A 56793-nucleotide genomic window follows, 5' to 3' on the forward strand; every position below is an offset into this window, starting at 1 on the left:
CTTATTTTGCATAAGATATTTATTGTTTTTTTCGTTCGTTTAGGTTGTAAAAAGAATTACGAACGTATTCTTAAAAGTATACACTTTTACGAACGTTTTTTGATAAAGTAAGAGCAAGAGAAACATAAAAAAGTTTGAAAATGGTAATCGGGAACAACTCTATATTTATCAACATTAAAATAAGAATAGAAAGAACGCTTACCGAAGGATAAACGCTATCGAATTGATCTATGGAATTTAATCTATTTAATAAATAATAGAAAAGTGTTTGAGGTGAAAGTGGACCTTCTTCTTTTTTCCTGTGAGGTATGTATGGTTATAAAATTACATGATATCATTGGAAAAGTAATTAAAATACAGATTAATTACATTATTCCTTTAAGTAAGTAATACAATACTTTATATAAAGTATTGTATTACCTTTTACTGTTTTGTAAAAATTGAAGTTATTCTAAGGTGCGTATAAAAAATGAAACTTTTGTAATAAGATAATTTAATATTCACTCAGAACTGGACAGTGTTTAAATACAATTAAGGACCTACGCAAGTTAATGAAAAGTCCTTAGTTGTTAAGCAAAATTCTTTGGCCAATCCCTATATTGTTCTTTAGCTTGCTCCACTATTGCATTTGTCAAAAACTTTAACTGTTCCCCAGTAATTTTCTCTTTTATTAAAACCATCTTCACGGCAAGGTTTACCTTTGAGAGAACATCAGCTCTGTGGGGGTTAGTCCAGTCTACTTTAAATTCTTTCTTCATCGCAACCAATATTTTATGAACTAGATTTGCAATAAAATCATTGGTAAAGGCCTTATTACCAAGGTTTTCTATAATGTAATAAAAAGCAACTTCTTCATCAGAAAGACCAAGATCATCCTCGAAACGCATTTCACTTTCCATGCCATTTCGTACTTCCATCATCATTCTAATAACATCAGCAGCCGATATAACTCTATCATGGTATTCATTTATCGCTTTTTCCAACGCTTCCTTTAATGACTTTTGTTTTGGATTAGCTTTTTTCAACTTTAATTTAAGCTCGTCATCAAGTAATTGCTTTAAAAGCTTTAATCGGAGGTCTACATGCTTTTTTTTAACTAAATCAGCCATAAATGCTTCATCCAGTATAGATACATCAGGGCGCTCAATTCCGGCAACCGCAAACAAGTCAATAGCTTCTTTTGCCTCAATACTTTCGTTTACAAGGTGCGTAACCTGCTTCTCTAAATCTTTTACTTTCTTTCGCTTTCCAATGTTCCCTTCAACAATTTTCCTTACTTGAGTCGCCAAGAGCTGGTAGAGAGTAATTTCATTAGAGAAAGGGCGCACTTCATCAACATGTCTAACTAACTGATGAGCTTTCTTCAGTTTTAATTCAGCCGTCAAAAATGCTTCCTCTTGATCCCCCAAAAGCCCACTTACAAGTTCCGCAATATAGTCTTCACGGTCCACCTTATCAAAGGATCTCCAGCCATTTACATCCGTTCCTTGTGGAATAAATTCATGAATCGTACCAAGATGTGCATAAAAAACAGCGACTGCGGCTTCTATGTCAAAAGTTGGTGTACCTTTCCCTCCACCACTGGTGTATTTCTTTGTTGCTTCTTTAAGGTTTTGAGCAATACCGATGAAATCGACTACAACGCCCCCCTCTTTACCGGGGAACACCCTATTCACCCGAGCAATGGCTTGCATAAGGCTATGCCCTTTCATTGGTTTATCTACGTATAAGAATTTCATTGTGGGAATGTCAGTTCCAGTCAGCCACATATCTCTGACAATTACGATTTTAAGAGGATGCTCTTCATCTTTTAGGTTCTCTTTAATAGTCTCTTGTTCTTCTTTTGTCTTAATATGAGGATATTTGCTACCAGACTGAATCACTGTTCTCCATTCTTCTGGATCTTTTTTTACATCACCAGTCATGATTATTTCAACTAATGGGCACTTTGGCAACTTCCTCATTTCATCATATAAGGCTACACAAATTTCACGGCTCATACACACTATCATGGCTTTATCCTGAGGACTAGCTGCCTGTTCAAAATGATGTAGGATGTCCTTCGCTAGTCGTTCTAATCGTGGTTGAGTTCCTACAACACGTTCTAGAGCTGCCCATTTTATTTGGGCCTTTGAATGCTCGTCACTTGAATCAGCTTGTGAAATCAGGTTATTGAAATCTTCATCAAGTTGCGCATTTGTGTTATCGAGAGGAATTAAACGAGACTCATAATAAATCGGAACCGTTGCCTTATCCAGTACAGCTTGTTGCATATCATAAACATGAATATAATTACCAAATAGTTCAACTGTATTACGACCTACAAAGTCTATCGGTGTACCCGTAAAAGCGATATGAGAAGCATTAGGTAGAGCCGTTCGTAAATGACCCGAAAACCCGCCTTCATTATATTGGGTACGATGGGCTTCATCAGAAACTACGATGATGTTTCTTCGTTCAGAAAGAACTGGATGTTTAATTTCTTTCCTCGTTTCTTCTCCTTTTAATTCTTCTCTTTTTAACCGAAACTTCTCAATTGTTGAAAATACAATCTGGCCAGATTCATTTTGCAATATTTCACGCAGCTGATCTGCACTTTCAGCATGATGAATATTGCCAACTAAATTTTCTCCATCTTCAAATGTATCGTATAACTGTTGGTCTAGATCAGCTCTATCTACCTGAATAACAACGCTTGGATTCTTCATATTAGGATCATTTATGAGCATTCCAGCGAAAAACATCATGGAAATACTTTTTCCAGAACCTTGTGTGTGCCAAATAACGCCTATTTTTCTGTCCCCTTCTGGGAGTGTCGCTCGTATAGTTTCTCGTACAGCAAATCTTATCCCGAAGAATTGATGATATTTCGCACCTATTTTATATCTCTTTTCCCCATCTTTCATGTAAACTAAGAAATATCGAATGTATTCGAGTAGACGTCTTTTCTGAAACAACCCCTCAACAAGTGTTTTCATCGTATTGGCAACATTGTTGTCTATTGTTATTCCGTCAATGGATTTCCATGCTGAAAAAAATTCGATTGGAGCACCTGGAACGCCATGAAGCGTCTCTAAGTTGTCGGAAATAACAGAAAATGCATTATAGGTGAATAGTTGAGGAATGTCATTGGTGTAGTTCGTAAGTTGTATGTAGGCATCATCAACGGTAGCCTGTTCGTTATATGGACTTTTCAATTCAAAAATAATTAATGGGAGGCCATTAATGTAAATAATAATATCCGGCCTTCTCGAAAAGCGACCTTCTATGGAGAGCTGATTAACTACTAAGAAGTCATTTTCATTATAGTTTTCCCAATCTATCGGGAAAACGTGTTCAAAACGACGTTCCACTCCTTCTTCCCACGAAAAAGTAAAACCTTTTGTTAACATTTCATGGAATCTTTCATTTCTTTGTTGATTCGTTACTCCATCAGGGTTAATGAGCAAAGACGCTAACACTGGAATCTGTTCAGAAGGAAGCGAAGGATATTTCCTTCGCAAAATCCCCTCCAAACGGTCTCGCAATACAACATCACGCACGTTTTCCCGACCTCTAAATAATTCAGTAGCATGAAGATAGCTGTATCCAATTCGCTTCAACCGTTCGATTGTCGTTTCTTCAAAATCCGATTCATAAAGTCTACTTTTCAATTAAAGCACCTCCTTAAGTTGTTTTTCTGCTTCTTTAAGTTCGATTTCGCCTGATAGTAGGTGAGGAAGTAGATAGTTACGAATATTACTTAATTGTTCGATCTCCTTTGTATTAGATTCAATTAAATGCAGATAGTAATTAACTTTTTCATTAAAATTCTTTATGATCTTTTGACAAGGAACAATAATTTGATGTTCCTTCACAATACCTACATTGATATTTTGCTGAGCAGCACCTACTGCTATATTTTGTAAGCGACTCCTAGAATGTTTAAGCGAATAAAAGAGCATAGGAAGTCCAAAACTTTCGTTAGCAACTAATGCACAACAGGCTTGGTTTGCAGTTCCTTTATCTGATAAGATGCCAAGTTGCCCGACCGTGGGAGACGCGTATATTGCTAAAAGAACTGTTCCTCTTTCCCATAACTTACAAGATGATTCCTTAAGGCCTTTTTCTGTGATTTTTTCTGAAGAATTTATCAAAAAACCATCCTTTAATTCACCTGTTTTGTACCAAGGTATGTCGCCTTCATCCCAATATGTTGAGTCTTTTCTTTTAGGAGTTCCTCCACTTTGAATCACAGAACAAACTTTATTTAAAGCGTAAATATTCCAACTCTTCGGAATCATTCCCAACTCAGATTCCTTAAACTCATCATCCTGGAACGGACCGAAATCCACAAACCAATGCTTGTACAATGCCATAGCCATTTCTTCAAGAGTTTGATTCATTCGGTTATTTAATTCAATTTTATCGTCCAGAGCTCCTAAAATTTCCACAATTCTTTTTTGAACTTTAAGTGTTGGATAACGAACAGGGATATTTCTAAGTATTTGTGTATTTAAATTAGGCATTGTAGTTCCCACTGCACTGGATAACACATATTCCTTTACATGTTTCTGACTCAAATAGTAAGAGACGTATCGAGGTTCAATATTAGGGTTATAAAAACGGATTCTTAAGCATCCTGTTCCACACAGCCAACCAACCTCTCGTTCTGTAACTAGTGCTTGTCTACCAATGTCACCTCTTCTTGCATAAACGATATCACCTAATTGCAAGTGATATTTCTTTAATCTTTTATGATCTTCCTGTCCAATACATGCAATATCCTCACGCTTTATTCGACTATTAACTAAATTTACAGGCATAACAACGGGGATACCCTCATCACTTACTATATAGTCAGAAGCATGAAGTTGACTTCCAAATGGGCCTGTCTGAACACTGCCTCCATGTTCATCACATAACTCACCAATGGTTTTAGTTATCCATTCTTCACTCATAGAAGCTCCTCCAGGTTCTGCAAAATCTGATTTTGTAAACGATTAGATTCCGCAAATTGCTCTTGAAGAGTAGCTCTAAGCTTAGTCATCTTTTCTTCAAAAGGAACATCATCTATTTCTACTTCTTCTGCACCTACATAAATACCTGGTGTTAATTTATAATCATTCCCCCGAACATCCTCAATAGTGGCTAATTTGCAGAAACCTTTAATATCTTCGTAATTTCCTTCACCAGTCTTATAAGCATGATAAATGGCTGTAATTTCGTTAAGGTCCTCTTGTGTAAAAACCTTTTGTCTGCGGCTAACCATCGTTCCTTTTTTGCGAGCATCAATGAATAGAATTTCATTTTGACGATCTCTAAACCCGTTTTCTCCTTTTCGGTTTTTACTTAAGAAAAACAGACAACAAGGAATTCCTGTACCATAAAAGAGCTTTTCAGGAAGCTGAACAATACAATCAATATAAGAATCTTTAACTAATTGTTGACGTACTTCTTTTTCTCCAGAGGTATTCGTTGTCATTGCCCCATTCGCCATGACATAACCAGCTGTTCCACCTGGCGCTAAATGCCACAAAAAGTGTTGCATCCACATGTAGTTGGCATTACTGTTGTTTACAGCTTTATCATATTCAACAATCAAACGAGGATCTTGCTTAGAAACTCGATCTGCTCCCCAATCTTTCAAATTAAAAGGGGGATTAGCAATTACATGGTCAAATTGCATAGGCTCAAAAGAACCGTCCTCGTGCTTGACTAGAAATCGATCATTAAGAAGCGAGTTCCCTAAGCGAATATCTGCATTTATTCCATGCATAAGAACGTTCATCTTTCCTAATCGAAGAGTCATATCTACGTTTTCTTGGCCATAGAATGACAGAGAATGTTTATTCGGTGTATAGTCCTCCGATTGTACAAACATTCCTCCACTACCACAAGCAGGGTCGAACAATGTACCTGAAATGGGCTCTAACATGGAAACGAGAAGCTTTACAATAGAAGCTGGTGTAAAAAACTCGCCACCTCTTTGACCTTCACTTGAAGCAAATTCCGAAATAAAGTATATATATGTAGCTCCTAAAACATCGACTGATTCACTACTACTTCCAAACACATCCCTTGAAAAAACCTCGATGAGTCCAGCGATACTTTCCGCAGGAATGTTACTAGCTTGATAGGTATTACGAGGTAAAACTCCTTCGAGGTCCGGGTTGGCTTCTTCAATTAGCTTCATAGCTTCATCTAAAATTTTCTTAATAGTAGGTTGCTTTGCATGAGAAACGATATATGACCAATGAGCCTCATTAGGAAGAATATATACTCGTTCAGAGCGATACTGATCTTCATCAGAAAGAATTTCTTTCCTCATTTCCATATCTTCCATATACCAATCACTGTTAGGATTGCTTACTAACTCTTCAAGTTCTTTACGTCGCTTCTCGTAACGAAGTGACAGATAACGAAGGAATATAAGTGGCAACACAAAGTTTTTATATTCCGACGGGGCAACACTTCCCCGTAATTTATTAGCTGCATCAAATAAGTCAGAGGTAAAATTAATATCTGCTTTTAATACCATAAGAAGAACCTCCATTAAAATGTACTGATTCCTAGAAATAGGAATCATAACGTTATAGTTGTAAACTAATTTAACTATAATTTTTTTACATTACTACAGTAATAGTAAATTAGTTCTTTGTAATTATACCAAAGGATAGCTTTTAGGTCTTTATTAAGGATAATGTTTCTATTTTGAGTTTTATGAACTGCGAGTATAGCTAAATAAACATTTACAACGCAAGTGCTTTTATCCGCATTTATTTTGTACATAGCAACTTTTATACCGAGCCTTTTCTTAAACTTACTAAAGAAAGGCAAAAAAAATCTAATATCCTCAGTTTTTGAGGTAGAAATATCGTCCACCAATGTCCATATGCTGTAAGGTTGTCCTCATCATAATTACATGGTTTTTACAATAGAAATAGCCAGCTACAAATTATAAGCTGACTATTTCTTATATTTACAAAACTTCCCAAGGATATTAAATCAAAGAGAAAAATATCAATAATGAACGATTATAGTATCATCTTAAACCAACTAATGGTCGTTAAAGAGTAAATGTAACTTAACTGGATGTAACTTTAGTACTCTCCGTTTTAAGAACTACCATTTTGAACCATAATATAAAATCAAATAAGGAGTACAAAGCATTCTTTACTGTATATGAAGTAGGCTTTAAACTATTATTCTTAATAGGGGTAGATGTATGCACTCCGTATTCGCAGCAAATTGAATACGTTGTAATTACAGCTTGATTAATAAATTGAGGAAATTCAACTCCTGTATTAGTATTATTAGCAAGATATCTATGAGATTTCCTAAAGGATATTTCTTTCCTATGATTTAATGCTTGCTGATCAGGTAGAACTAATTTATTTGTTGCATTAATCACTCTGATTACTTCTTCTTGAATATCTCTAATTCTAGCAAGTGAATTCTTTACTGTTGTACTGTCGTTAGAATCAATATTTTTAATAACATGAATTAGTTCTTCTTTTCGAGAAATATCCAGTAGATTTTTATCGAAAATCTCAAATATACTTTCATGCTCTTTCATTATTATTATTTCATCCAGATTATTATGTATTTGTTTAATATGGATAAACATTTCATTTTCTGAGGAGTTCCCTTTTCTATATACCTTTTCAGCTTTTCTGAATTTTTTTACATATTTAAATCCTTCGACATCGCCTGTCAAAATAACCCTAGGTTTCGTATAGTATTCCTTATCTAAGTATGTTATGGCACGTGCTAGAAATCCTTCATCATCGAATTCATCCTCTGGAGTTATCATTCCCTTAATATCTAAAATTATTGCAGATATCCCACTTGCAATTGTAGGTAAAAAATCTTGCATTTCAACGAGTGTTTGGACGTGATAAATTTCAATACCTTCTTGAGCTCCACACTCCCTTAAAGATTGAGCATAATCATTATCATCGTCTACCAATAAAACTTTAATTGTCATTATTTCACCCCTAAATTATAAAAGTAAAAACAAATTTTGTACCAGAATCCATACTAATAATTTCAAAATTACCGTTGTGGGATATTACCACTCGATTTAAATATGCACCTCCTAAACCACTGCCATTGCTATCCTTGCTCATTCTTCCTGCTAGTATAAAATCTTCTTTTGTCATATTAAACTTAGTACCGTTATTTGAGTACTCAATAACAACTCTATCTTTAAATTTTTTGATATTAAATTTAAGAGCACAATTTTCTGGATTAACAAACGCATGCTCTTCAGCATTATTTATTAAAATGTGAATCATTTCTTTAAAACTCTGTAAATTTATATCAAGATTTACGTTGTCTCCGTCGACAATAAAATCATAATATATTGGTTGGTTTAATTCTCGATCTCTCTTTATTTCTGATATAATTTCTTTTACATTTAACGTCTCAAAATCATTGAATTCTAAATTTAAATTTACGGTTTTTTGTGTATTAGTAAAGGTTTTTTCAATTAAATCCAATCTATCTTTTGTACGTGTATAAATTTCCTCAACAGATACTAAGTCTCTCTTTTTTAAAAATCCATTCCTTACTTGTACGGACGAATTATATTTTTCTATATCATCTTTATCATATATAAATTTTTTTAAATTTTGCTGTTCTAATACCTTAGAAATAATTTTAAGGTCATGTCCAATTACAGAAATATGCTTCCCTACATTATGTATTAGCATATTCACAATCCTATTTTCAGCTTTTACTTTTTCAACTTCCAATTCATAAGATAACTCTTCATACATTTTTTTGTACTTTTCTAATTCTTTTAAGGGCTCTTCTTGATCCCTTATATATTGAAGCTGTTTTTCATAATCAGGTTTGGAAATTACTATATTTAAAAAGTCATTATATGTAATTCTTTTTATTCTTGTACCCCTCTTGTACCCATCTATTTGTCTAATCACTCTAGGATTGTACAATTGGTAATATAGATAATTCACATTAACTAGTTCACTACCTCTGGAGCTAGGTATCAACGCTAAACAGCCGCTTGATAAAACAATAGCCTTAGTTCTGGATCTCTGTGGATCAAATATAGTTGGTTTTAAATCCTTTCCTTGCACAGAGACAATAATAGCTTTTTCATCTATTATTTTACTGGAGTCAAAATATTGTATGTAGTCATACTCATCTGGATTTTTAAAATCTAAATATACCTCGTCCGAGGCCCTCTTTAAATTACTTTGTTTAATGTAAGGTATTCCATCTAATAAGGTTGTCTTATAGACTCGTTTAGTCATCGGTTTGGCAACACTTGTAATATCTCTTAAAAAAACGCCTGACCCCTGAACTAGCATTAATTTCACTTCATCATATATTGGATCATAGTGTGAAAAATTCAAGTTATAGTCCCGTGCTGATATAGTATCAATAGAGATTATTCTGCTGATATCAGTGTCGTTATAGTTTTTATAAGCTCTTAAGACTGCTTCAATATTATTATCTTGGACATTTAATATATGAATTTTACGCTTCATTTGAAACCCTTTTTTACTATTTAAAACAATAATAGCTGGTCTGATGGCCCCCCTAAAAGTTTTATAATCAGAGAACTCAATAATGGTTTCAATTAAATCTTCATGAATTATTTTTTTACGAACCTCTTTCTCTTTACCTCCAGAAAACAAAATACTACTTGGAGCAACAATATAAGCTTTCCCGCCTTCCCTCAATAGTTGAATCATATTAGTCAATATGAAAAAATTCATATTTTTAAAGTGTGATTTACTATAACTACCATTTTTAAAATATTGATCATGGACTCTGTAACTATAGGCTTTGTAACTGTCCGATGTTTGTAAATTGTACGGTATATGTGTAATAATTTTGTCAAATTTCCTATGATATTTTTCAATTATATTTTCCAAGTTAGATGTTGAATCCCCTAGAAACAAATCTACAGGGTGTGAATCCATTAAGTTAAATAACATGCTCGAAATATTAAGGGAAAAAGGGTTAATATCTTGTCCAATAATATTCCCGTTATAATATTTGATATCAGAAACACTACTAAATAATAGCCCGCCTGTACCTACATATGGGTCTAGGATATTATCATTTTCTTTAATCTGCACAATCCCTGACATTATTTTTGAAATGGTTTCATCCGTTAAATCATATTCATTTTTTTTAAGCGACAATAATTTTGACATGATTCTATAAAAAAGCTCGGCCAATAAACCTATATCATATACTTCTCTTAAGACATCATGATTATCTAAAAATCTGATTATTTCCTCAATTGTATATAGCGTCTGTGGGTTATTAAATTTTTCAATATTAATTCTATAATGAGTATCCTGTTTATAAGGGTTTTCAGAAAAATACATAATTTCTTCAAATATGTATTCTATTTCCTCTATTCTTCTTAATCTATATGAACTAACTAGACGATCCCATTTATCTACGTATTCTTTTCTAGTAATGCTTTTAAATCTCAAAAAAATAATTTTAAGTATAACATTAGTACCTTCAGGATCATTCTTTAGATAATGATTTCCTCTTATGATCTCAAATATATAATCAAATTCTCTTTGTAACTGATTTAAATAAAGTTCTTTGTTATCCATATGGAACCTTCTTTCCATAGTAACTGTTCTGATAAAGATTGTATGATTCAATAAATAATTAAACGATATTTACACTATTTGTTTATTTCAAAATTTCCCCACAATTGTTTATAGCATCAAAAATACTGATAAATTAATTATCTGAGAATTTTTTCTTTTTTAGTTCTATTATACCATTTAATTTGCATCATACTATCTGTTTCAAGAGTTATTTTCATTTTATTGTTCTGGAACCAAATTTTCTATCATACGAGCATTTATTCTTTTATCTTTAGTCATTCCATATACCATTAAATAGCAATAATCGGGAAAAGGAATGATATTCCATTGAATAAAGAACGTTTGTTCGTATATAATAAAGAACAAACGTTCTTTATTGAGGAGTTATTCCAATGGATTATGGGCAGCTACCAAACAGAGTCATTATTTGCATAGACATGAAAGCGTTCTTTGCTTCGGTTTCCTCTGTCATACGGGGTTTAAATCCTTTGAAAACAAGGCTTGCGGTTGTAGGGGATGTCAAACGGTCGGGATCTGTTGTGTTAGCTGCCACACCCTTATTAAAGAAAGAAGGGATCAAAACAGGAAGTCGCCTCTTTGAAATTCCTAAAAGGAAAGATATCCATGTGGTGAATCCATCAATGGAGAGATATATCAAGGCTTCGAACTATATTTCTAGTTTGGTGTTACAGTATGTTGCTCCTGAAGACTTTCATGCATATAGCATTGATGAGTTGTTTATTGACGCTACAGCTTCCTTGCACTTATTTGCCCGAACACCGGAGGAGCTAGCTCATCGAATACTTAATGAGATCTATCGCAAAACAAGACTGACAGCTACGGCAGGAATCGGTCCTAATCTCTTACTGGCTAAAGTCAGCTTAGATCATGAAGCGAAGCACAGCCCAACAGGGGTTGCTTATTGGCGATATGAGGATATTCCCTTTAAGTTATGGTCAATTCATCCGATGAAGGATTTCTGGGGAATCTCGTCAGCTACAGAAAGACGATTAAACCGTTTAGGCATCTATACCATAAAAGAACTCGCTCTTTCTTCGAAAGAGATGTTACAAAAAGAATTTGGCATCATGGGCGAAGAATTGCACCAACATGCCAATGGAATTGATTTTAGTCGTATTTCCGATGTGTACATCCCTAGTTCCCGTTCCTTTGGGAAAAGTCAGATTCTCTTTCGAGATTATACAAGCCGAAAAGAAGTGGAATTATTGCTATTGGAGCTATTAGACGATGTGTGTTTTCGTTTACGCATGCATCAAGTGGTGGCCCAAACGGTTCATTTATCGATTGGCTACAGCAAACAAACAGGTGGCGGCTTCTCAAGACAAAAGAAAATGGGGCGAGCTTCAAACTTAAGCCAAGATATTTTCCCTTATTGTTTAACCATTTTACATAATTTTGATAACGGAATGCCGATTCGCTCCATTGGGATTTCCTTATCCAACACAAGCATTGAAGAAGAGGAGCAAATGAGCTTATTTGAGGATATCGATCAGCGTGAAAGAGCCTATGCTCTTGCCAAAACGATAGATGAAATTCGGCTGCGCTATGGGAAGAATAGTGTTCTACGGGCTTCAAGTCATCTGGATCATTCAACAGCTCGTTACCGAAATGGCCTTATAGGAGGTCATAAAGCATAGAACAGAGGAGGAGGATATCATGAATCATGATAGAGGAATGAAAAAATGGAGAGCTTTCGCAAGTATGCCTGAGCAATACATTGGATTACAGGAAGTCATAAACAAACAACTAGAAGTATCTAAACCTCTTTTAACGGAAGAGCAAATGGAACAAATTAATTTCACCTTGATTGAAGCCTTACATAAAAATAAACAAGTGTACCTTACATATTATAAGCAAGGCCAATGTATAACAGAGACAGGATTCATTCAGTTTGTTGATTCCCTGGGGGATATCTTTATTTTCATCGATGAAGTATTTGAATTAAAAAATAAAATGAGGTTAAGTGAGCTGATTGATGTTCGATTCGTGTAAAATTAAAGTAGATTGGTGAACTATTTATAAATTTGTTGAGTAAGGAGGAAGAATGATGAACATTCCTAAACAATTTATTAAACCATTTCCTTCATACGAAGATGTGTTTTACGATAACTTGGAACAGCATAAAAAACATTTTTTACCTATTTGTTCTATCAACCTACAATGTATTGAACCTGAATGGGACGAGTGGCTACATATTGTATCAGCGAAGGAAATTCATGAAGGGTGTGTAGGTGAGTTTACTCAACCGTTTCATACGAATTTTACGAAAGAAGATACGTTGGGTTTTGATGTTATTGACGGAAAATATAAATTTGAAGCAGACTGGCAGTACTTCGAAATTGAGCAGGAATCTTCCAACATACTAGAAAAATCCTATGCACTAAATGGAAAAGACTACCGAATACGCAAAGAATTTTTTCAACGTAAGCAGAAAATTTACCCCTATTCTAGCTTTGGAGAGGCTTTTACATCTACAGAAGCATTAGAGCAAGATTTTGCTAAAAAACAGACGAGTGGATGGGGATTAGATTATCCTAAGGTGAATGGAATCTTAGACGATATACGTTTTATGACAGAAGAGGGACAAGAATTACTGGAAGACTGTGTTAGCGAAGACGAGGCTTTTGACTATACAAATCTACTGTATGTGCCAAAAGATGAGGATGGTCATCCATTTACATATATCGGATTTGCTACAGGATACTATTTTCAAGCTTATGGTGCAGACCGTATCTACTTATTTTTCAATAAAGAATTAAGAAAAGCAGTAATTTGTTTTGAATATACATAAGGTATAAGAAGTAAGGAATGGCTGTTGTGGTAATCTAAGAAGAGTCAATTAGAAAAGAGTGATCAACATGGAAGAGATAGAGCAGCAAGAAATAGATCTTGATAAAGTGTATGAATACGCTGAATTTCCGGATAAAATTAGTGGCCGATGTGACAATTGCAACTCAGCTTACTTCAAAAGTTCAGTAAAAAGTGGCGTTTTCTTGCGCGAATGCTGGGATTTTTGGATGAAGAAGATGATGGCATCAAACGAGAGGCGTTTAGTTCCACAGAAAAAAGCTACTCAAAAGAGTAGCTTTCCTAAAAACTAATACTTCAAGGTATAGAAGGAATTGCGATTCCTATATGTTTAGCATGCTTAAAAACTGTAATTTAATGCTTAACAATACGCCAAGATAAGCTTGTCTCAATTTTTAATATCCTCTTCCTCTCTCTGTTCCTATAGGCAATTGCTCTTCTTTTAACTCGTTACGATTTTCTCCATATAATGATTTTTCGTAAATGGAGTCACCTTTCTCCAAAGGCGAGTCACCCCTCTTTTCTACGAAAGAATTTGCTTTTTTATCACTATTCGTTCTTACTAGCAATAACACTTTTCCTTTCTGCAGGTCATCTGCGTAAGGCTCTGCTTGGTTAACAGGGACGCCTAAGCTAATTAAACGTCTTTCTACTTTTTCTTTATCTCTATGAGCACCTCCATGTTTCTCAGGGGAAAAGACATGTTTAATCTTATCCATAATCGATTCATCTTGATGACTCTGTTTCATTGTTTCAACCTTTTTTACATCAATTCCTTCTTTACTTTCTACTTCTAAATAATCGTCTTCGTCAATGTCTTTACTTGTTACTAAAGAAAGGTCCTTCTCTTGAAATCCTTGTGTTTTTAAGTTTTGAATCGCTGTTATCACAGCTTCTTCATTTTCATATGCGCCTATAACATTTTTTATCATGATTAGTTCCTCCTTTTGTTATTGAGAATTCCTTATATGAATAGATTCATTTATGCTATTTTTAATACCACGATTCCTTTTTCTGAAACGTTCAAGAAATTAATCACTCAATGTTTAAATGGAAATGAGTTGGGAATATAATTCACAAGTTAAAAAAATTAAGGAGGAATCAAATATGGCAAAGAATAAAGAAAATGAAAAAATGAGTAGAGAAGAAGCTGGACGAAAAGGTGGAGAAGCTACATCTAAAAATCATGATAAAGAGTTTTTCCAGGAGATTGGAGAAAAGGGTGGAAAGACTACATCTAAGAATCAAAGCAAAGAGTTTTTTCGTAAAATTGGTGAAAAAGGCGGAAAATCCAGCAATAAAAATTCAGATAATTAAAAACTTTTAAAAAATAACCTATCCATGTAACTGATCTATACAAATGGAGTCTTTAAAAAAATACGATGATACGGAGGAATTGAGACATGACAAAAAAATTAGCCGTGCATGAGACGCTAGAAGTCCATGAAATCTTAACGCTTAAAACATCGTGTGTAACGAAAGGCACAGCAATGTTGGAGCTGGTAGAGGATGAAAAATTAAAAAAGATTCTTGAAGAAGACGTGAAAACGTCTACTAAGGCAATTGATGAATTACAAAAAATTTTAAAGAAAGCTCAATAACAGGAGGGATCGAGGAATGGCTACTAAAAGTACACTTAATAAAACATTAGATGATCTTGCTATCGCAACAGATTTATTATTATCAGCTAAAAATGGTGTGCGAACATACGCAGTAGCGCTTACGGAAACGGCAACACCAGAAGTACGAAAAGTATTGAAAAAGCAATTAGATGAAGCCATTGATCTTCATGAAAAGATTGCTCAATATATGATTGATAATGAAATGTATCATGCCTACGATATTGAAGAGCAAGTAAATCACGATCTGAAAAAGGCAGATAAAGCATTAGATTTAGCAAAAGGTTAAATGGGATGTAGATTTGGAAGGCCTCTTTACAAGAGGGGTAAAGCCAAATCACAAGGATAGAAGCAAATAACTAAAGCTATCCACTATATATAGTGGATAGCTTTTTTGCTAATGGATATGTCTCATTATTATTGTTGAGGAAGATTTAGGGCTGTATCAAATGATCTTCTACCTGACAGGAGTAGAAGTTTTTTTATTACCAATTATCATCAACATCAATGCTAATTGCTGAATTAACTACATTATTTAAAGTAGTTTTATTTTTACTGTCTAACTTATTGGACAAACGAAATAATATGTGGCTTTGTCGATTTTTTAATCTCCATCATTATTTCAGCCTTATTAATCAGGGTTACATGTTATTTTTCCATATCTCAATGCATCATAAATAGCACGTCCATCGCTTGAATTTGTTTCCGTATATTTAATAGGCAATAGCGCGAAGACAATATAATAAACAGAAAAATAGACAAACTGGTAAGAAAAGAGACTTGCTGAAAGGATGTCAGCCATAACTAAACCATTTATAAGGAAAATAGAAGCTAAATTAGCAATGGCACCTCCAGCATAGACACAAGCATGGGTAAATCGATTATCGTATTTTAGTTTTTCATATACACAAAAAGAATCTAAAAAGTAGACTGATTTTATTTTAATTTTTCTCCATTTAAAAATGGTTTTTCCTTTTCCAATAGTAAAATCCACTCTCCCTCCGAAAAAAATTGCCATGATAGAATGTCCTAATTGGTGAACCAGAGATACAAGTGGTAATACAAGTAAGAAAGAAAACAAGAACTTAGGCATATCACTGAATCCAAACACACTTCCATCCCCTTTATTATGAAATGATTTACTAAATAGTTCGCTTATTAAGGGAGATAAATTCTTGTTAACAGTGAACAGATTTTCCCAACAAAGAATGTGCCTTTTTGATTGTATGTATAATCCTTCGTTTGGCACTTCGAAAGGACTTTAATAGGACCAATTGTTTTTTACTAAAGTAGTAGTGAAAGTAATTAATAATCTTTGAGCTTTGCTTTGAAGAAAATCTTCATTTTATTTTTTAACATTCTCCATAACAATAAACGACCCTATGTATCGTAACCAAAGTTACTAAGGCCGTTTATGCTATATTCTGATTTATTATTTTTTTATCTTTTTCTTTGTAATGAAATATCTGGTTTATCATTAAATTTCTGACAGAACTTCGCTATCATGATTAATTTGATCGAACAAATAAGTAAGGTAAGATTCTAATTCAAATTGATCATCTTCAACAAAATCATCTAACACAGGCTTACTTTCTTCTCTCATTTTTAATCACTCCAATTTAATTTTTTTCGGTTTATTTTACATGATGACCATGATTGTTTTTTTGTCCCATCTTTCTTAGAACAAAGCTTACAATTAACACCAGAATGATTGCTCCAATAATGGCGGGAATAATGGCAAAACCACCAATAACTGGTCCCCAACTTCCCAGGATAAGACCACCTAACCAAGACCCAATAAAACCAGCAATAATATTACCAATAATGCCTCCAGGAACGTTACGTCCTGTAATTAAACCGGCAAGCCAACCGATAATTCCACCTACAATTAGCATCCATAGAATTTCCATAAATCTCTCTCTCCTTTTGAAATAGTTAGTTGACTTTACCCTCGGCTAAAACTCATTAATCCTGTTATTTTTTTCCTCTATAAATTTTTTCTCTTTATGTCATAAGATCATGGAGTTTTACTTGCCCTTTATTTTTGTTCTCTTGGACAACATCAAATGTCTCGTCCATTTCATAAGAAGAATAAGCTATTAGGACAACCCCCAGCATATAAAAACCCATTACTTCTTACATAATCACCTATCCCTTACCTACTGCAGTAAGGGTTCTTTTTTATTTTTGGAATGGACAGGCAAGCTTACTGCAGTAGCTACATAGTATCTAAAGAATTACGACTTCACTAACTAATCAGTAGCTAGTTCAGTATCGCTACCCCGTTAATACAAGCTGTATAACCCTCTTGAAGCCGTTCATGGAATCTGTAAGGGAGCTGAGCCGAAGAGGCGAAGGGGGCGACCGGATGCCTTGAGCTGAAAAAACAGGTACGTCAAAAGCAAAAAATTAAAAGAGTGAAAGAAGGTATCAACATGAGAAAAACACAATGGTTTACTTTTCGAAAAATCTTTTCTCCCCCCAAAAAACCACCTCTGAAGAGACCTCGTCCCTTCAAGGCTTATTCCTTTGTCCCTTTTAGTCCACTTGCCATGCTTGATCCCACTATTCTGACCATAGGAGGCATTGTTTTAGGAATCGCCATTATTGAACGAATCTTAGAGAGATGGGGTGTCATTGATCTTGTAGATCAGTTTGCAAAGATTATGCGTTTTATCCTACCTGTCACGTTCTATAGTGCCTTAATTTACTTTTTTGCGACCTTTATATTTTAAGGAGGAATATATATGTTCGAAAAACTGAAATTACGTGGCCAATTGATTAAAGCGTTTCGTACGGCAGAGATTTACCGGGTAGTAAAACATGGAGACCGTACCTCCTATCAATTTCCCAGGATCCACCGAATCGACCATCAGCACACCTACACGCGGTATGCTTTTTCCTTACTGAATGGTATTGATCCTGAACTTTTAAATAAAAAAAGATGGGCCTTACGACAAGTGTTAGGTAGCAATATCGAAGTGAATGGCAGCTTAAAAAACTTTAGTATTACCGTTCATCACAAAGACTTACCTACCATGCTTAAATATGATTATGAAACAATCCATCCTCACATTGAGAAGATGGAGCTGCCTGTTTGTATTGGTCAAGAAATCTATGGAAACTTCATTTCGTGGGACTTTGCGGATCTGGAAACCTTGCTAATATCGGGTGAAATTGGCGCAGGAAAAAGCAGTCTCATGCGTGTGATCCTCACCACATGGGTAAAATATGTCTCTCCTGAAGACTTGCGCTTAGTGTTAGTGGATCTTAAACGAGCTGATTTGGGGCTATTTCATGGGATTGAGCATGTGGATGCGCTTTGCTTTGAAGCCAAGGATATGAGAAAACCTTTTGCTTTATTACGAGCTGAAATGTATCGAAGAGGCGATTTATTGTTAGAGCATGGTGTGACACATATAAGCAGGTTACCTTTTAAGCTGCCCCGCATTGTGGTGGTCATTGATGAAATGTCCATCGTGAAGAGAGAAACGGATCTCGTGGAGATAATTCAACAGTTTGCAAGTCAAGGCCGTGCGTTAGGTGTTCATACGATTATTGCCATGCAGCGTCCCGATGCCGATTTGTTGAATTCAGCACTCAAAGCAAACTTACGAGTTCGGATCTCTGGAAGGCAGGCCGATGCGATAAATGCAAAAGTAGCCGGAGTCATCGGTGCCGAAGAAATTGATGCCGCAGCCAGGGGGCGTATGAAAATTAAAATTGATGACGTGAAAGAGTTTCAAGCCTACTTCTTAGATGAAGGAGCTTGTAAGGAAATACTTTCACCTTATAAAACGCTCGTGAAAGATCCTGAACCAGAACTAGAAGTGGTATCACAGTCTATCTTTGGGTTATTAGAGAAGGAGGAGCAGCGATGAGTTTCCGTTTATCTCAACGTGATAAAGACATCATAGCGTTTATTAACCAGTTTCGAGCTGTAGACAGGGATTCATTAGTCCACCTATTCTTTAAACAGCTGAAATCGCCTGTAAATGCCTGTAATAGTGTGATGGTACGTTTATATCGATTAGGGCTCATTGAGCGTACACAGCAGTATTCTCCAACCGTCTATTTGCCCGTTGATGCAAAGATCAAAAAGAACTCTCAAAAAATATTACATTTCCTTTCGATCTTGGATGTCTATAAGCAAATGTGTACGTATAGTGTGCCTAATAATGTCATTGTCGAAGATAAGCCAACCGGAAGAAAAGGAGGCATTGAACCGGATCTGTTTTGTATTTTTAAAGGATCTCCGTTTTGGATTGAAATTCAGAGAAATCAGTATTCCGAACAGAAAATGCAAGCGAAGATCAATCTCTATGAGGAGTTTTTCTTTTCAGATGAGTGGAAAGCCTTGCACTGGCAACCTGAAGAACGGTCACCTATCTTCCCTTCCGTTATTTTGATTACACCTGTTCGTTATGCTGTCCCTTCTGACCATATCCGCATTATACAAGTAGCCAGTATTCATGAACTTATGGATAAATACAAAAGTTCGGCAAAATCTCAAAAAGAAGCAAGAACAAAAACAGCGCCTTCTTCTGGCGGGATTAGAATTAACTTAACATAAGCTATTCTAGGGTATGCAAAATTTCTAATTCAGTTATTATTAAGGGTGCGGTAAAATATTACAAAAGATAGGGTTTTACGGAGGGTACTTATTTTGTTAATTGTAATTAGAAGTACTTTGGTAGTAGCTATGAGTCTTTACTTATCCATTATTTTTCTACCTGAAGTTTTACATGTAAATGAAACTGTTGCAAAATACTTATATATACTATTTGTTGGCTTATGGTTTATCAAGTCAAATAATAGATGGTGGATTAATATGATTTCTCTCATTTTAGGGACTATAATAGGCCTTTTTATTTTCATTGCTTTACTTGAATTTACAGAAAACGTATAAAGTAGTTAAAAAGATTTGGTTCTTTCAACTCTTAAGGAAATTTAAGAGGAGATTAAACATCATGGACCTGAAGTAGAACATTAAAGTTAGTCTACAGCTATAGATTTTCTATAACTGTAGACTAATTTTTTTTTGCTTCTTTAATAAATTTGATTAATAAAAAGAATAACGTAATTAAGATAAAATAATTTAGGGGATTTCTAAAAATATTTTGATCTAGAGCAAATTGTAACAAGATATATAATGAAAATATGACTAATATTGCGGGTATTATCAACTTATTCAATGTTTAGCACCTCTCTTTAATTCGAAATACTAAGAAAACAAGAAACGAACGTTTCTGTTTTCTTAGTGTGCTGTTTATATCATTTAAAACAAGATATGGAAGCTCCCGTTAGGCCACCGCCAACTGCTCCAGCGATACCACCTATTAAACCACCACCAACAGTACCGATTCCAGGCACTGTAACCGTACCTGCAGCTGTACCTGCTAACCCTAGAGTGCCTCCGCCTGTGATAGCTCCACCTGCAGTACCTGTTATACATTTACCTACTGACATAGTTTGAATGGAGTTTTGATTATCTGTTACAGCTCCTACCAAAAAACCATCTTCAGTCTTTTTATATTCCAAATTCACAGGATTATTATCTTTATCTGTACCTGTTTTAGGTAAGGATTTTTCAGTTCCATTGACCTTGTCTTTAATTATAGGATTACCGTCTTTGTTAAAGTAAAATTCAGCATCATGAAGTTTAATTTCAAGGACGCTATCATTCACATTTTCTAACTCAAAAGTTCCTTGATCCTCTTTCTCTGCTGCATTAGCTGTAGAAGACATCGTAGGAATTGTGATTGAGCCTAGAAATAACACAGCAATCATGGCTCTTACTATTTTCTTCATATTGCTTCCCCTTTCTTTCAATAAATTAAATCCATAAATATCTTTCAATTCATATTGATTGAATGTCTGTAAGAATATCACTTTTTAAGATAAAATTTAACAGTTATTATCATAATTGATAGAAATGTATGAATGTCATTTGATTTTTTTGTAATAACTTAAAGAAAAAAGTAACCGTTATTTTACATTTTTTAATAATAAAAAAACAGTCGACTCTTACGACTGTTTTAACTAGTTACTACGAAATGTTAGGTTCTTAGATGCTGCAATATATGTATAAATTCAAGATTTTTTATGCAGTCTCCCTTCATTTACAATGCTCATAAGCGTTTGTATGTATGGGAGGTATGAAATAATGTATACACAATAAATTGAAAAAGCGAACAAGCCTGTGTATGTCAAAGGCGTGTTTTTGTAACACCTACCGAAAAGAGTGGTTATGTAAACTAGCTCTGCACATGGTATACACTTTTAAAATGTCTTATATTGTATGATAAAAAAGAAAAATAAAATTATGAAAGAGGTAAAATGATGTCCGTAACGTTTTATATAGCAGATAGTAAAGAAGAAGTTAATGATGCTGAATATGGTGTCTATCTAGAAGACGAGGTACATGATTATTTATGGGAGAAAGCAAAAGATAATCGTTATGAATTTGAATTATTACTTAATTTAGATCCATACGATCATAAGCAATTTAACGTACATGAGGTAAGAAGGTTAAATCGAATATGTGAAATTATTTTAAGTGAGTATAAAGAGCCTTTTGTAATAGAATTTGTACAAGAATTACATAACTTGTGTATTAACGCGTTAGATAAAAACAAGCTCATATTTGCACTTGGAGATTAATGTCTTTGGCTATCTATAATACCTGTTATGTAAATTAATTTTATTAGACAATAAAAAAAACCTTCATGTTCTGATGTAGTAGTTTTTTTGTTTTTATAAATATTTATATATTGAAGAAATCATTAGGTTGCTTATTTTCATCAATTTTTTTAATAGCATCCATTACCCTTTTCAATACTTTTGGAGAGGGAGAATAATTTTTTTCATTACATAAAGTTGAAATGGTTGTCTTTGATACGTGACTTTTTTTCGCAAATTCTGTTTGAGTAACCCCATTCTTGTCCAAAAAACGTCCGAATTTACTTCTTTTCGGATTTTTCCACCATGACACAATCAACCACTCCTTTTTATACACATCCTTTCCTGTTCTGAATTATTTTATACGATTCTGGTTCATTTTGATTTATTTTGGTCATAATGGACAGGCTAATTCCATATCATCTATTAAGACATTAAAATACTGCATAAACACAACGAAAAAATTTAATACATATATTTAGAAGCTTTCAGAATAATGTCGATATTTTTGTCATAATCATATAGCATGAATACAGTTAAGACCGCCTTATAAACTAATACATAATGGGCGGTCTTTGTTGTGGGTATGTTATGATTTTTAATTACTTTCAAAAAAAGAAAATCCTATTTAAAGGAGAAGGACCTTCTTTACATTGATAAAAAATGATTAAAAATCTATCTTTATATTGGAATATTATTTTTTCGTTTTTTATATCTATTCCAAGTAATCATACCAAATATACACAAAAATATGATTAATAACCTAAGTTAAACCTAAGGCATTATAAGTTGAACTTGAGTTGCAAGAAGCACATTTTGATATCGATTAGGTGAACTTAATAGATTGATGGGTTTAACTAAAAACACCAAAGTTTTCGTTTAAACTAATCCATGTTGAACTAAAGATCAACTAAAACGGTGATGTGTCACCGTTATGCTATATATGTAACGCTATAGTGGTTGTAACGGGTTATGCTATAAATTTTTTTAAAACGTTATTTTATCAAACTTCATTAACCGATACATCGCTATAACGATTAATTTTTATTAAAAAAATAATTTTAATCGCTATAACGTATAAATGAAGATTGTGCTAGTGTAAAAAAAACAAAAAACCCCAGATTACCTCTGAGATTTAAAAAGTGTTATGAAATGTATTTTAGGTTTTATATTTAACTATGCAAGTAACAACAGAGGTTTTAACGTTCTCTTATGTTCTCCCAAACAAACGAGCGATAAAACCTTGTTTTTTTTGCTCCTCTAATTTATCTGTAGCAGCTGCGATAAGTTTCATAGATTCATTCTGTTCTTCCCGTTGCTCTTGAAGCATTCTTATACCTTCCATAAGCCGATTATCGCGATCCATTAACCTTTTATCCTGTTCTTCAAATTTCTTTTGTATATATGTATCACGTTCTTCAAGACGTTCTGATAATAACTTAATGAACTCAGTCTGTTTGTTAATAAGTTCTGTTTGTTCATCTATACGTTTGGACAACGCTGCCATATCACCATTATGCTGGTCATTTTGTGTCTGATTTGCTGTAACGGGTACTGCTATACCTTCTCCTTTAAGTATTGGTACAAGTTCGTTTGCAGCTTGTTCTAGCGTCATGCTAGTGTTAACTTTAGCACTAATTAGTCTTCGAACCGCCATAATGTCTTTATCACTGTATTGTCTATGACCTTGATCATTTTTACCAAAACTCCATCCAGCTCTTTCGAGCTGATATGCATACTTTCGTAAAGTAGATTCTTTTATAGCTAGCATAGCAGTCAAATCGCTTGGTGAATAATACACTTTTGAATAATTATCTTCACTCGACATAGCGACCCTCCTTTGGTTTCACTTGTTGTTTGATTCGCTATAGCAGTAGTACAATCCTTTCTATCATAACAAAATAACAACTATATAGAGTAGTGTTTTAGTTGTTGGTAATAAAAAAAAGACCTATTACAAACTTAACAATAGGTCTCAAGAAGTTCTCTTAAGTTTTGGAATGTAAAAGAGGAGAGACAATACGCTCATTTGATAGGTATGTCTTTTCCTTTGAGAATAGCTTTAATCCCATAATATTAGGATGCATCTGTACAGTGGCAGAACAATAATGTAACCCGTGATCTTCTACATTAGGAAAATCATTGTGGAGCTTCTTATTATACTCAGGTTTAAAATAATTGATTAGAGCTGCTTCCGTTGCATCTATAATTTGATTATTTAATTCCAGAGGCGGATTCTTTGTAATTTCTTGTAGTTCGAGTAGATCCTCCTCCTGACTGTCTATTTCCTCTAATAATTGTGATTTGAACTCCAATAATAGAAGGGCTAGATCTTTTTCTGGATATTCACTTAGAAGATCTGCTTCTAGCTTCTGTAACATAGGATCAGACATTAACTCTTCAGCAGGAAGGCGCTCTCCATTTTCTCTAAATGCTTGCCCAATATAAACAATCTATGTATCTAGGTAATACTTTGACTCTGTAAGGTAGACATGAAGAAGATTTAACTCAATAGGACCTTTCTCCCAACCTTTGAATACCATCGCTTTACGTGGCTTCTCATAGTCAAATTCAAACTTTCTGTGATCAAATTCTGGCATATCATCCGAAATAATAGAAATGTCCAGCGTCTCTCTGGAAGTATGTTCTCCTGTTCCAACAATTACGTCAAAACGTATATAATCTTCAAAGAATTGGACAGAACCTTCATCTATACTTAATTTGGGTATGAGTGTAGCCACGTAAATATTATATCTTCGATCATCTGGCGATAAATAATCTAGATCAAAAGGGTAGCTCATGCTTAGATGATAAGCCCATGTTTGCAGCCCATAGTCTGGCATATATTTAGTATTCATAGCTGCTTCCTTAGATAGTACGTTATTTTTGATCGTTATAGACAACCGGAACGTTATCCATTTTCATGGTTTTGGCCACAATATAACGACGATAGCCATCCTTTAAAATCTTTGTTTCTTTCTCAATCGTTAAAGGCTTGTCAAGGTGTCCTGTACGCTTCACAAATTCAATGACTTCCTCTGTTTTCACAGGGTTTGGACGTGTCTTTAAGAAGGCTTCAGGAACGATAATGTCCTCAAAACTCACGACATCCTTTGTTCCTTTGGGCTGAATAGGTTGCTGCTTCTTCTGTGGCGCAGCCTTTTTCTCTTGAACAGGTGTTTCGTTCACTTCTGGCTGTACAGGTTTCGCTTCTTTTGCTACAGGCGCTTGTTTTTCTTCCTGCTTTGTAGCTGAAACCTCTTGTTGAGCCTTAGAAACCTCCTGTTTCGCTTCTTTTTTATCGTTCGAATCATTGGCTTCTTTATCGTTTTTATTCGGGAGAACGGTAATCTGAAAGCAGATGATACCAATTTCTCCAGGGCACTCGTCAATAGGGATATCTAACGTTGGTTCCCCTTGAACTAAGATCTTTTCATGCATAATACTCTTTTTTGTCAGTCCCGTTTTGTTAAAGGCTTTCTTCGCAACAAACACGGTATACGAAATAAACGTACTCTTCTTCAGTCCTTTAGGAGCAGCAGGTGAACCTTTTTCACGCATATCAAAGGCAACGTAGCGATCGTATTCTCGTAATGGTCCTGTCGCAGATCCTGTTATTGTCATTTTATGTGGCATCGTGATCTCCTCCTACGTAGTTTTATATATTGATTATTTAGAAGTATGTTCTAAATAATAATACTCTTATTAAACATCGGCTTCCAAGGGATTTCTTCACTTTTGAATTAGGAAACTGAGCCTTTTAACTGGTCCTGTTGGTGCAATAAAGCTTGTTCCTGTGGTGTTAAGGCTTGTCCTAGATCCTGTTTTAGCTGCGCCATTTCGAACGAACTGTACGTAGAACTGTGCTCTTTGAGTAAGTTTTCTTCTTCTGGCGTTAGTTCTTGCCCTAAATCTTGCTTTAATTGAATCATTTCAAGCTGCTCATCTAGAGAAAGAGCTGGTTCTTGTGTACACTCTTTTTGCTCCTGTTCAGCTTTTAACCAATCAGGAACTATTTCCTTACGGATGATATGTTTAGGCGTAAATAACGCTACTGTTTCAGTTTCAGTATGTATGTCTGACTCAGATGATTGTTCTTTTGTATTCCCTTTAAGTAGATTCGTAAATTGATTGTAAGCAATTTGATAAACTAAACGGCACATTTCACCCAGTGATAGGGGAGTACCCTTATTATTAGCCTCATGGACATATTTATCTAAGCCTATAATGGCTGTATAAGCGACTTCATGTATTTGTTCTTTCACAATCTCAATCTCTTTATCTCGTTTTACTGCTTTTGCCGCATTTCGAATACGCGCATAAAAATCTTTTAGTTGATGACCATATTTACTTGCATACACATTATTTACTTTCTTAGGCACACCTTTGATATAAGCAAATGACTGTGAAGCAGATATTAAATGATTATTTAAATGCTTTTTAGGTAAATCAAGGTTAATAAAGGGGGACGAGGTTTTTTCGTCCTCAAAGCTTGGTGTATCAACGTTTTCGGCACTTTCTGGACTTGTCACAGGAGTTGTCACAGGAGTTGTCATTTCTTCTTGTTGAAGCGTTTGAATGTCTGTTGTATCGTGTGCAAAAAAGATTTCCTCACAAATTTGATCAAAATTCGTATGGCTTTTAAGGATAAACACATAGCTATCGGGATGAGCACCTGTTGTATCTTCTTTGATATAACGTGCCACGATCACAAATGGTGTTGCCTTTAACGATTTCACAAAGCGAGAAACGGTACTTTGGGAGACATCAAACTTTTCCATCAGTGTTTTGGAGTGAATCGCTTGAATGCCTGTGGCAACAAGGTTATAAATCACGTAATCTAACATTTCCATACGCTTTTTAGGGAATACTTTATGTAGGGCTTCTTGTTGTTGTTTAAAGTATGTACGAAGGGTTTCTAAAAACGCCTCTTTCTTTTTACGAAGGGTAGGCTTTTCTTTCCATAACCATTTAAATCGTCCGTTGAAGGTATTTACATCTGGTAAATAGCAAGTTAATATCTTGTTCATTTGTTCATCTTCTCCTTTAAGGAACACAAAAAAGACACTGTTTCCCTGAAGAAAGGAAAACAATGCCGTGATTTTGATGAACTAAGCTCTTGAAATAGATGTCAATTTCATATAAAATAAAAACATAAGTTTTATTTTATAGAAAAACTAACTCTATTAACAAGAGACTTCGACAAGTGTTTTCCCTACCGTAACTAGGGGGAACGGTTTAAGAGTGGTGGTACACTACTTAAACAGTTGAAGTCTTTTTTCTATCCGCACGTTTTTGTTAGTTTTATTATAGCGTTAACTAGTCTCATAATTCAATAAAAATTAGCAAAATATATCAAAACAAGTATTTTTAGCTACGATCCGTTTGTTATTTCTTTAGGAGTTGACTTCATCATAGCTGAATTTGTGGAATCTGGGGAGGGGTATTTTTTTACCCCTCCCTAAATAGTTAGAAGTGTGCTATAATGCTACATTTTTATAACGTTAAAGATCTGGTAATTTGTACATTTTTAATAATAAGGGTAAATAGTTATTCTGGATAGGGTGATTTTTTCTAATCCTTTTTTGGTAGATGGGGTGAGAAAAAATCACCCTATTCAATATGCTCATAATATGATATGGGTAGCTTTTAACTATAAAGGCAGAGGGATAGTTTTGGCTTTAAAGATCGTACAGGAAGTTCTTATGCTTTGTATAAGCTTCTTTAATGTCTTCTGAATAGTTTTACGCTTTTTTTATCCTTATAGGCTCACAATTGCTGTTAAAAGTGTCAGAAACGAACGATATAGTTTGTTGCTAGTAAATAAAACAAACGTGATATGTCTATTAAGATATAGGTAAGAAAGCTACTTTTACTCATTAATGGCCTTTTGGAACTTAGCTACTATAAATTCTAAGATTAATCTTCAAGTAAATGGTCCATTTCTTCTGCTGCTTCTCGTTTTCTTTTTTCCCTGAACTGCATTTTTTCTTCTTGAATCTTGTGTAGCGCAACTCTTTTGGCTTTCTTTGTAGCTTCTGTTTCATTGAACTCTGTGGGCTTAAACTTTTGAATATTTAATTGGTCGTATAAGTTATTAACTAGCTCTAGTAATATTCGAGTGTCTATTTGTGTATTCTTTGTCGTTTCTTTTACCTCACTTAATTCATCGTCTAAGTATTGATAAAATCCACTTGCTCTTTTCAGATAAGCCTGACCTATTGCGTCAATTGTAGCACCATCTAAAAATGTTTCATCGGGCTCATTATTTTTTAATCGTTCATATTTTCGAATGATATCCGCAATCGCATCCCCTGGAAAACGATAGCCTTTTTCCTTCATATGTTTATGAAGATATTCATCAGCTTCTTTACTTAAAGAAATCATTCTTCTGTGTTTGCTTGATGTCATTATTCTTCATCCTCCCCAAAGAGTTTATTGAATGTACGATCCATATTTGTCATCGCATCTGAGCATCTTTGCATGGTATCTATCGTTCGATCATACAACTCATCAATAGCTTGTTCTCGCTTTTCGACTTCTTCCATAATGGATAAGGTTTCAATTTGTTCTTTCAAAAAAGCTTGTCGAGAAAGACCTTTTTCTTTGGCTAAACGATCTACTTTACTCACAGCAACCGGACATACATTTCTCACTTTAATCTCCATGTTTGTTCTCCTTTTCTGTGTTTTTATTGCATCAACATAAAAAACGTAAAAAACATCTTGAAGAGCATAAGGGGTTTTTGCCCCCACAGTATGTGTGGGGCTAGGCAGAGCCTAGCTTCACCGTGATACCACGAAAGTTGCTTAGGTGCACACCTTAAGGTTACTTTCTGAGTATATAGTGTGGATATAAAGTCCCCTTACCAGGTGACTTATCGTGTATATTCTGGTGATATGAAGTCTCTCTAAAGGTCACGTCAGTTTATCAAGGTTGAAGAAGTTTTCTTGGTGATTCTTACTCTAAATGTTGAAATTTTTTAACGGCTTCTTTTATGGAGGATACACCTAATTTGTGTATGATATTTTGTCTTTGAGATGTGATTGTCGCTTCTTCTTTAGACAGAATTAACTGCATTTCCCGTCCAGAATATCCATCTAAAGCAAGCTCAAAAACTTGTTGTTCAGCAACGGTAAATTGATTAAGAAATACTTTTTCTTTCAGGGTTTTGCATTCCTCTTCTACACGTTTTAATCGGGCTACTTCATCCAATAAATCAGATGCTACACTCAAAATATGTTCAATTCCCATTGAAAGTTTTTCACTTTGATTCATGATAAGGCCATCCTGTTTTTTGAGGGCAACCCATGTTGTAATAGAAGTCCGTTACGTACTAAGTTTTAACATGAGGGTGCTTCCTTTCGCAGAGGAAGCACCCTTTTATTTTGTTTAATTTATGTTACTTCTTTGAATCTTTAAAGAGTTCTTTTTCCAGAAGTTGAACAAGAAATTCTTTTTTGCTCACACCTTCTTCAATACACCTCTTTGCAAATTCTTTGAACAATTCTTCGGGAATGTCAGCATTTAAACGCTTAAATCCAGACGGTGTTTTAGTCATATAATCCCTCACACTCTTTAAATGAAAGTCACTCATTTGAGTGACTTTCATTTATTTTAAAGGATATAATTACCAAAGTCAACAACTGTATTTTATCTATATTTTAGCCATTAATGGCCTACAATAATTGTTCTTTTAATATTCAAGCAACATGAAAAAAAGCCGTAAGTTGGGCAAAGACTGAGACGTATCATTTAGACCATCGGAATAATAATAGGGTGACCTATTCGTAGCACAGTTGGCTCAACTTCAGGATTTGCATATTGGAGTTGCTTCACCGTAATATTATATTTTTTTGCAATACTATAGAACGTATCGTTAGCTTGAACCACATATAAATTGCCCTTTTTTGAAGGTAAATCTAAGTATTTAGCAATTCCACGTGCATGCGCCTCGCCTAATTCGTTAAGAAAACTTTCTTTCTTTAGCTTATCAGCATCTATAGCTGTATCGATAAACAGATTCTCTGTTAAAACAGCTGACATTTTCGTTTCACGAAGTACCGCATAATTAGCTTTTTTTAGTCCACGATCTACTATAGATCCATATGTCCTTATTAATTCTATAACTTCTGTATGAAGAGCTTTTTGTAAAATGAATGTTTGATTTAAACCTGTAGTTGGATAAGTATAAGTTTCAAAACCTGTGCCTCCTCCAGCATTAACGTGTATAGAAACAAAAATGTCTGCTCCCCAAGAATTAGCTCGTTTTGCACGATCAGATAGCGAGACAAAAACATCTGTTGAGCGTGTCAGTTCGACTTCAACATTTTGATAATTTTGTTTCAAATAGGATTGAATATACAGTACTAGCTGTAGTGTAATATCCTTTTCTCGTAAATTATTTCCTACTGCACCTGAATCAAATCCTCCATGGCCTGCATCTAGCCATACTTTTTTCATGTGAATTTCTCCTTTTAAATATAATCTAGAAAGGTCACTGGATTACATTGTTTCAAAACCTAAAAATCCTCCAATTCCTATTGCGTATGCTTCCCCTAATTCTTTTAAGAAACGTTCATCATTTAATAACTTAAAATCATTATCGATACATAAGTGGTTGAAAAGCACGGACGACATAGATACTTTTTGTAACATTTCATGATTTATTTTCCTTAAATGACTACCTACCATATATAGTTTTTTTCTAACTAACAGTTTGTTAATTTCATTGTGCAAACACTGCTGGAGTTCTTGATTTATTTTGGAAGCTTCTAGGCCAATAAAACTTTCAACACCTAATCCGTTACTTTGGTTTAGGTGAATGGAAATAAACATATTAGCTTTGAAACGCTTAGCTATTTTAAGTCTTTCTTTCAATTTGACAGTTACATCATTTTCTCTAGTTAATCTCACTCTAATTTCATATTGTTGTCTTAAAAAATCCATTGCATAAAGAGCTATTTTTAATGTAATGTCTTTTTCTCTGAGTTTGCTTTTTATTGATGTAGTACCATAATCTTTTCCACCATGCCCTGGATCTAGAACAATTTTATACATAGAAATCACATCACCCTTTTAAAAGGATTATTTTAATATGAAGGTGACAGCCGGATTTGAACCGGCGATTAGGGTTTTGCAGACCCATGCCTTACCACTTGGCTATGCCACCATGCTATAAATAATTAAGTGTGATAAGATAGCAAAAATAAACCTTTGTATTAAAAAAGTTGCCAAATGGCCAACTTTTTTAATAATACTCGTCATTCAATAAAACGTCGAAAAAACCAGGAGTCTCATCAAATTTGTTACTAAATACTTTTTCAACAATTTTCAAGCGTATTTCTTGTGCTAAATCCTCTCGTTCTTCAGGTGTTGTTCTACTTAAACTTTTATAAATATGTCCTTCAAATTGATTAATGATTTCTTCTGCCATATTCAAATATAATTTAGAATTAGTTTGCATAAGCGTGCAGTTTCCTCCTTAATATTAATTAATTTTCTAGCTTTTACTAAAAAAAGGACCTTAACTTTCGAATGGCTTTTCGATGTGTATTACAGACATTTTGAGTAGTTGAATTCGTTAATTTTGCAATTTCAGCATTCGTTAAATTTTCAACATATATATATTCTAAAATTTTAAATTGATTTTCTGTAAGACTTTTAAGTCCTCTAAGTAGATTTTGATTTTCAATAAGATTATCAAGAGACTCTCCTTTTTCAAGTGGGATTTGAGGTTGGGGATCTACTAGATAATCTTTTCTAGTTGATTCATGATCATCTCCCATTGGTTGATCTAGAGTTAATAAAAAACGAGTATTTAGTTTGCGAATTCGCTTATCGTAATCGATTGAGAAGAATTTAATTAAACTGCTGTAGAATTTAATGTTTCGAACTTCTTGAAAGTGCTTCTTAAACGCTTTGTCCACTTCTAATTGATTTTGTTTAGTTGGATAGAGAATGTATTTAATGAGAGGTTCATAGTTTTTATCATCGTTGAGAAATCCTTTAATGAGAGGTTTTTTTAAAGATTTTTCATGTTTCTCAAAGAATTGTTGAATTGTTTGCTGCTTGTTCATCGCACACATTCCTTTCTAGAGGTTTTAGTAAAACTTACTTATAAAAAAGCTATACCTTACTAAGTGAAATCAACTATACCATTATAAACCATAAATAGAACAAATGTTCCTATTTTTTATTTTTAGATAATTCAGATTATTATACAGGTATAAAGGTTTTATACTGGAAAAACATTAGGTATTTGTTATTATTTTCTTTAACGCTTTGGTTGTAATCGTCATACGGACTGAATTTTTATGTATAATTTGGTAAGGTAGGAAAGGGGTGATATTATGAATAGCCAAATCCAAAAAGAGCAAAGAATGGGTAAACCTATTGTTTTGACGGTTTGCTTAATTGTAGCTACGATCATTGTCTTCCTAATCTCTAGAACATTCCCAAATATGGATCTATGGATTAGTATCGTTTTATTGTCAATAATAGACATTGGATTTATAATCTCTTTAATTTTAGGAGTTCGTACTAAAAAAACGAGTGTAGTATGGTTTAGTATCTTGGCCAATGGCGTATTCTTTATTCTTTTAACCATTCTAATTTTCTTATTAGCAGTTGCAAATGGGATTTCAGAGCCTTAAAAAGTAAATCTAATAAACGATTAGAAAAAAGAAGGCCTTCTTGTAAGAAGGCCTTCTTTTCTTTACTTAGTATTTAATTCATTACAAAGCAATGCTGTTACTTTATTTTCATTCTCATAAGTCCTACAAAATGAGGATATACCCAAAGAGAATAGTTCTTTCAGTAAATAAGAATGTAGAGAATCAATTGCCCAAACAATAAGAGGAAAAATGAATTGTTCAATACTGGAGGCTTTTATCTCCTTACTATTCTCCTCTCTTAATTTTTCTTTAATTAAATAGATAGTTTCAGCAGGAAGTCCTTTTTGTTTCGCGTAGAGTTGATCAAATATTATTTTATTATTATTTATAGATAATGAACCTTTAATAACTCTTAGCTTTAGTTCTGTGTCCACATATAACACCCTCTTCTCTTTAGAAATAAATGAGATATTTATTTTAATTGAATAAATCCATTTCCCACTTGGTTTATAGAGAACTTTTCTAATTTAAGCGAGTGCATTAATAAATAATCATATACATACATAGGGATTAAATGATGTTCAACTGACTTTAGTGTTTTAATAATGAGGGCTGCCGCACCGGCTACAAATGGCGCTGCCATTGATGTACCAGTTAATTCTACATAATCACTGTTCAAGTGAGTAGAAAGTATATTTTCTCCTGGGCCAACAAAATCTAAGTTTACATTTGTATTAGAGAATTTAGAAGGTATCTGATTTTCTGAGATAGATCCAATTTGAATAACTTCTTTGTAAAATCCAGGGTATGAAATTTCCACAGTGTTGCTGTTTCCATCTCCTTCATTTCCAGCTGCAGCTATTAATACAATTCCTTTTGAACGGGCGTACTTTATTGCCCTATGAAGTTCATCGCTTGTTTCTTTTCCACCCAACGATATATTCATTACACTAACTTTTTCACCTTTTGGCCCTGTCCAATCAGCAGCATGCTTAATTCCTTGAATTAAACTTTCAAAACTACCTCTACCTTTATGATCGATTACCTTTATAATTAGCAACTGACTTTTAGGAGCAACCCCCACAACTCCCTTTCCACTATCTGTAGCAGCAATAATTCCCGAAACATGTGTGCCATGACCGAAATAATCATTATATATTTCTGGATTACTATCATCATCGTCCGTAAAATTATATCCACCAATAATATTACTTTTTAAATCTGGGTGGTCTACCTGAATTCCACTATCTAAGACTGCTATCACAATTCCCGACCCTTGATCTGTGATATCCCAGATTTCACGTGCCCTAATCTGATCCAAATTATCTGGAATAATACTAAGTGCCTTAAATCTGTCCAAAATTTTAATAGGTTTTAACGCAAGTCCATCCTTAATCAAGCTTATCTCCCCCTTAATAAGTTAAATGGTGAAAGGAAGGAAATTATAATGAAAAAAAACCGATATAATCGGCTTTTTTCATTGGAATGTATGTTCAAATCTTTGTTCATTAAATCCAATAATCTCTTCTTTTTCTCCAGTTAAAGTGTTTTCAATTACAGTGAATGGAATTGCTGTAATTCCACGTTGTACAAGTTCGTCTGATACTTCTTTCTCTTCAGTATTTAAAGCCTCGAATGGGATATTATTCTTTGTGAACCAAGCTTTTAAATTTTTGCAGTGCCCACAATAATCATTAAAATATAAAGTTACTTTTTTATTCATTTAATACACTCCCTTATTTGATTTCCATTAAATAAGTGGAAGGATATTAAGAATATAAACCTCTTACATGATGTTTCTTACAAAATAATTTAATTAACAGCTACGTTTTTTTAATTCGATAAGAACTTTTAATTGCTCTCATGGATTTATTTTTTTTATTTTATTTCACTTATAAATATAGGAGCTAACTCTGCTCAGATAAGACCTATTAATTAATGAGGTGAAAGGTATGAATACAATTGAAGATAAATTTAAAAGATACAATGAAATTAAGATGGATCTTTTAAAGATGGCCAAATATCTTGACTACTGTGATGAATCCCAAAAAGAAATGTACCAAAACATTTGCGTTGAGTATTCGAAAGAATTAAAAGACATGAAAAAGTCATTAGAATTACTATATGATGTAAGTATTTGTGGATGTTGTTTCGAAGATAAATAATTAATGATAATGTTCTTTGAATAAATAAAAATACTTAAATGCCTTTATTTCCCCTAAGTAGCAGGGGATTTTTTATTTCTAAAAATATTTTTATTACATTGGTTTATATTTATTTACTTTAATCACTTGTATAGGTGTAAGCAGAAAACGTTATTTTGCTTAAATCAATCCTAAAAGGAGAAGATAATATGGTTATTAAAGGACGCGTAGCAAAGGCACCAGAAATTGAGACACATTCATTAGATGTCTTAGAACAACCAGACGTAAAGAAGGCTATTGCTTATTTAGAAGGTAAAGTACAAATTAATGAGCAATATGAATTTACTACTTTTAATAGTGAATATTACGACGAAGAGACGGGGGTCATTGTTGAGCAAACGACTACTTACGTGAAATTAAGTGAAGAAGCTCACCTTCGTGTTATTGCAACAAAAGCTAAAGATGGAAATGAAATTTTTAACGTAGCTGCTATTTATCTTGGAGAAAAAGATGGGGTTCCTCGAGTATTTACAACAAGCTTTGAAAAAGGGGAAATCTTATATGAAGTAGATCGAGCATACGATGCAGAAGAGTTTGAAATCCCTCAAGAGGAGTCTGACATTGAACCTCATATTGCTTATCTTGATTGTGTATGGGGAGGCTCTTGTTGCACACTGAGTGGTAAAAAATACAAATGGTGTGGAGCTGGATGCGGATCGGGCACGCCTATTAACTCTTTAGATACATGCTGCAAATGGCACGACAATTGCTATAAGACTAATACTAGTTATCCTGCTCGTTGTGGATGTGACCGTGTTTTAAATGCGTGCGCTGATGGCACAGGCGTATCTGGATCTGGTACATTGATTGCTGCCTTTATTGCTAAAATGGCTTGGAAAGGCTGCTAAAATAAAAAATGAGAAGCACATGATGTGCTTCTCATTTTTTATTTTAAATCCTAAACAAGAAAGTTTCTATTTATAGATAATAAAAAGTAACTATACCTAATGTATACCATATATAGAGCTAGTTTACACAAGCTTGATTATGTTTAGTTTTACTTTCCACTATATTGTTAAGTAAAACTAATAATTTTAATAAAATACTTTAATATTTATACAGCAGATTATAATGAATAGAAAAAGTTATTCATTATAATCATATTGGATTACAAGATTTATTTTTAAAGATATATGTACATAAATATGGTCAGACTAATAGCGTCTTCCCCCTATTCCAATAAATTCGAAAAACCTTAGCCTGTATAGGCAAAGGTTTCTTTTTTGTGAAACTAATTCTAAATTTATACTCAATTTTGATAATACCTTGTATTAAAGGGTATTATTTTTTATAATTTCATAGAGGTGGATAAATTGGAAATTAGCAGAGAAATTTTAAAGGGACATATTGATACGCTAATCTTATCACTACTGCATCAACGGGATATGTATGGTTATGAATTGGCTAAGATTGTCCGTGAGAAGAGCAAAGAACAATTTGAATTAAAAGAAGGGACCCTTTATTTGTCTTTAAAGAGATTAGAAAAAAACAATTGGATTTCTTCTTACTGGGGAGATGAACAAGGTCCTGGTGGAAGAAGAAAATATTATAAAGTCACATCATTAGGTAAGCAAAGCTTTGAAGAAAAGCGTTTAGAGTGGCAATTTGTGAAGAAAATGATGGATTCTTTTTTATGGGGAGGCACTAAGTGAAGAGAATAGAAAAATTTGTGGATTCTATGTATCTGAATGTACAAGGAGATCAACAAGAAATCCACGAGCTAAAAGCAGAAATGGAAAATCACCTGTTGGAAGCAGTTCATGAATTAAAAGCGCAAGGAAGAACAGAACAACAGGCTATTACAATAGCAATTAAACGTTTCGGTGAAGAAAAAGAAATACGCGCTGTGATTGGACAATTGTTTGAAATACAGAAAGTATTCGCAAAGCGCACCCTATACATAGCAGTAGTATGTTTAATCGTAACAATGTCCAGCTTTTATTTTCTTTGGAAAGTGGAAGAATCAACGGCTCAAGGAATATCTGACACAGATTCATTGATATCCTATGAGTTGAAAGATAAAAATGTGATAACCAGAGACATGAAAAGAAAAATAGAAGCTTTAGTAGAAGACACAAACTATGTTTCTGGGGTTACTATTTATAAATCAAAAAATATAATAAGTCGTTCTGGCGAAAATTATATTGAATATCACTGGAAGGGAGTACAGCCAGATTTTCAATATCAAAGAACCATTTGGGCTCCAAAATGGTTAGGAGCAGACTTTCACACATCTGGAAATGGTGATGAACAATGGTTCGTTTCAATAGATAATAGAAGCTTTAGTCAATTAGAAGTCATTGTCTTATTTGTGGGAATGACTATTTACTGGACTCTGTTTACTATTTGGGCAATTATCAATGCCTATCATCAAAAAAGGTTAGGAACTGGATGGATTTTTATGTTTGTTTGCTTCAATATTCTAGGTTATTTAATTTATTGTTTTACAGGAGGGAAGAACTGTTCGACTACAGCGAATCAGAGCTCTTTCAATGATTATATTTAAATGACTTTTTATAGAAAGTATTTAATAAAGAACAAAAGAGGACAGCATATTATGCTGCCCTCTTTTTTAATAGGTTATTTGATACGCCACGTCAAATATTAAAAACCTTAATATTTTAACATTTTATATACTGTTCTTAGAAATCTAAATTCATTTCTCAATGTCACATATCCTACACCTTTATAATTAAAGACTAGTACCAGTAATTTAATAATAGTATAGACATACATATAATCTTTTTAGTAATAAAATCCCAATAGTTATTGACTATTTTTATAATTATATGTAAAATTTAACACTGTTTCATATAATTATAAAAAAATAACTATTTATGGAGGTTTTTATGAAAAACAAAAAGTTCAAAAAAATTTATTTAGGTGCTGCAACTTTAATGTTAGGAGCAGGAGTACTACTTCCTAGTACAGCTAGTGCTTACAGTAGTGGTTACTATCAATATAGTAGTGGGCATTCCTTTAAAAAGGCCTGGTCAGTTGCAGATGATTTTTATACAATGAAATACGGATATAATACAGCCTGGATAAATGAGGATTTCGTACACGCTTATCATTCAGGAACGCATGAAGCCATACTAGAGAATGACAATGGGGCCTACTCAAAAGAATCAAAGACAAATACGTGGGCAAAATTAGAAGTTAGACACGCTGGAACTAAAATTATGTATGGTATGCTTTTCAATTAATAATTACATATACCTTTAAAAAATTGCTTTAAGGCAGTTAAGTGCTTTCCAACTGTATTGTGAGGAGATAGTTATGAAAATTTTTAAATTTGTTATTTCTTTTATAGTTATTTTTATTGGGATGATGATTATAGGTGAAAGTAAAATATTTCAAGTAGACAATTTCTATTCAGAATTCACAAGCACGACTCTATATTTACAGCCAGATACTATGGAAAAAGAAATGAAAAAAGATATAATTAACTCTGCCCAAAAGAATCAAGTTGAAGTTTTTTCATTTAAAAGATTTCCTCACAGTACATATAATATAGAAATTAATATTTATGGGACTTCTAATGTAAAAGAATATTTAGAAGAGCACTTAAACATTATGAGTAAAGAATATAATAGTATCTTTCTAGGTAATATAAATATTAATTTCTCTAATTTAAATGATATAAAGGATATTAAAGATGTTCATGACTTTTATGTTATAGGTAGTAAAAGTAATATTCATGAATTCAAAATGGATTTAATAGATAAGTATGCAGGTAATCATCCGCAAGAAGGATATAAAAACAATGATATTCGAAATACTATTCTTACTATTTGGTTCCTAGTCGCTGTCGTTATATTATTGTTGACGTTTTATGAAATTAATAAAAATAAAAAAGAATTGTTAGTCAGAATAGTAAATGGTGCAAAGATATCTAATATAGTGCTCAGAAATATATTGTTGGATTCATTAGTACTAATAAGTTTATTTATTATAGTGTTATTATTGTTGAAAAATTATACAAATGTTTTTTATAGATTTGATATATCGTTGACCTTCTTTTTATTAATTTTATTGCTAAATTCAGCATTATACCTTAAAACGTACTTTCTTAATTTAAAAGAAGCATTCTCTAACATTAAGGGTTCTCATAAATTGTTATCTGTGAGCTATGCTTTAAAGTTAATTACTGCGATTGTCACTACTCTTGTTATTTCAAGTAATATAGCCATTATGTTTGATTCTTATAGTTTATATAAACAGAAGAGTTTTTTTAAACACTATAGTGATTATTATTACACAAGAATAAATTATAAAAATATCCTTGAAAGTAATGGTGAAAATGAGAAATTTGTTTCTTCAATCGATAAAAGTATAGCAGTACAAGATAAATTTTATAAAAAGTTCTTTCAAAAATTTGATGCGACACTTCTTTCTAAAACGTTCGATATAAATGACAATGAAGGTATCATAGCAAATAAGAATTCTTATCCCTATTTATCAAGTAAGATAAAATCATTGAAGTCAAAAAAATTGAATCAAGATTATTATTTCTTAGTTCCTAAAGCTCTATCTAATACACTAAAAGAACCAGAGTTAAACGAAATGTTGAGTTTCTATGGTCGTGGTGTTAAAAAAAGGGCTAACGATGTAATTTTTTACGAAGATAATATAAATTTAGTTAGTATAGACGAAAATCTTCCATATTACAGTAAAATAGCTAAAAATCCTATAATTTTATTCTTAAATGTGGATGAAAAAAGGGAAAGTAAACAACTGAATAGTCAACTTGATCTAAGCTATTCTACTGATATTATGTACAAAATCTCTGAAGGTGCGTTTAATACTTTTATTAAACAGAATGATTTAGAGAACCAAATTGTTACTGTAACGAATGTTTGGGAGAATTATGAACATAAGTGGAATTTAGCAAAAAGATTATTAATAATAAATTTTATTTTTAGTATGTTAATCCTGTTTCTAGAAGCTACAGTCATTTATTCCATTATCAAAATGGAATACGAAATAAATGCCATTGAACTTTCTATAAAGAAAACCCTGGGTCATAGTGCTTTTGGAAGAAATTTAAAGTTGATTTCTATCACAATAATAACTTTTTTAGTAAGTATAATATCTACAGTGTTAATCTCTAAATCACTAGATATTCATAGAATTCCTTACTTAGTAATAGGAGGAGTTTCAATATTATTATTAGAGCTCCTAGTAATCTTCTTTTATATTAGGAAGGTGGAAAAAAATCGCATACCTAAGATATTAAAAGGTGGAAACTTATGATTGAAATTAGAGGTTTAACAAAAAAGTTTGAAGAAAAAGTAATCTTTGACAAATTTGAACTAAAAATTAATAAAAAAGATTTCGCTATATTTTCTGGACCTAGTGGATGTGGTAAGACAACGTTACTTAATATGATTGGTGCCATTGAAACGTTTGAAGAAGGTCAAATATTTGTAGACGGTATAAATATTATGAACTCTAAAGAGCATTTAAATTATTTCAGAACAAAAATAGGTTTTTTATTTCAAAATTTTGCTTTGGTTGACAATAAAACTGTGAAAGAGAATTTAAAACTTATTCATAAGAATAGCCGGACGAATATATCTATTGAGTCAGCCCTACAGACTGTGGGTTTGCAAAACAAATTAAATAAAAAGGTATATACATTATCCGGCGGTGAACAGCAAAGAGTAGCTCTCGCTAGACTAATGCTTAAAAAATGCGATGTTATCTTAGCAGATGAGCCTACCGGATCTCTTGACAAAGCTAATGCAGAGAAAGTACTTAACATATTAAAAGAGTTAAACGAGCAGGGTAAAACAATAATACTTGTTACTCACGATGAAAACATAAAAAAACAAGGTAATAGGATAATAAACTTATGACAAAAAGAAAAAAGATAATAATACTACTAGTATCAGTTGTTATTGTAATAAATCTTGTCCCCTATCTAATAAACACCTATAGATATGCTGATTTTGTTAAGGCCGTACCCATGGATAAAAAGTGGGAAGGTCACGTAAAATCTGAAAACGGTTATGTATATTTGGTTCAAAAACCACCTTATTTGAGTTTTGAAGGATACCTATCTATCAATAAACATGTTATCAAAACTAATGAACAATTTTCTTTAATTATTTGGCCTTTAGTTCTAGGTGGTTATGAGTATGGTTTCAGGGTACAAAAAAATGGCGTAGCGCATGAAATCTATATTGATAAGAATATGGAACCGACAAATGAAAATGAGGATATAGAAGGTTCTAAACAGGTTGTAGACCAAAATAAAAAAGAGCTAGAATTGTTGTTTGAAAAAGCTAATGGAATGTTTAGCCTATAAATTTTTTAATGGATTCACGTGCATCCTTAAATATTAATGAATGAGAACGAACTAAAAAAGGATACAGAAGTCAATATAGTAAATAAATTTTTTTCCTTTATAAGGAACTGAAACAGGTTAGAATAAACCTAAAAGATTGCCTTATATAATCCTACAGAAAGAAAATAATAGTTTTAAAAAGCAGTTTTAATGAATTAAAGCTTTAATTGGCTAAAATTAATTTGAAAACAAAAAAGGTTAAGCATTTCGCTTAACCTTTTTGTTAATTTTTCTTAAACAAGAGTTATAAGATGAAATTAAACAAATTTCTGTAATAGTGCATATTCACTTCTGCACATTAATTAACTTTTATAGTCTTTATTTTTCTTCTAATTTACCCTTATAGTGGAGTACGACAGGATGATCATTACTTTCATGTTCAGTAATTTGAATAAACATTAGGTTGCCTTTATATAAATTAACATTATTTTTATCTTGAGTTTTCAAATCAAAGCTCTTGTTTATTGTGCTCATATCCTCAGATTCATATATATAAACCTGACCACTATTAGATTGACTTACTAATTCATAACGCCCTGGAGGAAGTTCTTTTCCAAGCAAATAGAAGCCAGTATGATCTACAGTATATTTATTAGATTTGTCTTTATGCAATTGTTGAAACTTAGATGGCGTAAATTTTAACTTTCCATGTCCTTCGATATCTTGAGAAGTATTATCTTGAACTGGGTAATTTAGTATACTCTCTTTTTTCTTTACAGATATATTGTTATATTTGATGCTTCCTGAAGTGCTAGAAACATCATAGTATCCAGGTTTTATTTCTTTTCCTGCTGTATATGTACCAGTAGATAATGTAATTTCTTTAGCAGGATTATCTACTGTATTACGGTTTTTTAAATCTAACTTTATTTTTGAAAAAAACATACTATAAACCAACAGGAAGGCTAAAACCAGCACAATAACAATAAATATACCTCTTTTAATATTAGTCATTATCTACAATTTCACCACTATTCATTATAATTTTTTTATCAGCTAATATGGTTAAATCTTCTTTATTATGACTGGCAATTACAATTGTAGCTCCTCTATCCTTCTCCTTTAATAATAGATTCCTAATAGAAGTAATACCTTCCTCATCAATTGCGTTTGTAGGTTCATCAAGTAAAATAATATCTGGCTTTTCAAATATTGCTTGAGCTATACTTAAACGTTGTTTCATTCCCAATGAAAATTTTTTCACTTTTAATTTACTAAGGGGATCAAGCCCAACACGTTTAATTGCCTCTTTAATATCCTCATCTGATGCAATATTCTTAATTTTCGCTAATATCTTTAGGTTTGTAAAAGCATCATATTGTGGTAATAAACTTGTATTCTCTATGATTACACCTATACTTGGTGGGAAAGATATATCCTCATGCAACTTCTTATTATCTATTAGTATACTACCTTCTGAAGGGCGTATCAGCCCGGAAAGGGCCCTTAAAAGCATAGTTTTCCCTGAACCGTTTCGACCATACAATCCATAAACCATGCCAGTGTCAAACGTGTAATTTATATCTTTAAGTACATATTGTTTTTTTATTTTTTTACTTAAATTTGAAGCGATAATAGTTGTCATTTTATTCCTCCGGTTAAAAAGTTAATAGAAGTCTTTTTTCATTATCTTTTGCAAAGAGAGACAGATTATAGTAGATATATACAACACTAGAAGAGGAATTGCATAATTAAGCTCTATAATAAAGTCTTGTTGATTGATAATATCCGTTCTTAGTCCCATCATAAAGTTCGGTATTAAGAAGTATAACAAATATTTATAAGCCCTATAATCAAAAATTAATCCTGCTAATAAGATAGAAAATACTACGTAAATATTTACAATTAAAAAAGCTATTTGTGGTGATATATATAGCTCTAATCCTATTTGAAGCAATATTAAAGTAAGCATTGTTATATAATAAATTAACAAACTTTTGAACAGTAAAAGCCATTCTATAGAATGTAAATCATGATCAATAAATAACATAGTTAAGTAGTAAATAGAAGTTTGTATTATTAAAATAAATATTATTTTGATAGCAATTGATCCCATAAATCTTAGCAAAAACATCTTCTTATTATAGTTACGCACCAATATGTATTTCCCAAAACCATGTATTCTATCGTATAAGTCTCCTGAAAAATATAAACTTACACTGGAAAATACGATGTACCACATGATCATCAAAGGATATGATGTTTCAGTAGGTATTGCTATCAAATACGAAGGTATATGTCCCCATTGATTATAAAAAGAGGAGAAAAAAGTAACAAAGCTATAACTCTGGAAAACACATGAAAAAATCAGTATGAAATTCCTCATATTATTTCTCATAAAAGATAATATCCTTTTCCTTAAAAATAATATGTCCTAAAATCAAGATGGCTACCAGAAGTCCTAATTGCTTTAAATAAACGAATAGAGCATCATAAATGTCCCAAGTTTTTGTTAAAAATCCTTCATATAAACGGATATCTTTAATTGGTAGCCATGGTAAATAATCTCTTAAAAAATAAGTAGAACTAATTAAAATGAACGTAACCATTACCCCTAAAACATAAGAATGTATTTTGTCCTCAATAATTTTCTCCAATATACCAATCCAACTAAAAAAGAAAAAAATAGATATTTCGTTTAAGAATGTTATTAAATAGAACCTTTCTTTCATTAATAACGAGTGTTCTATAAAAATAATGGTCAAAAGGATATTTATTATTGAAATAGATAAAGAGAACCAGAAAGCTGACATTAAAATATGTACTGATCGTTTTACATAGAAATCTGTTCGACTTTTATGTAAAACTACAAAAGAAGGTTCTTCCTTCCTTAATCCTAAGTTCATAAACAAGAGAAAAAGTAAAGTATAATAAATTGCATAGGCACGCTGAGAGTTAAAGCCTTGCCAACTGCTATTCATATATACTAATACATCTTTTTGTACTGTATTAATAAACGTACTATTTTGCATAACCCAGAAGAAAGCTAAAAATAGGGTAAGCAATAAGAAAGAAACAATAAAAAGAGATTTATTACTATAATTCATCTGTTTTCTCCTTATAAATATAAGCCACAATAGTAATGATAAAAAGGATAATAAAATTAAAAAGCCACGAAGAAATTACATAGTTATAATCGTATTCTGTAAACGGCTGCATGACCATAGTTATAGTATGATTGGGAAGAGCTACAAGAATAAACCATATAAAAAAGGCTAAGGGATATGTATACTTACGATCCGGAAATATCATGGAGATACTTAATCCTAATAACCCTGCCAATCCTGTAAAGAAACTAACGTTTATTAAAAAAATAACATTTATTAATAAAGGATGTTGCTGACTAAAACTAAATAATTCATTTTTAGGATTATTCATTTCCAATAGACCACTAGATTCATGTCCATTACTATTTACTATCCATGCCAAAATTAAGTTGATTAGCAAAGCTATAAACATCACTAGAAATGGAATCAGAAAAGAGCTATAAAAATTGTTTAGCAAATAAGCTCTTTTTCCTTTTCTAGAAATTATTAAATTATTCACCCCTGTTTTAACGTCTTGTATATAGGAATCTGAACACAAGATTAATGTATAAATTGGCAGGAACCAAAACAAAAGAATTTGTGGTATATGTCCGGCGGACATTCCTGTTAATACAAACGAAAGATTTGGGTTTAAACCTAGTTTCCATTGTGCTTTAACTAAAATTAGATCTAAACAAGGAAGTAAAATGATAAACCAAAAGATAGATATAGATTTTTTGTCCTTATAGAACCTTAATATATTACTCTTCATTTTATTCTCCATTCTTTTTAAAAGTAACAATATATAAATACTAAAATAAAATGCCCTCGTACGAGGGCATTTTATTTTAGTATTCCTATCGTGTTTCTTCGTCCCAATAGCCTTCAGCAATGTATGTATTAGTATTGTAATTGTTATTCTCTGCGGTTAAAGCTACGTCGTGTTTATTAGCTATTTTATATGTGGGGTTATAGTACTCATATCCCTCTAACACATCAACTGAATTGGTTGCTCGAGATTTAGTTTTAGATTCTGTCATCCAAAATCGAGTAATAGTCTTTCCACCGGGCTCATTGGAATAAGTCATACCAACTTTCCAGGGATTACGTGTATCATCCGTTTGTCTATATTTGTATGCAGTATATGAGTTCTTTTGAAGAGTTTTGATAGTAAAATAATATCCATATTCATCATCAGATGCTGATACAGAAGAAGGTATGATAACAGCTCCTAAAATTCCAGCTGCTAAAGCTATTTGTAGACCTTTTGAATTTTTTAACTTTTTAAGCACTTGGCTACCTCTTTTCAATGTAGTAGATAATAAATTGTTAACTTAACCCTCAAGTAATTAACATTAATATAAAAACCTACATTGAGCCCCCTTCAATAACAACTATATTGTTACTTTTTTGGGTTTAAAAGTCAACTTTTTTCATTATAGCAAATTATCAATACTAAAGAAATGAATTATTGTAAAAAATTATCATAAAAAGGTGGAATATAGAAAAAAGAAAAAACTATTATAACAGTAAGTGATTTAGTAGGAAGAATACCATTATGTAACTGTTAAACGTATTGAAGAATAATTTGTAAAAAATGGATTTAAATTAATAACTTGGACGCAGAAACATCAAGTCTTAAACTACTTTTCCTATTTGATTCTCAATTGTTTGAGGGGTTGGACAGTCGATGATACTATAGATTCTGTTTTAGTTATAACATCCTTCTATAAACTGACAAATGGATGATTTTGTGGCAGAATAGTCTAGATATTACTATAATAGACTTCCCTTTTTTTAATATAGGATGAAAAGACTTGATACAGGCATTATCATAGAGAAAGACTTTGTGGCTAAAAGATTGATATATTTTGGACATATTCTCTCAAAAATAATTATAAGAGCTTGATTAATTGGTGTTTATAAACCTATATTAACTCCAATTTAATTAGTTTATAATTTAATAAAGTATTTATATTTTATAATAACCATGTTAGAGTTGGTTGGAAAAATACTTCTTTGATAATTAGAACGGAAATTTATCGAGTAAACGGTAAGTTATTCCATGTACATATGTAAATAAACTGGTTTCAGAAGGAGTGAATTAAATGCATAAAATTGCTAAAGATTTGGTAGAGACTCTCAAATTATTTTTGTTGTTAGTTACTGCAGTAAGTACAGCAATAATAGCATACAGGATAGATGATATTATTGACTTGTTAGCTGTATTAGTAAGTAAATGACTAAACAGTAAAATAAAAAAACTAGCTGTAAAAGGCTAGTTTTTTTATTTTACTGTTTTCATAACTCATAAAAACATGTACACTGGTAAAGGGAATTACATTTTTATGGTATTTTTGTTTTTATTTAACTTTATAGTTATTAAAAGGAGGTAAATGTGTGTGAAGTCAAATGGTATATTTTGTAAAAAAATTACTATTATTGCAGTAACTATATCATTATTTGGACTTTTAGATTTGTCAAAAGCTCATGCTGAAGTAAGTAATCAAAATTCATTGGATAAAGAATTGTCTAGTGAATCTGTACAATTAGAAGTTAAAACAAGTTGGATTCAAGATAATACTAAAGATAATAAAGACCAAAAGTTCGAATTAAAATCTAAGGTAGAATCTAAAACTGTACCGCAAGATGATATAGAAACAAAATTCATTCATAATAATGGAAAGCCAATAGATACCAATGTTATAGAAGAACCGGGAAACAATCATTTGTACGCAATATATCAAACTGAATTAGATGGGAAACTTTATGAGGAATATTATTTCACAGATGTTGATGGAGATAATGTGTTAAATAATGAAGAACTTTCTGAAATGAAAAAAGATGCATTGGAAAATACAAAGGAAATTAAAAATGGTTCTGAAAATTTTATTAATCAATTAGAACGAGATAATAATAGTGAGTCATCAAAATCTTCTTCTAATTCTTTAAGTACGATGGCAGTAGCTTCTCAACCAAAAGGTGGCTATTATAAAACGTATTCTTTTAAATTCTATCAGCCTATTACTCATCTTCAAGCAGGTACATATACATCAACAGTACATTTATTAAGAAAATCTTCGTCGGCCAATATAAATGGAAAAACAGGGTCAGTATGGGATATTGATTCATTTAATGAATATGAATCGAAACATTTTAGAATTAATCAATTAACAACTCGCAATGATGTTAACTATGGTGCAGAAAAACTTGTATCATATGGACCCTTTGATGATGCTGGCTACAATGTATCCGTTAATCTTTCTGGTATAGTTCCAAGTAATCCTTGGTCGTTTTCGGTAGGTTCAGTCATAACAAATAATGTATCTTCTACAGCTAATAAATATGGTAGATGGATATGGACTCACACTTCCGATTATATGCAAAATCCGTTTGTAACTAAACCAGGTTTACGTGTGACTAATACATCAGGTAGTTTTGCAATTAAAACTAGTCACTCTCTTCATGTAAGTTATGGATCTACTCATGGGACTGGTGTTATTACAACAACTGTCCCAGATAGATAAATTATTACTATATGGTTTGCTACAATTTTACTGCCTGTCATTTAAATAAAAGAGGTTCCTTTTTTCAAAAGGAGCCTCTTTTATTTGTTTCTCTTTCCATTACTTTATTAAAATCATTCGTGAAAGTATACCGTTGCGAACAAAAATAAAATTAAATTAGCGAACGGTTTCTGATGTTCCTTTAAGTATAAAAGTACTATTCGAATACCTTTAATTTAAAACACAACTCTTACGAACGTTTTTAATTAATATACGTAAATGATAAAACCTTTTATGAAAATAAGTTTTATCATTTACCTATCTTTTAGAAAAACTCACAATTTGTCGTCACTTAGTGTAAATGATAAAACTAATAATTTTCATAAAATGTTTTACTATTTACTTATATGCTAAAGTTAGTTTTATAAAGGTTATGTATAACTTGAATAAGTTATATTTCTAATCACTAAATTAGTTTAAACTAATTTAGTGATTTAACAATTTACTTTATAATTCTTCCATGCAATCTTTCTTCCTAACTTTATGGTACTGAAATATCTTCCTTCACCTAAGATGTAATATATTACTAATGAAAACAATAAAAAGCATATTGTACACTTAATGGGTATGTAAGTAATATTTTATGGAGGTTTTAAATTGAAAGCTACTGGCATCGTTAGGAAACTAGACAACCTGGGAAGAGTAGTCTTACCCATTGAACTAAGAAGAACATTAAATATTAAAAAGAACGAACCTGTTGGAATTTTTGTAGATAATGAGAACATTGTGTTGAAGAAATATTCACCTAATTTAGCCTGTAAAGTGACAGGTGAAGTTTCCGAAGATAATCTAATCTTTGCAAAAGGAAAAGTAATTCTAAGCCGTGAGGGAGTAAAGCAACTACTTAGAGAGTTAGAAGTAAAGTTATAACTCAAATATGAAGAAGGAGAGCAGACGCAGACTCTTTTCGACTTTTATACCTTGTCTCTTAATTAAAATGTCTGTCCAATCTGCATAAAGACAGCACCTAAATAATTAGGTGCTGTCTTTATGTAAAAAAGGATTTCTGAATCTTCAATCAACTAGTTTTATATTACCGGAAACTGATATAAGCAAGCTATAACTTTGTTATAATGTCTGACACAAATAATCTAATGTTATTTTTCCTTTTTTAGTTAACATAAAACTAATTACAGCAAAAAAGGTCCTTGTCGAAGGATATGTCTGTTATGATAAAAATATAATCTTCTCTAAAGGATGAAGTCCATGAAGGAGTTTTTATCTAGCTTTTTACTTATAACAAGTTGGCTCATATTTGCTATAAGTGCCTATTTGTTCATTATTGTTTTAATCGCACCGTTCTATGCATTTATTCCTTTTTGTAAAGTAGCAGGTGCTGGATTAGTTTGTTTTTATTTATCAAAAAAGCTCAATAAAAAACCTAAAGTTAACTAACTTTAATCTTTATATAATATACATCCGTAGAATAGACAAGAGGGGTGTGTTCAGTCAGTGACATTTAAAGAACTTTTACCATATCATGCGTTAACAGTTATCAGCTCTAGCGTCTCTTATTCCATATTTCTTATGATCATTGAGCCTAGTTATAGAGATGTTATTGCATTTTTTATGATCTCACTTATTCTAATCATTCCTTATTCTGTTGCAGCCGTACCACTGCAGCTATTTCTAAATAAATGGCCTAAGAAGTTTAGTATTCTCTACTTATGTACCTATTCTGTCGTAGCAACCCTATTCCTTTATATCTCTTATAAGCTTCAAGGAAATTGGTCTGATCCAATATGGGACTATCGTAAAATGCTTATATTTGCAGTAGGTGCAGCCATCATATACTGGTTTTGGGATTCCGTTATCATGAACAAGAAAGAATATCCTTATTATTAAAATTCAAGTCTATGTTAGCCAATCTACATAAAACGGATTGTAAGAAGCATCTAAAAATAAACGCACCCGCCTAAATGAAAGGTGAGTGCGTTTATTTAATCTAATCATTCCTGATTTAATATTTATGCTTTTAATTGTTTAATACCTTCTTTTACGTTCCATACAATAACACCAAACGTAATTAGAAAGATTACAATTGTACAGCCACTAACTAATACAGAATTAGGTGTCTTTGTTCCAGCTAATTTAGCAGATATGTAATAACCGATTGCTATAACAATAAGGGCTAAAGTCGGTATTAAATGAGATATAAATGCTCTCTTTCCATGCTTCTTCATTTCCTTATAACCAAATATCAGTGTAATAAGTGGAAAAACAAGTGGAGCGAAAAACAAACTAAAATAGTTTAATGCCGATAAAAGACTACGATTAGAGAACATACCCGTTCCTCCTTTCACTTTGATCTTACCTTGTAAAGAACGATCTCCCTTTATTAACTCATCAAGACTAATTTCAAATAGTTCACTTAGCATTATTAGGTTTTGAATGTCAGGGTATCCTTTTCCACTTTCCCATTTATAAATTGCTTGTCTAGTCACATTCATTTTTTGACCTAACTGCTCTTGTGAAAGATTTTCGTTTTTACGTATCTTTCTAATCTGTTCAGCAAGTTTCATCTTAGCTGCCTCCTTCATAATTAGTGTATGGTTTTAATCAATATAAAGCGATAAACCCTTGGTATACACATGACAACGCTTAGTTTACATTAAAAAAAGCCCACTTTTCATTGAGTAATTTTGGGTGAAATAAAAAGCAAACCTTTAATTAAAGATCTGCTTCTTTTCTTTGCTCTTTTTTCTTGAAAATACCAATCAATAACACTATAAGTCCTATTACGAAAATTACGGGAAAGATATACCACATTATTAAGGCTGCCCATCCGTTTTCTGCAATAACTGCGTATGTTAAACCAATTGCAAAAGATAAAAATGGTGCAATGGTCAACATTAGCGCTATTCCCCAAACAATGTATTTTCTTTTTTTCGTTTTTCCCTTGCTTAGTTGATAAGCTATCATCGCTCCTATGATGGCAATTCCATAACCTACTACAAATGGCATTCTATCATTCCTCTCTATTTAATTCCTATAATTTCATAATATTGGTAATTAGAGCACAATGAAGATTATTACTGGTTTAGAGTTATTATTGTATTTCTTATACATAATTAGTTATCATAATGGATGTTCTCGGTACTAATACCTTATAGATTTAGAGAATGCGTTGATTTTGAAACACTATTATCTTTTATAAATCCTAACGAAGTGTAGAACTTATTGGCATGTTCTGTGTCTGTGTAGAGAACTATAATCTCATAGTGCTCGCTAGCATCCTTTAATATCCTTGTTACTAAGCTTCTACCAATACCTTTTCTTCGATAGTCTTTAGAAACATAAAATCTTCGCAAACGCCCAATTCGTTCATTTGTTGAGAAAGGATCTTTATTAATTCCACCAATAGCAATTACTGAACCTTCTTGATTAAATACACCATATAAGAATTCTCCTGGCTTACTGAAGGTGTTGGTTCCATTTTTATAATCATTGATTAATCTCTCTAGAAAAAGAAAACCTTCCTTTTTACTTTCTATAATTAGGTTCGCTAAATCAATGTTTAACAAGTCTTTTACTCGCCTTAGTTCAAATTGCTTCATAGCTTTTCCCTCCTAATTGATGGTATGTAAGAGTGCTATTCTAATTACCATAATTACAGTTATTAAAAATAAATAACAGATTACAAGTATAGGTATCTATAATGTTGGACAGACTATTAAAGTATTCCCCCTATTCCAATAAATTTGAAAAACCTTTGCCTCTATGGGCAAAGGTTTCTTTTTTATCAAGTGCAATTTGTTACAAGTGATTTTATGTAATACGCATTATAAATTATTCTTATCATTTTCAGCTTTTTTAATAGTGTCTGTTATGAACGGTGCCTTTGCTTCTGTGTATGCCATCCTATCAAAAGGATGTTTTTCAGCCAAGCTCCTTTTCAACTGTTGATACTCTTGAAGTGCCAAGGGATGTGTTCTCAGGTAGTCTCGAAATAAAAGATTACTAGTCCATTCCTTACTTCCATATTTATATACATGCAAATGATGAGTTCCTGCCCGCCATAATCCTTTTCTGAAAAATCTTCTATTAGGAAACTGTGCATGAGATATATGTTCATATCCTATATCTTTTAAAGGTTCGATAAACTTCTCTACATCTTTTAGATGTTGAACACCAATCATTATATCTATTATTTCTTTAGCTCCTAATCCTTTGACAGATGTACTTCCCACATGTTCAATAGCAATAGCTTTATCTTTCATAATAGCTTTTAAATGGCGTTTTTCTTCTTCATATTTAACTATCCAGTTAGGATTGTAATCCTCAATTATAATAGGTTTACCCATATTCCTCACTCCATTTTACTCTTTCGTTTAAGTATAATACCAATATAAATCAAATGGAGCTAGTTAACACAAAACTGCTTATCCGTATTTAAGATTTTCTTGTTCAAATATGTATTTTCTGGTAACATCAGGATCGTTAAGAATACTTATTTAGGACTCATATAAACTATTAAGCAAGCGAGGCATAACACATTGAGAAAACATTTTAGTAAAATTTCATTTGCTTTTTTAATTTTGACTTTTGGCTTTTATTTCATGGTTCCTACAAATAATAATTACTCATCAACAATTATTAATACATGGTTATTGATTGGATTAGCTTTGACATTAATTTTTGCATTTTTAAGTCCTAAAAATGCATGGAAAAAGATCGTACTAACCGTTATTGCAATAGCAATTGTAATCTTTTTATTTATTGCTATCGCATTTGGAATATCAGGTTTATAAAAAATGCAGCTGTTATTTACATAATCAACATTATAAGCACTAATTTATTTCTGAGTATCTTAATAGGTCATATGATAAACAAGTAATAGATATTAAATCTATATAACTTTAAATTCCTTATAAGTATATGTTTACCATATTAGATTTTTTATATATAATTTATACATGTTGTTAATTACATATTCTTGAAGAGGAGATAAAAAATGAAGAAAATACTTATTACATCAATTTTTGCCTTATCCCTAATCTTATCAGCTTTAGGATTTCAACCCTCGAGTGCAAAGGCCCAATCAGAACACAATCCTGTCGTTCTAGTTCATGGAATCAGTGGTGCATCTTATAATTTCATCCCTATTAAAAACTATCTAATTACTCAAGGATGGGATCGTAGTAATCTTTATGCTATTGATTTTTTAGATAAGACAGGAAACAATTTTAATAATGGACCTCAACTTGCTCGATACATTGACCAAGTGTTGAAAGAGACAGGAGCTAAGAAGGTAGATATCGTTGCTCATAGTATGGGGGGAGCGAACACGCTATACTATATTAAATATTTAGGAGGAGGAAATAAGATTGAAAATGTCGTGACGTTAGGAGGAGCAAATGGTTTAGTCTCGTCTACAGCACTCCCAGGTACAGACCCTAATCAAAAAATTCTTTATACATCTATCTACAGCATCAATGATCAAATTGTTGTGAATAGTCTCTCTAGGTTGCAAGGAGCAAGAAATATTCAACTTTACGGCATTGGACATATTGGATTGCTTTCAAATAGTCAGGTCAATGCATACATAAAAGAAGGACTAAATGGCGGGGGCCAAAATACAAACTAATTATTTTTAGATATGTAAGATACCCAAAGTTATTTACCATAATCAAAATTCTAGGAAACAAATAAAGAAAGCAGCCAATATAAAATTAGCTGCTTTCTTTATTTGTAGGTTTAGTTTTCATAAAAATTCCTGCTAATGCAATGAAAATAGCAGATACAAGTAATGCAGTTAACCCCTGCTTTAAAATAAAGCTAAAGACTATTACAGAAATTAAACTTAACAAAAACATTGATTTGACTAACATATTTCTCTTATTCATTTATAATCATCTCAATTCTTCGTACGGATAACATATAAAATTATTGGCGTTGCTCTCTTTGTCCAACGATCCAAGCTAAAACTAAAATAGAAGCTGTTACTACTAAAGCTGTAAACATAACTATATTCACCTCTTATTCCTTATAATTACATTTTAACACATTATAAAGAGGGAGAAATAAATGAATACGATACACAAAGCTAGTTAACATAATACCTCTTTATCGGTAGATAAAAGAAGCAGACCTTTAATTAAAGATCTGCTTCTTTACCTTAGCAAAAACTAAATATGTTCCCAATATAAGCACAATACCCAAACCGATAAAACTTAACCAATACACCCAAGGGTAACTATATGAAACTGTCGTAACTCCCGTGTTTCGATCTACTATGGTAGTCGTACTAGGAGTATAAATTGTATTAATAGTTAAGTACGTTAATAAAGCTTGAGCAATAAGAAATACACCTATTGCACGTTTCATAACCTTGCCTCCAAACTCATACATGTTTCTATGTACAGTTTAACATAAAGAGACTTAATTAATTGTTAGTTACCATAAAACGAATTACCGGAAATTATCGTTCTTCCATCGTCGTCTCTAAATTTCAGCTTGATACTTAGGAGTGGGAATTCTATAATATAAATTAATAAAATAACTAAAAGCTGTAAAAGTCTGTTTACAGCAGGTGGATTTTTCGTTTGAATTTATTCTTTTACTTTTCGCCACCCATCTCATATTTGAGATGGGTGGCTTTATTGTGTTTTATGGAGGAATTAACAATGAAAATTTTGAACTATGCTTTACTTGTTTTTCTTGGTGGTTGTTCTTATGGAGTCGTATCAACGTTTGTTAAATTAGGGTACAGTGAGGGATTTAGACTAAGTGAAGTAACAGGAAGTCAATATTTTTTTGGTGCTATCATGTTGTGGACTATTACAATCTTTGTTCCAAAAGAACGTTTGAAATGTAAACAATGGCTTACTTTAGCCATAGGAGGCATGCCGATGGGACTAACTGGTATTTTTTACAATCAAGCACTTAGTTATATTAATGCCTCATTTGCTATCATTCTTCTACTGCAATTTACATGGATAAGTATGGTTTTGCAATATGTCTTTACTAAGGAAGCACCAAGTCGAAAAAGCAGCATCTCAACAATAATTATTCTTCTCGGTTCTGTCCTTGCTTCTGGCTTTTGGCAAACGGGCATCATTTTTTCTTTTGCTGGAATCAGTTGGGGGATGCTTGCTGCTGTCTCCTTTGCTTTCTTTATTTTTATAAGTGGGAACACAAATATACCTGTGCATCCTATTTATAAAAGCGCTATTATGACAACCGGAGCGTCATTGCTTATATTTATTTCGTTACCACCAGTATTTCTTATAAACAGTGCGCTTACAGATGGACTATTCATGTATGGTCTTCTTACTGGATTCTTCGGTTCACTTGTTCCACCTATTTTATTTAATATAGGCATGCCTAAAGTAGGTGGAAGGTTAGGCACCATTCTAAGTGCATCAGAGTTACCAACGGCCGTAATTATGTCTACACTTGTTCTCCACGAAACCGTCACCTTCCTGCAATGGATTGGTGTGATCATCATTCTAGGTGGAATTGCGTATCCAAACGTTCAGAATCATAAGACTACTCGTTTAATAAAGAAAAACGTATAACATGTATACTTACTATTTCTATAATTGAAAAGTTACCCTGCCAAACAATCTATTTTGGCAAAGGGTAGTTTTTCTACTTAATGATATATAATATTCCATTCTAGTTCATATTAGGTAAGGGCTTTATTTTCTTAACGATTATATACACCGCATAATAATGGTTAAATATGCACAAATTAAACAATAAAACTAATTTAAAGGTGAATATAATGTCTTCTTCATTAAATAAACCTTCTCAAAATATTTCAAAGAGAATTGAAAGACAATTTCAAATCACAAGCGATTTTGAGAAAAGGACCATTTTAAAAGATAAAATTACAATATTTTATTTAAATACAATTGTAGATAAAGACCAGATACAAAAATATATTATTGAACCTTTACAGCAAACATGGGAAACGGTTAATGAAGATAATCCATCTATCCAGCAAATAAAGACTATTGTTAATTCTGCTTCTCTGAAAGAAACTCAGTCAGTTGAAGAGATTCAAAATGCTTTGGTTAAAGGAAATACCTTTCTTCTTATAGAGGGAGAAACAAGTGGATTGCTGATACCTACAACTAAATGGATAGAGCGAGGGTTAGAAGAAACATTAGGAGAACGAGCGATAAGAGGACCAGCAGTAGGTTTCACAGAAAATCTAACTACCAATATAAATATAATACGACGTATTATTCAGACACCACAGTTAATCATTGATACAAAGCCATATGGCACACATTTAAAAACAGATATATCTATCATTTATATGAAACACTTGGTGGATCAATCTATTTTACAAGAAGTACAGCATCGAATCTCTAAGATAGATGTAGACTACATACTAGCTTCAAGAATAGTCGAAGATGCTATTGAAGGAAAACCTAAAACTTTTGTTAACCTAGTTATGACAAAAGAGCGTGTGGACACAACGACTTCAGCTCTCTTAGAAGGTAAAGTAATTGTATTAGTAGACGGATCCCCTTATTCGATTATAGCCCCGAGTTTATTTGTCGATTTTTTTCAATCTGCAGATGACTTTCATTTAAAAACTGGACGTTTGGTCAATCGATCTATTCGATATTTTGGCTTTATCGGTTCGATTCTTATTCCCGGCATTTATGTTGGTCTAGAAAAATTCCATAGTGATACATACAGTAAAAAAATCCAAAAAGATCTATTTAATCATGGAGAATTATTACCTACGTTTTGGGAAATAGCCATTTTACTTATTTTATTTCGCATATTAATTGATATAGGCACACGTGCTCCCAAAGGAACGGTTATCATCATCACTTTGTTAGCGACTATTGTTATTGGTGAAATGTCTGTTTCAGCTAAACTTATCCATCCTGCAAGCCTAGTAGTAACAGGACTGAGTGTGTATCTATCTACTTTAGTTATTTATCGAGGACAAACTGGAATAGGTTCATTAAGATTTTTATATTTTTTCACTTGCTATTACTTTGATTTGCCAAGTATTATGCTTGTTTCAACTATTGTTATTCTATATCTTGTACAGTTAAAATCAGTAGGTGTACCATATTTATCACCCCTTATTCCATTTAGATGTAATGAATTTCAAGATATATTCTTTCGTGGAAATTTACGTAAACTCCAAAGAAAGTCTCATGAATTTCCAAAGGTTGAATAAATAAAACATAAACTTTTAAAGTTTTGTATAAACTATCCAAGACGCCTTGAGGCATCCTAGAATGATCCTTCAATCCTTACGAAGACAGAAAAAGTTACTGATCCCTGTTCAGTAACTTTTTCTCTTTTTAAGCTGTATACACTATGTAAAGTTAATT

Annotated in this window: 65 protein-coding genes, 1 tRNA gene and 2 pseudogenes; 29 read left to right on the forward strand and 39 right to left on the reverse strand. The window is 32.5% G+C overall.

What is annotated here, in order from left to right; translation table 11 throughout:
- Positions 1 to 569: 569 nt before the first annotated feature.
- From AC2YJL_RS25735 to AC2YJL_RS25755, 5 genes are all read right to left on the reverse strand, one after another.
- Complete coding sequence (locus tag AC2YJL_RS25735) at positions 570 to 3653, reverse strand: type I restriction endonuclease subunit R (RefSeq protein WP_487375049.1); 3084 nt, start codon at positions 3651 to 3653, stop codon at positions 570 to 572.
- Positions 3654 to 4940: a restriction endonuclease subunit S gene (locus AC2YJL_RS25740; RefSeq protein WP_487375050.1), complete on the reverse strand. Its 1287-nt coding sequence runs from the start codon at positions 4938 to 4940 to the stop codon at positions 3654 to 3656.
- Positions 4937 to 6520 (reverse strand): type I restriction-modification system subunit M, encoded by a 1584-nt coding sequence (locus AC2YJL_RS25745; RefSeq protein ID WP_487375051.1) that lies wholly within the window; start codon positions 6518 to 6520, stop codon positions 4937 to 4939. The genes AC2YJL_RS25740 and AC2YJL_RS25745 overlap by 4 nt, the downstream gene beginning before the upstream one ends.
- Before the next feature lie 546 nt (positions 6521 to 7066).
- Positions 7067 to 7969, reverse strand: coding sequence for a response regulator (locus AC2YJL_RS25750; protein ID WP_487375052.1), 903 nt, complete (start codon positions 7967 to 7969; stop codon positions 7067 to 7069).
- Between the two features lie 10 nt (positions 7970 to 7979).
- Entirely contained in the window at positions 7980 to 10589 is a 2610-nt protein-coding gene (locus AC2YJL_RS25755) for an N-6 DNA methylase (RefSeq protein ID WP_487375053.1), read from the reverse strand.
- Positions 10590 to 10981: 392 nt separating this feature from the next.
- On the opposite strand from AC2YJL_RS25755, the gene AC2YJL_RS25760 reads away from it, so the two are divergent.
- The 4 genes and pseudogenes from AC2YJL_RS25760 to AC2YJL_RS25775 form a co-directional block, all read left to right on the forward strand.
- Positions 10982 to 12247 (forward strand): Y-family DNA polymerase, encoded by a 1266-nt coding sequence (locus tag AC2YJL_RS25760; RefSeq protein ID WP_487375054.1) that lies wholly within the window; start codon positions 10982 to 10984, stop codon positions 12245 to 12247.
- 19 nt (positions 12248 to 12266) lie between these two features.
- Positions 12267 to 12602, forward strand: a complete 336-nt coding sequence (locus AC2YJL_RS25765) for a YolD-like family protein (protein ID WP_487375055.1) — start codon at positions 12267 to 12269, stop codon at positions 12600 to 12602.
- A gap of 55 nt (positions 12603 to 12657) precedes the next feature.
- Positions 12658 to 13401 carry a siderophore biosynthesis protein gene (locus AC2YJL_RS25770; protein ID WP_328240490.1) on the forward strand — a complete coding sequence of 248 codons (744 nt, stop codon included), beginning with the start codon at positions 12658 to 12660 and terminating at the stop codon, positions 13399 to 13401.
- Between the two features lie 67 nt (positions 13402 to 13468).
- Positions 13469 to 13636, forward strand: a pseudogene (locus AC2YJL_RS25775) (DUF8096 family protein); the annotation flags it as partial.
- A 177-nt stretch (positions 13637 to 13813) separates the two neighbouring features.
- Here the strand turns inward: AC2YJL_RS25775 and AC2YJL_RS25780 are convergent.
- Positions 13814 to 14350, reverse strand: a complete 537-nt coding sequence (locus AC2YJL_RS25780) for a general stress protein (RefSeq protein WP_487375056.1) — start codon at positions 14348 to 14350, stop codon at positions 13814 to 13816.
- A 175-nt stretch (positions 14351 to 14525) separates the two neighbouring features.
- Here AC2YJL_RS25780 and AC2YJL_RS25785 point away from each other — a divergent pair.
- The 3 genes and pseudogenes from AC2YJL_RS25785 to AC2YJL_RS25795 form a co-directional block, all read left to right on the forward strand.
- Positions 14526 to 14729: pseudogene (locus AC2YJL_RS25785) on the forward strand (stress-induced protein, KGG, repeat-containing protein); the annotation flags it as partial.
- A gap of 92 nt (positions 14730 to 14821) precedes the next feature.
- Positions 14822 to 15019, forward strand: coding sequence for a spore coat protein (locus AC2YJL_RS25790; RefSeq protein ID WP_487375057.1), 198 nt, complete (start codon positions 14822 to 14824; stop codon positions 15017 to 15019).
- 16 nt (positions 15020 to 15035) lie between these two features.
- Entirely contained in the window at positions 15036 to 15326 is a 291-nt protein-coding gene (locus AC2YJL_RS25795; protein WP_487375058.1) for a spore coat protein, read from the forward strand.
- Between the two features lie 342 nt (positions 15327 to 15668).
- On the opposite strand, the gene AC2YJL_RS25800 is transcribed toward AC2YJL_RS25795, so the two are convergent.
- From AC2YJL_RS25800 to AC2YJL_RS25810, 3 genes are all read right to left on the reverse strand, one after another.
- Positions 15669 to 16148, reverse strand: a complete 480-nt coding sequence (locus AC2YJL_RS25800; protein ID WP_487375059.1) for a site-2 protease family protein — start codon at positions 16146 to 16148, stop codon at positions 15669 to 15671.
- 366 nt (positions 16149 to 16514) lie between these two features.
- Entirely contained in the window at positions 16515 to 16640 is a 126-nt protein-coding gene (locus tag AC2YJL_RS25805; RefSeq protein WP_264134027.1) for a hypothetical protein, read from the reverse strand.
- Positions 16641 to 16671: 31 nt separating this feature from the next.
- The gene (locus AC2YJL_RS25810; RefSeq protein WP_200509026.1) at positions 16672 to 16947 is read right to left on the reverse strand and encodes a GlsB/YeaQ/YmgE family stress response membrane protein; all 276 of its coding nucleotides are present in this window, start codon (positions 16945 to 16947) and stop codon (positions 16672 to 16674) included.
- A 525-nt stretch (positions 16948 to 17472) separates the two neighbouring features.
- Here AC2YJL_RS25810 and AC2YJL_RS25815 point away from each other — a divergent pair.
- From AC2YJL_RS25815 to AC2YJL_RS25830, 4 genes are all read left to right on the forward strand, one after another.
- Complete coding sequence (locus AC2YJL_RS25815) at positions 17473 to 17772, forward strand: hypothetical protein (RefSeq protein ID WP_476242331.1); 300 nt, start codon at positions 17473 to 17475, stop codon at positions 17770 to 17772.
- A 12-nt stretch (positions 17773 to 17784) separates the two neighbouring features.
- Positions 17785 to 18918: an FtsK/SpoIIIE domain-containing protein gene (locus tag AC2YJL_RS25820; protein ID WP_487375060.1), complete on the forward strand. Its 1134-nt coding sequence runs from the start codon at positions 17785 to 17787 to the stop codon at positions 18916 to 18918.
- Entirely contained in the window at positions 18915 to 19610 is a 696-nt protein-coding gene (locus AC2YJL_RS25825; protein WP_487375061.1) for a hypothetical protein, read from the forward strand. The genes AC2YJL_RS25820 and AC2YJL_RS25825 overlap by 4 nt, the downstream gene beginning before the upstream one ends.
- A 93-nt stretch (positions 19611 to 19703) precedes the next feature.
- On the forward strand, positions 19704 to 19946 hold the full coding sequence (locus AC2YJL_RS25830) for a hypothetical protein (protein WP_328179325.1): 243 nt from the start codon (positions 19704 to 19706) through the stop codon (positions 19944 to 19946).
- 365 nt (positions 19947 to 20311) lie between these two features.
- Here the strand turns inward: AC2YJL_RS25830 and AC2YJL_RS25835 are convergent, their stop codons facing one another.
- Positions 20312 to 20848, reverse strand: a complete 537-nt coding sequence (locus tag AC2YJL_RS25835; RefSeq protein ID WP_487375062.1) for a Pathogenicity island protein — start codon at positions 20846 to 20848, stop codon at positions 20312 to 20314.
- A 528-nt stretch (positions 20849 to 21376) separates the two neighbouring features.
- On the opposite strand from AC2YJL_RS25835, the gene AC2YJL_RS25840 reads away from it, so the two are divergent.
- The gene (locus AC2YJL_RS25840; RefSeq protein ID WP_456318495.1) at positions 21377 to 21700 is read left to right on the forward strand and encodes a hypothetical protein; all 324 of its coding nucleotides are present in this window, start codon (positions 21377 to 21379) and stop codon (positions 21698 to 21700) included.
- A gap of 103 nt (positions 21701 to 21803) precedes the next feature.
- Here AC2YJL_RS25840 and AC2YJL_RS25845 read toward each other — a convergent pair whose 3' ends face one another.
- The 15 genes from AC2YJL_RS25845 to AC2YJL_RS25915 form a co-directional block, all read right to left on the reverse strand.
- Positions 21804 to 22031: a helix-turn-helix domain-containing protein gene (locus AC2YJL_RS25845; RefSeq protein ID WP_098325109.1), complete on the reverse strand. Its 228-nt coding sequence runs from the start codon at positions 22029 to 22031 to the stop codon at positions 21804 to 21806.
- Positions 22032 to 22928: 897 nt separating this feature from the next.
- Positions 22929 to 23546: a hypothetical protein gene (locus AC2YJL_RS25850; RefSeq protein WP_098366512.1), complete on the reverse strand. Its 618-nt coding sequence runs from the start codon at positions 23544 to 23546 to the stop codon at positions 22929 to 22931.
- A gap of 160 nt (positions 23547 to 23706) precedes the next feature.
- Positions 23707 to 24111: a hypothetical protein gene (locus AC2YJL_RS25855; RefSeq protein ID WP_487375063.1), complete on the reverse strand. Its 405-nt coding sequence runs from the start codon at positions 24109 to 24111 to the stop codon at positions 23707 to 23709.
- A 60-nt stretch (positions 24112 to 24171) separates the two neighbouring features.
- Entirely contained in the window at positions 24172 to 24576 is a 405-nt protein-coding gene (locus AC2YJL_RS25860) for a hypothetical protein (RefSeq protein ID WP_487375064.1), read from the reverse strand.
- A gap of 22 nt (positions 24577 to 24598) precedes the next feature.
- Entirely contained in the window at positions 24599 to 25354 is a 756-nt protein-coding gene (locus AC2YJL_RS25865; protein WP_487375065.1) for a ParB N-terminal domain-containing protein, read from the reverse strand.
- A 107-nt stretch (positions 25355 to 25461) separates the two neighbouring features.
- Complete coding sequence (locus AC2YJL_RS25870) at positions 25462 to 26748, reverse strand: replication protein (protein ID WP_487375066.1); 1287 nt, start codon at positions 26746 to 26748, stop codon at positions 25462 to 25464.
- Positions 26749 to 27637: 889 nt separating this feature from the next.
- On the reverse strand, positions 27638 to 28129 hold the full coding sequence (locus AC2YJL_RS25875; RefSeq protein ID WP_369361744.1) for a hypothetical protein: 492 nt from the start codon (positions 28127 to 28129) through the stop codon (positions 27638 to 27640).
- Positions 28129 to 28386 carry a hypothetical protein gene (locus AC2YJL_RS25880; RefSeq protein WP_369361745.1) on the reverse strand — a complete coding sequence of 86 codons (258 nt, stop codon included), beginning with the start codon at positions 28384 to 28386 and terminating at the stop codon, positions 28129 to 28131. Before AC2YJL_RS25880 ends, AC2YJL_RS25875 begins: the two co-directional genes overlap by 1 nt.
- 292 nt (positions 28387 to 28678) lie before the next feature.
- Positions 28679 to 28996, reverse strand: a complete 318-nt coding sequence (locus AC2YJL_RS25885) for a helix-turn-helix transcriptional regulator (RefSeq protein ID WP_369361746.1) — start codon at positions 28994 to 28996, stop codon at positions 28679 to 28681.
- A gap of 124 nt (positions 28997 to 29120) precedes the next feature.
- Positions 29121 to 29279: a hypothetical protein gene (locus AC2YJL_RS25890; RefSeq protein WP_155404447.1), complete on the reverse strand. Its 159-nt coding sequence runs from the start codon at positions 29277 to 29279 to the stop codon at positions 29121 to 29123.
- Positions 29280 to 29473: 194 nt separating this feature from the next.
- Positions 29474 to 30181: an N-acetylmuramoyl-L-alanine amidase gene (locus tag AC2YJL_RS25895; RefSeq protein WP_369361747.1), complete on the reverse strand. Its 708-nt coding sequence runs from the start codon at positions 30179 to 30181 to the stop codon at positions 29474 to 29476.
- A 42-nt stretch (positions 30182 to 30223) separates the two neighbouring features.
- Positions 30224 to 30778 carry an N-acetylmuramoyl-L-alanine amidase gene (locus AC2YJL_RS25900; protein ID WP_369361748.1) on the reverse strand — a complete coding sequence of 185 codons (555 nt, stop codon included), beginning with the start codon at positions 30776 to 30778 and terminating at the stop codon, positions 30224 to 30226.
- A gap of 41 nt (positions 30779 to 30819) precedes the next feature.
- Positions 30820 to 30890: transfer RNA gene (locus tag AC2YJL_RS25905), tRNA-Cys, on the reverse strand.
- 78 nt (positions 30891 to 30968) lie between these two features.
- Complete coding sequence (locus AC2YJL_RS25910; RefSeq protein WP_336064557.1) at positions 30969 to 31184, reverse strand: hypothetical protein; 216 nt, start codon at positions 31182 to 31184, stop codon at positions 30969 to 30971.
- Between the two features lie 46 nt (positions 31185 to 31230).
- Positions 31231 to 31797, reverse strand: coding sequence for a sigma factor-like helix-turn-helix DNA-binding protein (locus AC2YJL_RS25915; RefSeq protein ID WP_336064556.1), 567 nt, complete (start codon positions 31795 to 31797; stop codon positions 31231 to 31233).
- A 273-nt stretch (positions 31798 to 32070) separates the two neighbouring features.
- On the opposite strand from AC2YJL_RS25915, the gene AC2YJL_RS25920 reads away from it, so the two are divergent.
- Positions 32071 to 32373: a hypothetical protein gene (locus tag AC2YJL_RS25920; protein ID WP_336064555.1), complete on the forward strand. Its 303-nt coding sequence runs from the start codon at positions 32071 to 32073 to the stop codon at positions 32371 to 32373.
- A gap of 62 nt (positions 32374 to 32435) precedes the next feature.
- Here AC2YJL_RS25920 and AC2YJL_RS25925 read toward each other — a convergent pair whose 3' ends face one another.
- From AC2YJL_RS25925 to AC2YJL_RS25935, 3 genes are all read right to left on the reverse strand, one after another.
- A complete protein-coding gene (locus tag AC2YJL_RS25925) occupies positions 32436 to 32768 on the reverse strand; it encodes a hypothetical protein (protein ID WP_336064554.1) in 333 nt (110 codons plus the stop codon).
- Between the two features lie 38 nt (positions 32769 to 32806).
- A complete protein-coding gene (locus AC2YJL_RS25930) occupies positions 32807 to 33733 on the reverse strand; it encodes a S8 family peptidase (RefSeq protein ID WP_369361749.1) in 927 nt (308 codons plus the stop codon).
- A 78-nt stretch (positions 33734 to 33811) separates the two neighbouring features.
- The gene (locus AC2YJL_RS25935; RefSeq protein ID WP_197227322.1) at positions 33812 to 34057 is read right to left on the reverse strand and encodes a glutaredoxin family protein; all 246 of its coding nucleotides are present in this window, start codon (positions 34055 to 34057) and stop codon (positions 33812 to 33814) included.
- A gap of 229 nt (positions 34058 to 34286) precedes the next feature.
- Between AC2YJL_RS25935 and AC2YJL_RS25940 the strand changes: the two genes are divergently transcribed.
- From AC2YJL_RS25940 to AC2YJL_RS25975, 8 genes are all read left to right on the forward strand, one after another.
- Positions 34287 to 34499, forward strand: coding sequence for a hypothetical protein (locus AC2YJL_RS25940; protein ID WP_197227319.1), 213 nt, complete (start codon positions 34287 to 34289; stop codon positions 34497 to 34499).
- A gap of 188 nt (positions 34500 to 34687) precedes the next feature.
- Positions 34688 to 35386: a phospholipase A2 family protein gene (locus tag AC2YJL_RS25945; RefSeq protein ID WP_369361750.1), complete on the forward strand. Its 699-nt coding sequence runs from the start codon at positions 34688 to 34690 to the stop codon at positions 35384 to 35386.
- A 465-nt stretch (positions 35387 to 35851) separates the two neighbouring features.
- Entirely contained in the window at positions 35852 to 36190 is a 339-nt protein-coding gene (locus AC2YJL_RS25950; RefSeq protein WP_369361751.1) for a PadR family transcriptional regulator, read from the forward strand.
- The gene (locus AC2YJL_RS25955; RefSeq protein ID WP_369361752.1) at positions 36187 to 37044 is read left to right on the forward strand and encodes a permease prefix domain 1-containing protein; all 858 of its coding nucleotides are present in this window, start codon (positions 36187 to 36189) and stop codon (positions 37042 to 37044) included. Before AC2YJL_RS25950 ends, AC2YJL_RS25955 begins: the two co-directional genes overlap by 4 nt.
- Before the next feature lie 343 nt (positions 37045 to 37387).
- Positions 37388 to 37744 (forward strand): mediterrocin family bacteriocin, encoded by a 357-nt coding sequence (locus AC2YJL_RS25960; protein ID WP_369361753.1) that lies wholly within the window; start codon positions 37388 to 37390, stop codon positions 37742 to 37744.
- A 73-nt stretch (positions 37745 to 37817) separates the two neighbouring features.
- Positions 37818 to 39794: a DUF1430 domain-containing protein gene (locus tag AC2YJL_RS25965; RefSeq protein ID WP_369361754.1), complete on the forward strand. Its 1977-nt coding sequence runs from the start codon at positions 37818 to 37820 to the stop codon at positions 39792 to 39794.
- Positions 39791 to 40399, forward strand: a complete 609-nt coding sequence (locus AC2YJL_RS25970; RefSeq protein WP_369361755.1) for an ATP-binding cassette domain-containing protein — start codon at positions 39791 to 39793, stop codon at positions 40397 to 40399. Before AC2YJL_RS25965 ends, AC2YJL_RS25970 begins: the two co-directional genes overlap by 4 nt.
- Entirely contained in the window at positions 40396 to 40851 is a 456-nt protein-coding gene (locus AC2YJL_RS25975) for a hypothetical protein (RefSeq protein WP_369361756.1), read from the forward strand. The genes AC2YJL_RS25970 and AC2YJL_RS25975 overlap by 4 nt, the downstream gene beginning before the upstream one ends.
- Before the next feature lie 357 nt (positions 40852 to 41208).
- Here AC2YJL_RS25975 and AC2YJL_RS25980 read toward each other — a convergent pair whose 3' ends face one another.
- The 6 genes from AC2YJL_RS25980 to AC2YJL_RS26005 all read right to left on the reverse strand — a co-directional run bounded on the left by AC2YJL_RS25980 (position 41209) and on the right by AC2YJL_RS26005 (position 45208).
- Complete coding sequence (locus AC2YJL_RS25980) at positions 41209 to 41844, reverse strand: hypothetical protein (protein ID WP_369361757.1); 636 nt, start codon at positions 41842 to 41844, stop codon at positions 41209 to 41211.
- Positions 41837 to 42475: an ATP-binding cassette domain-containing protein gene (locus tag AC2YJL_RS25985; RefSeq protein WP_455842807.1), complete on the reverse strand. Its 639-nt coding sequence runs from the start codon at positions 42473 to 42475 to the stop codon at positions 41837 to 41839. The genes AC2YJL_RS25980 and AC2YJL_RS25985 overlap by 8 nt, the downstream gene beginning before the upstream one ends.
- Before the next feature lie 21 nt (positions 42476 to 42496).
- Positions 42497 to 43228, reverse strand: a complete 732-nt coding sequence (locus tag AC2YJL_RS25990) for a DUF2705 family protein (protein WP_369361759.1) — start codon at positions 43226 to 43228, stop codon at positions 42497 to 42499.
- Positions 43218 to 43937 (reverse strand): WxPxxD family membrane protein, encoded by a 720-nt coding sequence (locus AC2YJL_RS25995; protein ID WP_369361760.1) that lies wholly within the window; start codon positions 43935 to 43937, stop codon positions 43218 to 43220. The genes AC2YJL_RS25990 and AC2YJL_RS25995 overlap by 11 nt, the downstream gene beginning before the upstream one ends.
- Positions 43927 to 44688 carry a DUF2705 family protein gene (locus AC2YJL_RS26000; protein WP_369361761.1) on the reverse strand — a complete coding sequence of 254 codons (762 nt, stop codon included), beginning with the start codon at positions 44686 to 44688 and terminating at the stop codon, positions 43927 to 43929. Before AC2YJL_RS26000 ends, AC2YJL_RS25995 begins: the two co-directional genes overlap by 11 nt.
- Before the next feature lie 85 nt (positions 44689 to 44773).
- On the reverse strand, positions 44774 to 45208 hold the full coding sequence (locus tag AC2YJL_RS26005; protein ID WP_369361762.1) for a DUF2712 domain-containing protein: 435 nt from the start codon (positions 45206 to 45208) through the stop codon (positions 44774 to 44776).
- A gap of 816 nt (positions 45209 to 46024) precedes the next feature.
- Here AC2YJL_RS26005 and AC2YJL_RS26010 point away from each other — a divergent pair.
- From AC2YJL_RS26010 to AC2YJL_RS26025, 4 genes are all read left to right on the forward strand, one after another.
- A complete protein-coding gene (locus tag AC2YJL_RS26010) occupies positions 46025 to 46159 on the forward strand; it encodes a hypothetical protein (protein WP_274583246.1) in 135 nt (44 codons plus the stop codon).
- A 159-nt stretch (positions 46160 to 46318) separates the two neighbouring features.
- Positions 46319 to 47443, forward strand: coding sequence for a hypothetical protein (locus AC2YJL_RS26015; RefSeq protein ID WP_369361763.1), 1125 nt, complete (start codon positions 46319 to 46321; stop codon positions 47441 to 47443).
- 636 nt (positions 47444 to 48079) lie between these two features.
- Positions 48080 to 48352: an AbrB/MazE/SpoVT family DNA-binding domain-containing protein gene (locus AC2YJL_RS26020; RefSeq protein WP_487375067.1), complete on the forward strand. Its 273-nt coding sequence runs from the start codon at positions 48080 to 48082 to the stop codon at positions 48350 to 48352.
- Between the two features lie 582 nt (positions 48353 to 48934).
- Positions 48935 to 49327: a UPF0715 family protein gene (locus AC2YJL_RS26025; protein ID WP_487375068.1), complete on the forward strand. Its 393-nt coding sequence runs from the start codon at positions 48935 to 48937 to the stop codon at positions 49325 to 49327.
- 122 nt (positions 49328 to 49449) lie between these two features.
- Here the strand turns inward: AC2YJL_RS26025 and AC2YJL_RS26030 are convergent, their stop codons facing one another.
- From AC2YJL_RS26030 to AC2YJL_RS26045, 4 genes are all read right to left on the reverse strand, one after another.
- The gene (locus AC2YJL_RS26030; protein WP_487375069.1) at positions 49450 to 50004 is read right to left on the reverse strand and encodes a helix-turn-helix domain-containing protein; all 555 of its coding nucleotides are present in this window, start codon (positions 50002 to 50004) and stop codon (positions 49450 to 49452) included.
- A 148-nt stretch (positions 50005 to 50152) separates the two neighbouring features.
- Positions 50153 to 50446, reverse strand: coding sequence for a hypothetical protein (locus tag AC2YJL_RS26035; RefSeq protein WP_377253892.1), 294 nt, complete (start codon positions 50444 to 50446; stop codon positions 50153 to 50155).
- 143 nt (positions 50447 to 50589) lie between these two features.
- A complete protein-coding gene (locus AC2YJL_RS26040; protein ID WP_487375070.1) occupies positions 50590 to 51039 on the reverse strand; it encodes a GNAT family N-acetyltransferase in 450 nt (149 codons plus the stop codon).
- 225 nt (positions 51040 to 51264) lie between these two features.
- Positions 51265 to 51786: a GrpB family protein gene (locus tag AC2YJL_RS26045; protein ID WP_487375071.1), complete on the reverse strand. Its 522-nt coding sequence runs from the start codon at positions 51784 to 51786 to the stop codon at positions 51265 to 51267.
- Positions 51787 to 51978: 192 nt separating this feature from the next.
- Between AC2YJL_RS26045 and AC2YJL_RS26050 the strand changes: the two genes are divergently transcribed.
- A complete protein-coding gene (locus tag AC2YJL_RS26050) occupies positions 51979 to 52233 on the forward strand; it encodes a hypothetical protein (RefSeq protein ID WP_487375072.1) in 255 nt (84 codons plus the stop codon).
- Positions 52234 to 52436: 203 nt separating this feature from the next.
- Positions 52437 to 53069 (forward strand): esterase/lipase family protein, encoded by a 633-nt coding sequence (locus tag AC2YJL_RS26055; RefSeq protein WP_195694697.1) that lies wholly within the window; start codon positions 52437 to 52439, stop codon positions 53067 to 53069.
- 506 nt (positions 53070 to 53575) lie between these two features.
- Here the strand turns inward: AC2YJL_RS26055 and AC2YJL_RS26060 are convergent.
- A complete protein-coding gene (locus tag AC2YJL_RS26060; RefSeq protein ID WP_230932865.1) occupies positions 53576 to 53809 on the reverse strand; it encodes a hypothetical protein in 234 nt (77 codons plus the stop codon).
- A 299-nt stretch (positions 53810 to 54108) separates the two neighbouring features.
- Here AC2YJL_RS26060 and AC2YJL_RS26065 point away from each other — a divergent pair, with 299 nt between their 5' ends.
- Both AC2YJL_RS26065 and AC2YJL_RS26070 read left to right on the forward strand, forming a co-directional pair.
- On the forward strand, positions 54109 to 55002 hold the full coding sequence (locus tag AC2YJL_RS26065) for an EamA family transporter (RefSeq protein ID WP_487375073.1): 894 nt from the start codon (positions 54109 to 54111) through the stop codon (positions 55000 to 55002).
- Between the two features lie 209 nt (positions 55003 to 55211).
- On the forward strand, positions 55212 to 56636 hold the full coding sequence (locus AC2YJL_RS26070) for a spore germination protein (protein ID WP_487375074.1): 1425 nt from the start codon (positions 55212 to 55214) through the stop codon (positions 56634 to 56636).
- The last annotated feature ends 157 nt before the right edge of the window (positions 56637 to 56793 follow it).

This window comes from Priestia sp. SRI_019 (genome assembly GCF_057586255.1).

What these genes read in the sequence shown, in the direction of transcription:
- AC2YJL_RS25740 (WP_487375050.1), bottom strand. Translation starts at nt 4,940, where the DNA reads ATGAGTGAAGAATGGATAACTAAAACCATTGGTGAGTTATGTGATGAA.
- AC2YJL_RS25745 (WP_487375051.1), bottom strand. Translation starts at nt 6,520, where the DNA reads ATGGTATTAAAAGCAGATATTAATTTTACCTCTGACTTATTTGATGCA.
- AC2YJL_RS25750 (WP_487375052.1), bottom strand. Translation starts at nt 7,969, where the DNA reads ATGACAATTAAAGTTTTATTGGTAGACGATGATAATGATTATGCTCAA.
- AC2YJL_RS25755 (WP_487375053.1), bottom strand. Translation starts at nt 10,589, where the DNA reads ATGGATAACAAAGAACTTTATTTAAATCAGTTACAAAGAGAATTTGAT.
- AC2YJL_RS25760 (WP_487375054.1), top strand. Translation starts at nt 10,982, where the DNA reads ATGGATTATGGGCAGCTACCAAACAGAGTCATTATTTGCATAGACATG.
- AC2YJL_RS25765 (WP_487375055.1), top strand. Translation starts at nt 12,267, where the DNA reads ATGAATCATGATAGAGGAATGAAAAAATGGAGAGCTTTCGCAAGTATG.
- AC2YJL_RS25770 (WP_328240490.1), top strand. Translation starts at nt 12,658, where the DNA reads ATGAACATTCCTAAACAATTTATTAAACCATTTCCTTCATACGAAGAT.
- AC2YJL_RS25780 (WP_487375056.1), bottom strand. Translation starts at nt 14,350, where the DNA reads ATGATAAAAAATGTTATAGGCGCATATGAAAATGAAGAAGCTGTGATA.
- AC2YJL_RS25790 (WP_487375057.1), top strand. Translation starts at nt 14,822, where the DNA reads ATGACAAAAAAATTAGCCGTGCATGAGACGCTAGAAGTCCATGAAATC.
- AC2YJL_RS25795 (WP_487375058.1), top strand. Translation starts at nt 15,036, where the DNA reads ATGGCTACTAAAAGTACACTTAATAAAACATTAGATGATCTTGCTATC.
- AC2YJL_RS25805 (WP_264134027.1), bottom strand. Translation starts at nt 16,640, where the DNA reads ATGAGAGAAGAAAGTAAGCCTGTGTTAGATGATTTTGTTGAAGATGAT.
- AC2YJL_RS25810 (WP_200509026.1), bottom strand. Translation starts at nt 16,947, where the DNA reads ATGGAAATTCTATGGATGCTAATTGTAGGTGGAATTATCGGTTGGCTT.
- AC2YJL_RS25815 (WP_476242331.1), top strand. Translation starts at nt 17,473, where the DNA reads ATGAGAAAAACACAATGGTTTACTTTTCGAAAAATCTTTTCTCCCCCC.
- AC2YJL_RS25820 (WP_487375060.1), top strand. Translation starts at nt 17,785, where the DNA reads ATGTTCGAAAAACTGAAATTACGTGGCCAATTGATTAAAGCGTTTCGT.
- AC2YJL_RS25825 (WP_487375061.1), top strand. Translation starts at nt 18,915, where the DNA reads ATGAGTTTCCGTTTATCTCAACGTGATAAAGACATCATAGCGTTTATT.
- AC2YJL_RS25835 (WP_487375062.1), bottom strand. Translation starts at nt 20,848, where the DNA reads ATGAAGAAAATAGTAAGAGCCATGATTGCTGTGTTATTTCTAGGCTCA.
- AC2YJL_RS25840 (WP_456318495.1), top strand. Translation starts at nt 21,377, where the DNA reads ATGATGTCCGTAACGTTTTATATAGCAGATAGTAAAGAAGAAGTTAAT.
- AC2YJL_RS25850 (WP_098366512.1), bottom strand. Translation starts at nt 23,546, where the DNA reads ATGTCGAGTGAAGATAATTATTCAAAAGTGTATTATTCACCAAGCGAT.
- AC2YJL_RS25855 (WP_487375063.1), bottom strand. Translation starts at nt 24,111, where the DNA reads ATGTCTGATCCTATGTTACAGAAGCTAGAAGCAGATCTTCTAAGTGAA.
- AC2YJL_RS25860 (WP_487375064.1), bottom strand. Translation starts at nt 24,576, where the DNA reads ATGAATACTAAATATATGCCAGACTATGGGCTGCAAACATGGGCTTAT.
- AC2YJL_RS25865 (WP_487375065.1), bottom strand. Translation starts at nt 25,354, where the DNA reads ATGCCACATAAAATGACAATAACAGGATCTGCGACAGGACCATTACGA.
- AC2YJL_RS25870 (WP_487375066.1), bottom strand. Translation starts at nt 26,748, where the DNA reads ATGAACAAGATATTAACTTGCTATTTACCAGATGTAAATACCTTCAAC.
- AC2YJL_RS25875 (WP_369361744.1), bottom strand. Translation starts at nt 28,129, where the DNA reads ATGACATCAAGCAAACACAGAAGAATGATTTCTTTAAGTAAAGAAGCT.
- AC2YJL_RS25880 (WP_369361745.1), bottom strand. Translation starts at nt 28,386, where the DNA reads ATGGAGATTAAAGTGAGAAATGTATGTCCGGTTGCTGTGAGTAAAGTA.
- AC2YJL_RS25885 (WP_369361746.1), bottom strand. Translation starts at nt 28,996, where the DNA reads ATGAATCAAAGTGAAAAACTTTCAATGGGAATTGAACATATTTTGAGT.
- AC2YJL_RS25890 (WP_155404447.1), bottom strand. Translation starts at nt 29,279, where the DNA reads ATGACTAAAACACCGTCTGGATTTAAGCGTTTAAATGCTGACATTCCC.
- AC2YJL_RS25895 (WP_369361747.1), bottom strand. Translation starts at nt 30,181, where the DNA reads ATGAAAAAAGTATGGCTAGATGCAGGCCATGGAGGATTTGATTCAGGT.
- AC2YJL_RS25900 (WP_369361748.1), bottom strand. Translation starts at nt 30,778, where the DNA reads ATGTATAAAATTGTTCTAGATCCAGGGCATGGTGGAAAAGATTATGGT.
- AC2YJL_RS25910 (WP_336064557.1), bottom strand. Translation starts at nt 31,184, where the DNA reads ATGCAAACTAATTCTAAATTATATTTGAATATGGCAGAAGAAATCATT.
- AC2YJL_RS25915 (WP_336064556.1), bottom strand. Translation starts at nt 31,797, where the DNA reads ATGAACAAGCAGCAAACAATTCAACAATTCTTTGAGAAACATGAAAAA.
- AC2YJL_RS25920 (WP_336064555.1), top strand. Translation starts at nt 32,071, where the DNA reads ATGAATAGCCAAATCCAAAAAGAGCAAAGAATGGGTAAACCTATTGTT.
- AC2YJL_RS25935 (WP_197227322.1), bottom strand. Translation starts at nt 34,057, where the DNA reads ATGAATAAAAAAGTAACTTTATATTTTAATGATTATTGTGGGCACTGC.
- AC2YJL_RS25940 (WP_197227319.1), top strand. Translation starts at nt 34,287, where the DNA reads ATGAATACAATTGAAGATAAATTTAAAAGATACAATGAAATTAAGATG.
- AC2YJL_RS25945 (WP_369361750.1), top strand. Translation starts at nt 34,688, where the DNA reads ATGGTTATTAAAGGACGCGTAGCAAAGGCACCAGAAATTGAGACACAT.
- AC2YJL_RS25960 (WP_369361753.1), top strand. Translation starts at nt 37,388, where the DNA reads ATGAAAAACAAAAAGTTCAAAAAAATTTATTTAGGTGCTGCAACTTTA.
- AC2YJL_RS25965 (WP_369361754.1), top strand. Translation starts at nt 37,818, where the DNA reads ATGAAAATTTTTAAATTTGTTATTTCTTTTATAGTTATTTTTATTGGG.
- AC2YJL_RS25970 (WP_369361755.1), top strand. Translation starts at nt 39,791, where the DNA reads ATGATTGAAATTAGAGGTTTAACAAAAAAGTTTGAAGAAAAAGTAATC.
- AC2YJL_RS25975 (WP_369361756.1), top strand. Translation starts at nt 40,396, where the DNA reads ATGACAAAAAGAAAAAAGATAATAATACTACTAGTATCAGTTGTTATT.
- AC2YJL_RS25980 (WP_369361757.1), bottom strand. Translation starts at nt 41,844, where the DNA reads ATGACTAATATTAAAAGAGGTATATTTATTGTTATTGTGCTGGTTTTA.
- AC2YJL_RS25985 (WP_455842807.1), bottom strand. Translation starts at nt 42,475, where the DNA reads ATGACAACTATTATCGCTTCAAATTTAAGTAAAAAAATAAAAAAACAA.
- AC2YJL_RS25990 (WP_369361759.1), bottom strand. Translation starts at nt 43,228, where the DNA reads ATGAGAAATAATATGAGGAATTTCATACTGATTTTTTCATGTGTTTTC.
- AC2YJL_RS25995 (WP_369361760.1), bottom strand. Translation starts at nt 43,937, where the DNA reads ATGAATTATAGTAATAAATCTCTTTTTATTGTTTCTTTCTTATTGCTT.
- AC2YJL_RS26000 (WP_369361761.1), bottom strand. Translation starts at nt 44,688, where the DNA reads ATGAAGAGTAATATATTAAGGTTCTATAAGGACAAAAAATCTATATCT.
- AC2YJL_RS26010 (WP_274583246.1), top strand. Translation starts at nt 46,025, where the DNA reads ATGCATAAAATTGCTAAAGATTTGGTAGAGACTCTCAAATTATTTTTG.
- AC2YJL_RS26030 (WP_487375069.1), bottom strand. Translation starts at nt 50,004, where the DNA reads ATGAAACTTGCTGAACAGATTAGAAAGATACGTAAAAACGAAAATCTT.
- AC2YJL_RS26035 (WP_377253892.1), bottom strand. Translation starts at nt 50,446, where the DNA reads ATGCCATTTGTAGTAGGTTATGGAATTGCCATCATAGGAGCGATGATA.
- AC2YJL_RS26040 (WP_487375070.1), bottom strand. Translation starts at nt 51,039, where the DNA reads ATGAAGCAATTTGAACTAAGGCGAGTAAAAGACTTGTTAAACATTGAT.
- AC2YJL_RS26045 (WP_487375071.1), bottom strand. Translation starts at nt 51,786, where the DNA reads ATGGGTAAACCTATTATAATTGAGGATTACAATCCTAACTGGATAGTT.
- AC2YJL_RS26055 (WP_195694697.1), top strand. Translation starts at nt 52,437, where the DNA reads ATGAAGAAAATACTTATTACATCAATTTTTGCCTTATCCCTAATCTTA.
- AC2YJL_RS26060 (WP_230932865.1), bottom strand. Translation starts at nt 53,809, where the DNA reads ATGAAACGTGCAATAGGTGTATTTCTTATTGCTCAAGCTTTATTAACG.
- AC2YJL_RS26065 (WP_487375073.1), top strand. Translation starts at nt 54,109, where the DNA reads ATGAAAATTTTGAACTATGCTTTACTTGTTTTTCTTGGTGGTTGTTCT.
- AC2YJL_RS26070 (WP_487375074.1), top strand. Translation starts at nt 55,212, where the DNA reads ATGTCTTCTTCATTAAATAAACCTTCTCAAAATATTTCAAAGAGAATT.